The 55956-nt window shown below is 63.1% G+C and carries 55 protein-coding genes (2 of these 55 only partly in view); 25 read left to right on the top strand and 30 right to left on the bottom strand.

The genetic code is table 11. The annotated features are described in order from the left end of the window. A protein-coding gene (locus tag E2H86_RS05620; RefSeq protein ID WP_133325568.1) for a cation:proton antiporter crosses the window boundary here: on the top strand, positions 1-867 show its end. It extends 894 nt beyond the left edge of the window; 867 of the gene's 1761 nt are visible here — the last part of the coding sequence; the start codon falls outside the window, past its left edge; its stop codon occupies positions 865-867. 46 nt (positions 868-913) lie between these two features. Here the strand turns inward: E2H86_RS05620 and E2H86_RS05615 are convergent, their stop codons facing one another. The 4 genes from E2H86_RS05615 to zwf form a co-directional block, all read right to left on the bottom strand. After that, on the bottom strand, positions 914-1321 hold the full coding sequence (locus E2H86_RS05615; protein ID WP_133325566.1) for an SMI1/KNR4 family protein: 408 nt from the start codon (positions 1319-1321) through the stop codon (positions 914-916). A gap of 114 nt (positions 1322-1435) precedes the next feature. Then, positions 1436-2290 carry a Tim44 domain-containing protein gene (locus tag E2H86_RS05610; protein ID WP_133325564.1) on the bottom strand — a complete coding sequence of 285 codons (855 nt, stop codon included), beginning with the start codon at positions 2288-2290 and terminating at the stop codon, positions 1436-1438. 110 nt (positions 2291-2400) lie between these two features. Then, the gene (gene uvrD / locus E2H86_RS05605) at positions 2401-4587 is read right to left on the bottom strand and encodes a DNA helicase II (RefSeq protein WP_133325562.1); all 2187 of its coding nucleotides are present in this window, start codon (positions 4585-4587) and stop codon (positions 2401-2403) included. 97 nt (positions 4588-4684) lie between these two features. Further along, on the bottom strand, positions 4685-6127 hold the full coding sequence (gene zwf / locus E2H86_RS05600) for a glucose-6-phosphate dehydrogenase (protein WP_133325560.1): 1443 nt from the start codon (positions 6125-6127) through the stop codon (positions 4685-4687). Between the two features lie 103 nt (positions 6128-6230). Here zwf and hexR point away from each other — a divergent pair, with 103 nt between their 5' ends. Both hexR and E2H86_RS26180 read left to right on the top strand, forming a co-directional pair. Continuing rightward, positions 6231-7097, top strand: coding sequence for a transcriptional regulator HexR (hexR, locus tag E2H86_RS05595; protein ID WP_003253273.1), 867 nt, complete (start codon positions 6231-6233; stop codon positions 7095-7097). A gap of 118 nt (positions 7098-7215) precedes the next feature. Next, on the top strand, positions 7216-7434 hold the full coding sequence (locus E2H86_RS26180) for a PA3496 family putative envelope integrity protein (RefSeq protein ID WP_133325558.1): 219 nt from the start codon (positions 7216-7218) through the stop codon (positions 7432-7434). Here the strand turns inward: E2H86_RS26180 and E2H86_RS05585 are convergent. Continuing rightward, a complete protein-coding gene (locus E2H86_RS05585) occupies positions 7376-8338 on the bottom strand; it encodes a LysR family transcriptional regulator (RefSeq protein ID WP_133325556.1) in 963 nt (320 codons plus the stop codon). The genes E2H86_RS26180 and E2H86_RS05585 overlap by 59 nt on opposite strands. Positions 8339-8527: 189 nt before the next feature. On the opposite strand from E2H86_RS05585, the gene E2H86_RS05580 reads away from it, so the two are divergent. Together E2H86_RS05580 and oadA are read left to right on the top strand one after the other, a co-directional pair. Then, on the top strand, positions 8528-9943 hold the full coding sequence (locus E2H86_RS05580) for an acetyl-CoA carboxylase biotin carboxylase subunit (RefSeq protein WP_133325554.1): 1416 nt from the start codon (positions 8528-8530) through the stop codon (positions 9941-9943). 11 nt (positions 9944-9954) lie between these two features. Further along, positions 9955-11763: a sodium-extruding oxaloacetate decarboxylase subunit alpha gene (oadA, locus tag E2H86_RS05575; RefSeq protein WP_133325552.1), complete on the top strand. Its 1809-nt coding sequence runs from the start codon at positions 9955-9957 to the stop codon at positions 11761-11763. A 77-nt stretch (positions 11764-11840) separates the two neighbouring features. Here oadA and E2H86_RS05570 read toward each other — a convergent pair whose 3' ends face one another. The 3 genes from E2H86_RS05570 to E2H86_RS05560 are packed head-to-tail and all read right to left on the bottom strand — an operon-like array spanning position 11841 to position 13607. Beyond that, a complete protein-coding gene (locus E2H86_RS05570) occupies positions 11841-12512 on the bottom strand; it encodes a GNAT family N-acetyltransferase (RefSeq protein WP_133325550.1) in 672 nt (223 codons plus the stop codon). A gap of 7 nt (positions 12513-12519) precedes the next feature. Beyond that, positions 12520-12966: a GNAT family N-acetyltransferase gene (locus E2H86_RS05565; RefSeq protein WP_133325548.1), complete on the bottom strand. Its 447-nt coding sequence runs from the start codon at positions 12964-12966 to the stop codon at positions 12520-12522. A gap of 11 nt (positions 12967-12977) precedes the next feature. Continuing rightward, the gene (locus tag E2H86_RS05560) at positions 12978-13607 is read right to left on the bottom strand and encodes an FMN-binding negative transcriptional regulator (protein WP_133325546.1); all 630 of its coding nucleotides are present in this window, start codon (positions 13605-13607) and stop codon (positions 12978-12980) included. Between the two features lie 89 nt (positions 13608-13696). Between E2H86_RS05560 and pdxR the strand changes: the two genes are divergently transcribed. Beyond that, the gene (pdxR, locus tag E2H86_RS05555; protein ID WP_133325544.1) at positions 13697-15217 is read left to right on the top strand and encodes a MocR-like pyridoxine biosynthesis transcription factor PdxR; all 1521 of its coding nucleotides are present in this window, start codon (positions 13697-13699) and stop codon (positions 15215-15217) included. A 187-nt stretch (positions 15218-15404) separates the two neighbouring features. Here pdxR and E2H86_RS05550 read toward each other — a convergent pair whose 3' ends face one another. The 4 genes from E2H86_RS05550 to aspA form a co-directional block, all read right to left on the bottom strand. Then, a complete protein-coding gene (locus tag E2H86_RS05550; RefSeq protein WP_133325542.1) occupies positions 15405-16508 on the bottom strand; it encodes a polyamine ABC transporter substrate-binding protein in 1104 nt (367 codons plus the stop codon). Continuing rightward, a complete protein-coding gene (locus E2H86_RS05545) occupies positions 16508-17551 on the bottom strand; it encodes a histone deacetylase family protein (RefSeq protein WP_133325540.1) in 1044 nt (347 codons plus the stop codon). Before E2H86_RS05545 ends, E2H86_RS05550 begins: the two co-directional genes overlap by 1 nt. A 143-nt stretch (positions 17552-17694) precedes the next feature. Further along, on the bottom strand, positions 17695-18687 hold the full coding sequence (locus E2H86_RS05540; RefSeq protein ID WP_133325538.1) for an AraC family transcriptional regulator: 993 nt from the start codon (positions 18685-18687) through the stop codon (positions 17695-17697). A 178-nt stretch (positions 18688-18865) separates the two neighbouring features. Further along, positions 18866-20290 carry an aspartate ammonia-lyase gene (gene aspA / locus E2H86_RS05535; protein ID WP_133325536.1) on the bottom strand — a complete coding sequence of 475 codons (1425 nt, stop codon included), beginning with the start codon at positions 20288-20290 and terminating at the stop codon, positions 18866-18868. Positions 20291-20472: 182 nt separating this feature from the next. Between aspA and E2H86_RS05530 the strand changes: the two genes are divergently transcribed. The 5 genes from E2H86_RS05530 (at position 20473) to E2H86_RS05510 (ending at position 24089) form a co-directional block, all read left to right on the top strand. Beyond that, entirely contained in the window at positions 20473-21405 is a 933-nt protein-coding gene (locus tag E2H86_RS05530; protein WP_133325534.1) for a LysR substrate-binding domain-containing protein, read from the top strand. A 171-nt stretch (positions 21406-21576) separates the two neighbouring features. Beyond that, positions 21577-22068: a 5-(carboxyamino)imidazole ribonucleotide mutase gene (gene purE, locus E2H86_RS05525; protein WP_038411454.1), complete on the top strand. Its 492-nt coding sequence runs from the start codon at positions 21577-21579 to the stop codon at positions 22066-22068. 11 nt (positions 22069-22079) lie between these two features. Continuing rightward, complete coding sequence (locus E2H86_RS05520; RefSeq protein ID WP_133325532.1) at positions 22080-23162, top strand: 5-(carboxyamino)imidazole ribonucleotide synthase; 1083 nt, start codon at positions 22080-22082, stop codon at positions 23160-23162. Between the two features lie 98 nt (positions 23163-23260). After that, on the top strand, positions 23261-23506 hold the full coding sequence (locus E2H86_RS05515; RefSeq protein WP_003260079.1) for a GlsB/YeaQ/YmgE family stress response membrane protein: 246 nt from the start codon (positions 23261-23263) through the stop codon (positions 23504-23506). A 49-nt stretch (positions 23507-23555) separates the two neighbouring features. After that, positions 23556-24089: a DUF3299 domain-containing protein gene (locus E2H86_RS05510; RefSeq protein WP_165976034.1), complete on the top strand. Its 534-nt coding sequence runs from the start codon at positions 23556-23558 to the stop codon at positions 24087-24089. 49 nt (positions 24090-24138) lie between these two features. On the opposite strand, the gene E2H86_RS05505 is transcribed toward E2H86_RS05510, so the two are convergent. After that, positions 24139-25035 (bottom strand): D-hexose-6-phosphate mutarotase, encoded by an 897-nt coding sequence (locus tag E2H86_RS05505; RefSeq protein WP_133325528.1) that lies wholly within the window; start codon positions 25033-25035, stop codon positions 24139-24141. Positions 25036-25105: 70 nt separating this feature from the next. Further along, a complete protein-coding gene (locus tag E2H86_RS05500) occupies positions 25106-25504 on the bottom strand; it encodes an acyl-CoA thioesterase (RefSeq protein WP_133325526.1) in 399 nt (132 codons plus the stop codon). Between the two features lie 279 nt (positions 25505-25783). On the opposite strand from E2H86_RS05500, the gene E2H86_RS05495 reads away from it, so the two are divergent. The 8 genes from E2H86_RS05495 to E2H86_RS05460 all read left to right on the top strand — a co-directional run bounded on the left by E2H86_RS05495 (position 25784) and on the right by E2H86_RS05460 (position 35991). Next, complete coding sequence (locus tag E2H86_RS05495; RefSeq protein ID WP_133325898.1) at positions 25784-27073, top strand: MFS transporter; 1290 nt, start codon at positions 25784-25786, stop codon at positions 27071-27073. A 181-nt stretch (positions 27074-27254) separates the two neighbouring features. Beyond that, on the top strand, positions 27255-28253 hold the full coding sequence (locus E2H86_RS05490) for a phosphate ABC transporter substrate-binding protein PstS (RefSeq protein ID WP_133325524.1): 999 nt from the start codon (positions 27255-27257) through the stop codon (positions 28251-28253). Positions 28254-28390: 137 nt separating this feature from the next. Further along, entirely contained in the window at positions 28391-30679 is a 2289-nt protein-coding gene (locus E2H86_RS05485; protein WP_133325522.1) for an ABC transporter permease subunit, read from the top strand. A gap of 17 nt (positions 30680-30696) precedes the next feature. Further along, positions 30697-32367: a phosphate ABC transporter permease PstA gene (pstA, locus tag E2H86_RS05480; protein WP_133325520.1), complete on the top strand. Its 1671-nt coding sequence runs from the start codon at positions 30697-30699 to the stop codon at positions 32365-32367. A 102-nt stretch (positions 32368-32469) separates the two neighbouring features. Continuing rightward, a complete protein-coding gene (gene pstB / locus E2H86_RS05475; RefSeq protein ID WP_133325518.1) occupies positions 32470-33303 on the top strand; it encodes a phosphate ABC transporter ATP-binding protein PstB in 834 nt (277 codons plus the stop codon). Positions 33304-33433: 130 nt separating this feature from the next. Further along, a complete protein-coding gene (phoU, locus tag E2H86_RS05470; RefSeq protein ID WP_133325516.1) occupies positions 33434-34204 on the top strand; it encodes a phosphate signaling complex protein PhoU in 771 nt (256 codons plus the stop codon). A gap of 163 nt (positions 34205-34367) precedes the next feature. Next, positions 34368-35264, top strand: a complete 897-nt coding sequence (locus tag E2H86_RS05465; RefSeq protein ID WP_133325514.1) for a response regulator — start codon at positions 34368-34370, stop codon at positions 35262-35264. 91 nt (positions 35265-35355) lie between these two features. Then, entirely contained in the window at positions 35356-35991 is a 636-nt protein-coding gene (locus E2H86_RS05460) for a M23 family metallopeptidase (RefSeq protein ID WP_133325512.1), read from the top strand. A 6-nt stretch (positions 35992-35997) separates the two neighbouring features. Here E2H86_RS05460 and E2H86_RS05455 read toward each other — a convergent pair whose 3' ends face one another. From E2H86_RS05455 to phoB, 3 genes are all read right to left on the bottom strand, one after another. Then, a complete protein-coding gene (locus E2H86_RS05455) occupies positions 35998-37338 on the bottom strand; it encodes a hemolysin family protein (RefSeq protein ID WP_133325510.1) in 1341 nt (446 codons plus the stop codon). 140 nt (positions 37339-37478) lie between these two features. Continuing rightward, the gene (gene phoR, locus E2H86_RS05450; protein ID WP_133325508.1) at positions 37479-38786 is read right to left on the bottom strand and encodes a phosphate regulon sensor histidine kinase PhoR; all 1308 of its coding nucleotides are present in this window, start codon (positions 38784-38786) and stop codon (positions 37479-37481) included. A gap of 137 nt (positions 38787-38923) precedes the next feature. Further along, positions 38924-39613, bottom strand: coding sequence for a phosphate regulon transcriptional regulator PhoB (phoB, locus tag E2H86_RS05445; RefSeq protein WP_133325506.1), 690 nt, complete (start codon positions 39611-39613; stop codon positions 38924-38926). Between the two features lie 174 nt (positions 39614-39787). On the opposite strand from phoB, the gene E2H86_RS05440 reads away from it, so the two are divergent. Next, positions 39788-40159 carry a COG4315 family predicted lipoprotein gene (locus tag E2H86_RS05440; RefSeq protein ID WP_133325504.1) on the top strand — a complete coding sequence of 124 codons (372 nt, stop codon included), beginning with the start codon at positions 39788-39790 and terminating at the stop codon, positions 40157-40159. 104 nt (positions 40160-40263) lie between these two features. Here E2H86_RS05440 and ubiA read toward each other — a convergent pair whose 3' ends face one another. Then, positions 40264-41154 (bottom strand): 4-hydroxybenzoate octaprenyltransferase, encoded by an 891-nt coding sequence (gene ubiA, locus E2H86_RS05435; protein WP_133325502.1) that lies wholly within the window; start codon positions 41152-41154, stop codon positions 40264-40266. After that, positions 41154-41711 carry a chorismate--pyruvate lyase family protein gene (locus E2H86_RS05430; protein ID WP_133325500.1) on the bottom strand — a complete coding sequence of 186 codons (558 nt, stop codon included), beginning with the start codon at positions 41709-41711 and terminating at the stop codon, positions 41154-41156. Before E2H86_RS05430 ends, ubiA begins: the two co-directional genes overlap by 1 nt. Positions 41712-41873: 162 nt before the next feature. On the opposite strand from E2H86_RS05430, the gene E2H86_RS05425 reads away from it, so the two are divergent. From E2H86_RS05425 to E2H86_RS05415, 3 genes are all read left to right on the top strand, one after another. Further along, positions 41874-42041: a rubredoxin gene (locus tag E2H86_RS05425; protein WP_128321935.1), complete on the top strand. Its 168-nt coding sequence runs from the start codon at positions 41874-41876 to the stop codon at positions 42039-42041. Positions 42042-42257: 216 nt separating this feature from the next. After that, positions 42258-42557, top strand: coding sequence for an HU family DNA-binding protein (locus E2H86_RS05420; protein WP_133325498.1), 300 nt, complete (start codon positions 42258-42260; stop codon positions 42555-42557). A gap of 125 nt (positions 42558-42682) precedes the next feature. Further along, positions 42683-43057 carry a helicase gene (locus E2H86_RS05415; RefSeq protein ID WP_133325496.1) on the top strand — a complete coding sequence of 125 codons (375 nt, stop codon included), beginning with the start codon at positions 42683-42685 and terminating at the stop codon, positions 43055-43057. A gap of 32 nt (positions 43058-43089) precedes the next feature. Here E2H86_RS05415 and E2H86_RS05410 read toward each other — a convergent pair whose 3' ends face one another. The 6 genes from E2H86_RS05410 to exbB form a co-directional block, all read right to left on the bottom strand. Next, complete coding sequence (locus E2H86_RS05410) at positions 43090-44493, bottom strand: aminoacyl-tRNA deacylase and HDOD domain-containing protein (RefSeq protein WP_133325494.1); 1404 nt, start codon at positions 44491-44493, stop codon at positions 43090-43092. Between the two features lie 78 nt (positions 44494-44571). Next, positions 44572-46650, bottom strand: coding sequence for an ATP-dependent DNA helicase RecG (gene recG, locus E2H86_RS05405; RefSeq protein ID WP_133325493.1), 2079 nt, complete (start codon positions 46648-46650; stop codon positions 44572-44574). A gap of 3 nt (positions 46651-46653) precedes the next feature. After that, the gene (locus tag E2H86_RS05400; RefSeq protein WP_133325490.1) at positions 46654-47580 is read right to left on the bottom strand and encodes a hydrogen peroxide-inducible genes activator; all 927 of its coding nucleotides are present in this window, start codon (positions 47578-47580) and stop codon (positions 46654-46656) included. Between the two features lie 94 nt (positions 47581-47674). After that, positions 47675-48406, bottom strand: coding sequence for an energy transducer TonB (locus E2H86_RS05395; protein ID WP_133325488.1), 732 nt, complete (start codon positions 48404-48406; stop codon positions 47675-47677). Continuing rightward, positions 48403-48831 (bottom strand): TonB system transport protein ExbD, encoded by a 429-nt coding sequence (gene exbD, locus E2H86_RS05390; protein WP_085676491.1) that lies wholly within the window; start codon positions 48829-48831, stop codon positions 48403-48405. Before exbD ends, E2H86_RS05395 begins: the two co-directional genes overlap by 4 nt. 3 nt (positions 48832-48834) lie before the next feature. After that, the gene (gene exbB / locus E2H86_RS05385; RefSeq protein WP_133325486.1) at positions 48835-49821 is read right to left on the bottom strand and encodes a tonB-system energizer ExbB; all 987 of its coding nucleotides are present in this window, start codon (positions 49819-49821) and stop codon (positions 48835-48837) included. 194 nt (positions 49822-50015) lie between these two features. On the opposite strand from exbB, the gene E2H86_RS05380 reads away from it, so the two are divergent. Continuing rightward, positions 50016-50876 carry an SDR family oxidoreductase gene (locus E2H86_RS05380; RefSeq protein ID WP_133325484.1) on the top strand — a complete coding sequence of 287 codons (861 nt, stop codon included), beginning with the start codon at positions 50016-50018 and terminating at the stop codon, positions 50874-50876. Between the two features lie 33 nt (positions 50877-50909). Here E2H86_RS05380 and E2H86_RS05375 read toward each other — a convergent pair whose 3' ends face one another. From E2H86_RS05375 to E2H86_RS05355, 5 genes are all read right to left on the bottom strand, one after another. Further along, positions 50910-51641, bottom strand: a complete 732-nt coding sequence (locus tag E2H86_RS05375) for a hypothetical protein (protein WP_133325482.1) — start codon at positions 51639-51641, stop codon at positions 50910-50912. Positions 51642-51695: 54 nt separating this feature from the next. After that, positions 51696-52076, bottom strand: a complete 381-nt coding sequence (locus E2H86_RS05370; protein ID WP_133325480.1) for a RidA family protein — start codon at positions 52074-52076, stop codon at positions 51696-51698. 23 nt (positions 52077-52099) lie between these two features. Further along, positions 52100-54208 (bottom strand): bifunctional GTP diphosphokinase/guanosine-3',5'-bis pyrophosphate 3'-pyrophosphohydrolase, encoded by a 2109-nt coding sequence (gene spoT / locus E2H86_RS05365; protein ID WP_133325478.1) that lies wholly within the window; start codon positions 54206-54208, stop codon positions 52100-52102. Between the two features lie 59 nt (positions 54209-54267). Then, the gene (gene rpoZ, locus E2H86_RS05360; protein ID WP_016394025.1) at positions 54268-54531 is read right to left on the bottom strand and encodes a DNA-directed RNA polymerase subunit omega; all 264 of its coding nucleotides are present in this window, start codon (positions 54529-54531) and stop codon (positions 54268-54270) included. A 220-nt stretch (positions 54532-54751) separates the two neighbouring features. Next, positions 54752-55624, bottom strand: a complete 873-nt coding sequence (locus tag E2H86_RS05355; RefSeq protein ID WP_133325476.1) for a LysR family transcriptional regulator — start codon at positions 55622-55624, stop codon at positions 54752-54754. 207 nt (positions 55625-55831) lie between these two features. On the opposite strand from E2H86_RS05355, the gene E2H86_RS05350 reads away from it, so the two are divergent. Next, positions 55832-55956 carry the 5' portion of a glutamine synthetase family protein gene (locus E2H86_RS05350; RefSeq protein ID WP_133325473.1) on the top strand. The gene runs 1258 nt beyond the window's last position, so only the first 125 of its 1383 coding nucleotides appear in the window; the start codon lies at positions 55832-55834; its stop codon lies beyond the right edge, outside the window.

Below are 55956 nucleotides of genomic sequence, written 5' to 3'. Positions count from 1 at the left end.
CTGGTCATCACCCTGGCAGTGGTGCTGGGCAAGATGTTGTCCTGCGGCATGGGTGCCTTCATTGCCGGAAACGATGGCCGAACCTCACTGCGCGTGGGCATGGGGCTTTCACAGATTGGCGAGTTTTCCTTCATCATCGCTGCACTGGGCATGACCTTGCAGGTGACCAGCGACTTCCTCTACCCGGTCGCGGTGGCCGTGTCGGCCATCACCACGTTGCTGACGCCATACCTCATCCGTGCCGCCGATCCGCTGTCGATCAAGCTTGGCAAAGTGGTGCCGGGTCGCCTGGCGCGAGTGCTGTCGCTGTACGGCGAATGGTTGCGCAGCATCCAGCCGCAAGGCGAGGGCGCGATGCTGGCGGCGATGATCCGACGAATCTTGCTGCAGGTAGGGGTCAATCTGGCGCTGGTGATCGCCATCTTCTTCGCTGGTGGGTATTTCGCCGGGCGTATCGGCATCTGGCTCAGTGACTGGGTCAGTGATACCAGCCAGCAGAAAGCGCTGATCTGGGGGGCGGCGCTGTTGCTGTCGCTGCCGTTCCTGATCGCCGCGTACCGCAAGCTCAAGGCGCTGTCGATGCTGCTGGCGGAAATGGGCGTCAAGCCGGAGATGGCGGGGCGTCATACCCAGCGGGTACGGCGGGTGGTCGCAGAGGTGATTCCCTTGCTGTCGCTGCTGGTGATTTTCCTGCTGTTGTCGGCGCTGTCGGCCAGCATCCTGCCCACCAGCGAGCTGCTGCTGGTGATCGCCGTGGTCGCGGCTGTGGTGGTGGCGTTGCTGTGGCGCTGGTTCATCCGCGTGCACTCACGCATGCAGATCGCTTTGCTCGAGACGCTGGAAAACAACCGCGATCATTCGCATTGATCCACGGCGGTCCCCCTGTTGCCAGGGGGCCGCTGCAGGCAGACCATCAGCTCTCCAGCCACACATCCCGTGCCCAGTGCCACACCGATTCCCAGCTGTCCTCGCCGACGATTTCGTCGTCGGCGTCCCACAGCACCACGGTGCCATCTTCCTCGACGCAGTAGTAGTTGTCGCCGTCCTGACACAGCGGAATCAGCTCACGGGGCACACCGGCATCCCAGGCATTGGCGGCGACCTCGGGCAGATAGGTATGCGACTGCGGGTCGGTGACGGTTACCGGCTCCAGCGAACCGTACACGACGTCACTGACCGTCAGTAGAAACTCTTTGAATACGAACGGAATGTTGATGAACAGCTGTTCTTCGATCTCGACCAGCAAGTCTTCGTCGGGCAGCTCCAGCGGCACCGGCACCGGTTCGTTGGCTTCCCGGAGTTGTTCGATCACTTCTTCCACGGTTCACATCCTCTGACCTTGATGACAACGCTGCGCGTTATACCCTAGTAGCGCGCTCTGGCAAAAGCAAAAACCCCGGGACAAGCCCGGGGTTCGTTCGACAACGTGCGACGGTTAGCCGTTCTGTCGGATACCGGCGACCAGCCAAGGCTGGTTCTCGCCCTGGGCGCGAACCATGTGCCAGCTTTCGCTGAACACTTCACCCTGGTCGAAGCGCGAGGTCTTCGACACGCCACGGAACGTCAGGGTGGCGTCGGTACGGTCCGGACGATCTTCGACGCCGTCCAGCTGCACTTCGAGGTTGTCGATGTAGGTGGACTGGAAGCCGTCACCCAGGTCGGCACGCTCGCGCTTGAGGAACTCGAGCATCTGCGGGGTGACGAACTCGGCGATCTTATCCATCTCGTTGGCATCCCAGTGCTGCTGCAGCGACTGGAAGTGGCTGCGGGCAGCGGCAAGGAAGCTCTGCTCGTTGAACCAGGCCGGCGCGTTGATGACCGGGGCAGCGCTGGCGGCAGGTGCGGCCGCGCCACCGAAGATCGACGGCTGAGCAGGCTGGCCGTGCGCTTCACGCTGGAACGGTGCGTGGCCTGGAGCGGCCATTTGCGGCTGTTGCTGGCGGCGGCGCGCGGCGATGAAGCGGAACACCAGGAAGGCGATCAGGCCGACGATCAGGAAGTCCATGATCTGCAGGCCTTGGAAGCCGTCACCCATGAACATGGAGGCCAGTAGGCCACCGGCGGCGAGGCCGGCCAGTGGGCCCAGCCAGCGCGAAGCACCGCTGGCGGCGGCCGGGGCACGGCCTGGCGCGGTTGGCGCGGCAGCCGGCGTGGTTGGCGAAGCCTGGCGGGTCTGGTGGATAGGCGCGGAGCCCGAGCTCTTGCCGCCGCCGAAACGCTTGGCGTTGGCGTCCAGGCTCAGCGTCAGGCCGACGCAGAGCGCCAGTGCGATGCTAAGAAAACGTTGCATAAATGGGATTTCCCCTGTTGTGGATTGCACGCGCGTCATGTTGCCCAGGTTCTTGGGCACATGACCAGCGACATAGTGTTTCGAGCTTTTGCCTGAATGTTACAGAGGGTTCAGATGGCCTCGAGCTTGGCGTACCCGAGCATCAGCCACTTGCTGCCTTCGGCGAAGTTCACCTGGACCCGTGCCTGGGCGCCAGAACCCTCGAAATTGAGGATCACGCCCTCGCCGAATACCGCATGCTGCACCCGTTGACCCAGGTTGAACTGGGTCTGCGGAATATTGGCATTGGCGAACAGGTTGCTCGTGGTGGCCTTGGCACCGCCGAAAGGTCGACTGACACTGTTGGAAAGACGTACTTCCTGCACCAGACCAGCCGGAATCTCGCGTACGAAACGAGACACTTTGTTGTAGATTTCGCTGCCATACAGGCGACGGGTTTCGGCGTAGGTCATCACCAGCTGGCGCATGGCGCGGGTGATGCCCACGTAGGCCAGGCGGCGTTCCTCTTCCAGACGGCCGGGCTCCTCCAGGCTCATCTTGTGCGGGAACAGGCCTTCTTCCATGCCCACCAGGAACACATACGGGAACTCCAGGCCCTTGGCGCTGTGCAGCGTCATGAGCTGGATGCTGTCTTCGTGCTCGTCGGCCTGGGCATCGCCCGCTTCCAACGAGGCGTGGCCGAGGAATGCCGAAAGCGGCGAGAGCTCGGCGTCTTCCTCGGTGGTCTCGAAGTTGCGTGCCGCGCTGACCAGTTCCTCGAGGTTTTCTACCCGTGCCTGGCCCTTCTCACCTTTTTCTTCCTGGTGATAGATGATCAGCCCGGACTGCTCGATGGTGGTCTGGGTCATGGTGTGCAGCGGCATGTCGGCGACCTTGGCAGCCAACCCCTCGATCAGCTCGATGAACGCGCCTAGCGCGCTGGCAGCGCGGCCCTTGAGGGCCTTGGCAGCGAGCAGCTGGCACATCGCCTCCCACATCGACACCTGGCTGTGGCGCGCATGTTCACGAATGGTCTCGACGGTTTTCTCGCCGATACCGCGCGGCGGCACGTTGATCACTCGTTCCAGGGCCGCGTCGTTGCCACGGCCTTCGAGCAGGCGCAGGTAAGCCATGGCGTTCTTGATCTCGGCGCGTTCGAAGAAGCGCTGGCCGCCATAGATGCGGTAGGGGATGCGTTCGCGCAGCAGGGCTTCCTCGAGCACCCGCGACTGGGCGTTGGAGCGATAAAGGATGGCGATGTCGCTACGCGAACTACCTTGCTTGATCAGGCTCTCGATGGTCTCGACCACGTAGCGTGCTTCGTCGTGCTCGTTGTAGGCCGCGTACAGGGTCAACGGCTCGCCTTCACCCAGGTCGGTCCACAGTTCCTTGCCCAAGCGCCCGCTGTTGTTGGCGATCAGGGCGTTGGCGGCCTTGAGGATACCGCCGGTGGAGCGGTAGTTCTGCTCCAGGCGAATCATTTCGGCATCGGGGAAGTCAGCGGTGTACTGATGGATATTCTCGATCTTGGCGCCGCGCCAGCCGTAGATCGACTGGTCGTCGTCGCCCACAGCCATCAGGCTGCCGCCATCTCGGCCGGCCAGCAGGCGCAGCCAGGCGTACTGCACCGCGTTGGTATCCTGGAATTCGTCGACCAGCAGGTGGCGGAAACGCCGCTGGTAGTGTTCGAGCAGGCCGGGGTGGTCGCGCCAGAGATCGAGGGCGCGCAGCAGCAGTTCGGAGAAGTCGATGACCCCGGCGCGCTCGCACGCTTGCTCGTAGGCTTCGTAGATGCTGCGCATGGTGGCCAGGAACAGGTCGCCGCCGGCCTGGATATGCTGCGGACGCAGGCCTTCGTCCTTCTGCCCGTTGATGAACCACTGGGCCTGGCGTGCCGGCCAGCGCTGCTCGTCGAGGCCGAGTTCGCGGATCACCCGCTTGACCAGGCGCTGCTGGTCGTCGCTGTCGAGGATCTGGAAGTTCTGGTTGAGCCGCGCCTCCTGCCAGTGCGCCCGCAACAGGCGGTGCGCCAGGCCGTGGAAGGTGCCGACCCACATGCCTGCGGGGTTGATCCCCAGCAGTTGCTCGATACGGTGGCGCATTTCGGCCGCCGCCTTGTTGGTGAACGTCACCGACAGGATCGAGTGCGGCGAGGCCTGCTCCACCTGGATCAGCCAGGCGATGCGGTGCACCAGCACGCGGGTTTTACCGGAACCGGCGCCAGCAAGCACCAGCTGACGCCCGAGCGAGGCCGCGACGGCCTGGCGTTGGGCATCGTTTAGGGAGTTCAGCAGGAGGGAGAGGTCATCTGTGTGCATCGCGCCATTCTAGGGCGAGGCGGGTGAAGGGGCAAACATCCACTGTATAAATGTTCACCCCATCGCTGCCTTCCGTCGCCTGGACGCCTACCGCGGGTCAGCTGTGCCAGTGGCGACCGTCGCGGGTCAGCAGGCCATTGGCCTGTTCCGGGCCGTTGCTGCCGGCGGCATAGGGGCGCGGTGGCTGGAAGTGTTCTTCCCAGCCGCGGATGATCGGATCGATCCAGGCCCAGGCCGCTTCCACTTCGTCGCGGCGCATGAACAGCGTCGAATCGCCGGCCAGCACGTCGAGCAGCAGGCGCTCGTAGGCATCCCAGCGGCGCGTCTGGCTGAACACCTGGGCCAGGTTCAGGTCCAGGTCGACCGGCTCCAGGCGCATACCCTTGCCGGGGCTCTTGGTCATCATACGCAGGCTGATGCGCTCGTCCGGCTGCAGTTGGATGAGCAGCTGGTTGACCTGGCCGCCGCTGAACAGCTCGTGCGGCACGGGCTTGAACTGGATGACGATTTGCGACGAGCGTCGCGCCATACGCTTGCCGGTGCGCAGGAAGAACGGCACGCCGGCCCAGCGCCAGTTGTCGATGTGAGCGTGTACCGCGACGAAGGTCTCGGTGTCGCTGTCGTTGTCCACGTCCTTCTCGAAGTAGTAAGCCGGGACTTCCTGGCCGCCGATGTGGCCGGCACCGTACTGACCGCGGACAGTCTTGTCCTGCACGTCCTGGCCGCTGATCGGCTTGAGCGCGCGCAGCACCTTGACCTTTTCATCGCGCACCGCTTCGGCCTCGAACTGTGCGGGCGGCTCCATGGCCACCAGGCACAGCAACTGCAGCAGGTGGTTCTGCAGCATGTCACGGGTAGCACCGGCTCGATCGTAATAGCCACCGCGGTTTTCCACGCCGAGGGTTTCGCAGACGCTGATCTGCACGTGGTCGACTTGGCCGTTGCGCCACACCGGTTCGAGCAGGGCATTGGCGAAGCGCAGGGCCATCAGGTTCTGCACGGTCTCCTTGCCCAGGTAATGGTCGATGCGGAACACCTGGGGTTCGTCGAACGCCAGGCCGATCGCTTCGTTGATGGCGGTTGCCGACTCCAGCGAATGGCCGATCGGTTTCTCCAGCACGATGCGCGCTTCGTGATCGGCCAGCCCGGCGATGCGCAGGTGATTGGCGATGGGCACGAAGAGCTTGGGCGCGGTGGCCAGGTAGTAGATGCGGGTCAGCCCGCCGGGCTCGCCGAGGTAGCGCGCCAGACGACCGAAGTCCGCGCTTTGCGTGGCGTCCATGGGGAAGTAGTCGAGCCGTGCACAGAAGCGCCGCCAGACGTCTTCTTCGAAGTCGTTGCGGGCGATCTGTGCCCGGCAATGTCGTTCGGCGAGCTTGAGGTAGTCGTCACGCGAAAGGTTGCGCCGGGCCAGAGCGATGATGCGTACGGCAGTGTTCAGGCGCGCCTCGCGATACAGGTGATAGAGCGCCGGCAGAAGCTTGTGCAGGGCCAGGGTGCCCGTGCCGCCGAAGACCACAATGTCGCAAGGAATAGTCAAACCACCACTCTCCACGTTCGTTTAACTGGGCGGGTTGGCGTCCATGTAGTATAACTACAAGAAAGCTACATCCCGGCTAGCCGATCATAACCGAGTCCAGACCGTGAATCTGTTGCAACATATCGCTCAATCGCGCCACCTGCTGCGCAAATCGGAACTGAAAGTCGCCGACCACGTGCTGCTGGACCCGGCTGCGGTCATGCACAGTTCGATGGCCGATCTGGCGCACAGCGTGGGCATCAGTGAACCTACCATCGTGCGCTTCTGCCGTGCGATCGGTTGCTCGGGGTTCCAGGACCTCAAGCTCAAACTGGCGCAGAGCCTGGCGGCCGGTGCCAGTTTTGGACAGTTCGCGATCCACGAGGACGACTCGGTCGCCGACTACAGCCTGAAGATCTTCGACACCACGCTGCATACGCTGATGGAGGTGCGCGAGCATCTCGACCCCCAGGCGTTGCAGCAGGCGGTCAGTGCAATGGCCCAGGCCCAGCGCGTGGAGTTCTATGGGTTCGGTGCCTCTGGCGCGGTGGCCGCTGACGCCCAGCACAAGTTCTTCCGCCTGCTGCTCAGCGCGGCGGCGTATTCCGATCCGCACATGCAGGCGATGTCGGCTGTCACCCTGAAGCCTGGCGACGTGGCCGTGTGCATTTCTCAGTCGGGGCGCTCCAAGGACCTACTGATCACCGCCAACCTGGTGCGCGAAAGCGGTGCCAACCTGATCACCCTGTGCCCGAGCCAGACCCCACTGGCCGAGCTGTCGACCGTCAACCTGGCGATCGATGTGCACGAGGACACCGAGATCTATACCCCACTGACCTCGCGTATCGCCCACCTGGTGGTGATCGACGTGCTGGCAATGGGGGTGGCCATGGCCCGCGGGCCGAGCCTGGTCAACCACCTCAAGAGCGTCAAGCGCAGCTTGCGCAGCCTGCGTTTGTCGCCCAAGTCGATCAAGGCTACAGACGACTGATTTGCGTCTGGGCCGGAGTTAGCAGCGCAAATTCATCGATTTGTCACCCTTTCACAGCCAAATCGTAACCCCACGGCGCCAGCCTGAAATTCCCCGCATCCTCTCTGGGAGACAGGCAATGGCTCGTGACTTCGACGGTTCGTACCAACCCAGCGCCAAGGCTCGCAAGCAACAGGAAAAAGACCAGCGTCGCATGGAATATCGCCGCGCGATCGAATGCTATTGCGACCAGCGCCAGCTGCTTCGCGATCTCGCCGACTACCCAGAGCTGCAGGAGCTCACAGCGTGGCGGGCAGCGTCGGCAGTTTCCCAGAGAAACGCTCAACAAGCCCACTGATCATCGCACGTTCGCTGCGGATGAACGCAAGAAACGCCAAGGCCACCGGCGACTGCCGCTTGGCCTTGGATTGCACCACGCACCAACTGCGATACAGGGGCAGCTCCTCCACCGGCAGCTCCTTGAGCACCCCGGTGGCCAGCTCAAGGTTCAGCGCATGGCGCGTCAGCAGGGCGATGCCCAGCCCCGCGATCACGCATTCACGCTGGGCATCGGCCGAGGCCACTTCCAAGGTCTGGGTGAAGTGCACGCGCTTGTCCTTGAAGTATTCCTCGCAGGCCTTGCGGGTTCCCGAGCCCTGTTCGCGCACGAGTAGCGTATGAGGCTCCAGGTCCTGCAAGCGCAGGTGTTCGAGCTTGCTCAGCGGATGATCGGGCGGGGCCACCGCGACGATCGGGTTGTTGAGGAACGGCAAGAACTCCAGGCCCATGTCCTGGGGCACCATGGACATGATGATGAGGTCATCGCGGTTGTCGGAGAGGCGGCGGATGGCCTGGGCGCGGTTGACCACCGTCAAGGTGAGGTTGACCTCCGGGTGACGTTGCTTGAAGGCGGCGAACAGGTGTGGCACGAAGTACTTGGCACTGGACTCGACCGCCAGTTTCAACTGGCCCTGCAGTGAGCCCTGCATATCCGACAACTGCATGTCCAGGCTCTCCAGGCGCCCGAAGATGTCGCGGCTGGCTCTCTGCAGGGCCTCGGCGGCCTCGGTCAGATAGAGCTTCTTGCCCACGTACTCGAACAGCGGCTGACCAATCAGCTCTTCGAGCTGGCGAATCTGTAGACTTACGGCGGGTTGCGTGAGCGACATTTCCTCCGCTGCACGGCTGTACGAGCGCAGATCGCACACCTCGTTGAAGATCTGCAACTGACGTAAAGTCATACGCATCAAGGACTTACGCATTTTATCCCGCCCTCCGGCAACAGCTTGTAACCAGACTATAAGCTTTTGCTAATACAGCCCCTAACAAATATTGATTTTTGTTTATCATCCATCGGCGCTAGCTTGAATGGGCGACTGGCCGACAACGTCTGGTCACGCGCCGACCGGTAGAACCGGCTCGTCTGTTCCTACGGCTTTGGGAAGACTCCAGTGATAAAAAAAATCCTGATCGCCAACCGGGGTGAAATCGCAGTTCGGATCGTGCGTGCTTGCGCCGAGATGGGCATTCGCTCTGTCGCGATCCACTCCGACGCCGACCGTCACGCCTTGCACGTCAAGCGTGCCGACGAGGCCTACAGCATCGGTGCCGAGCCCCTGGCCGGCTACCTGAACCCGCGCAAGCTGGTGAACCTCGCTGTGGAAACCGGCTGTGATGCCTTGCACCCAGGCTACGGTTTCCTGTCGGAAAACGCCGAACTGGCGGAAATCTGCGCCGAGCGCGGGATCAAGTTCATCGGCCCGGCCGCCGACGTCATTCGCCGCATGGGCGACAAGACCGAAGCTCGCCGCACCATGATCCAGGCCGGCGTGCCGGTGACCCCAGGCACCGAAGGCAACGTGGCCGACATTCATGAAGCCCTGAGCGAAGGCGACCGCATCGGTTACCCGGTGATGCTCAAGGCCACCTCCGGTGGCGGCGGCCGTGGCATTCGCCGCTGCAATAGCCGTGAAGAGCTGGAACAGAACTTCCCTCGCGTGATCTCCGAAGCTACCAAGGCCTTCGGCTCGGCGGAAGTGTTCCTCGAGAAGTGCATCGTCAACCCCAAGCACATCGAGGCGCAGATCCTTGGCGACAGCTTTGGCAACGTCGTACACCTGTTCGAACGCGACTGCTCGATTCAGCGCCGTAACCAGAAACTCATCGAAATCGCCCCGAGCCCACAGCTCACCCCCGAACAGCGTGCCTACATCGGCGACCTGGCGGTGCGTGCGGCCAAGGCGGTGAATTACGAAAACGCCGGTACCGTGGAGTTCCTGCTCGCCGATGGCGAGGTGTACTTCATGGAGATGAACACCCGGGTGCAGGTGGAACACACCATCACCGAGGAAATCACCGGCATCGACATCGTCCGCGAGCAGATCCGCATCGCTTCGGGGCTGCCGCTTTCGGTCAAGCAGGAAGACATCCAGCACCGCGGCTATGCGTTGCAGTTCCGTATCAACGCCGAAGACCCGAAGAACAACTTCCTGCCCAGCTTCGGCAAGATCACCCGTTACTACGCCCCCGGCGGCCCGGGCGTGCGTACCGACACGGCGATCTACACCGGCTACACCATTCCGCCGTTCTACGACTCCATGTGCCTGAAACTGGTGGTCTGGGCGTTGACCTGGGAAGAAGCCATGGACCGCGGCCTGCGGGCTCTGGACGACATGCGCGTGCAAGGGGTGAAGACCACCGCCGCTTATTACCAGGAAATCCTGCGCAACCCGGAATTCCGTAGCGGCCAGTTCAATACCAGCTTCGTCGAAAGCCACCCTGAACTGACCAACTACTCGATCAAGCGCAAACCCGAAGAGCTGGCCCTGGCCATCGCCGCCGCCATCGCCGCCCACGCAGGCCTGTGAGGAACCCTATAATGTCCAAGAAAATTCACGTAACCGACACGATCCTGCGCGACGCCCACCAGTCCCTGCTGGCTACCCGCATGCGCACCGAAGACATGCTGCCGATCTGCGACAAGCTCGACAAGGTCGGCTACTGGTCGCTGGAAGTCTGGGGTGGCGCGACCTTCGATGCCTGTGTGCGCTTCCTCAAGGAAGACCCGTGGGAGCGCCTGCGCAAGCTGCGCGCGGCACTGCCCAACACCCGCCTGCAGATGCTCCTGCGCGGCCAGAACCTGCTGGGCTACCGCCACTACAGCGACGACGTGGTCAAGGCGTTCGTCGCCAAGGCTGCGGTCAACGGCATCGACGTGTTCCGCATCTTCGATGCCATGAACGATGTGCGTAACCTGCGCGTGGCCATCGAGGCGGTGAAGGCCGCCGGCAAGCACGCCCAGGGCACCATCGCCTACACCACCAGCCCGGTCCACACCATCGAAGCCTTCGTCAACCAGGCCAAGCAGATGGAAGCCATGGGTTGCGATTCGGTGGCGATCAAGGACATGGCCGGCCTGCTCACCCCGTATGCCACCGGTGAGCTGGTCAAGGCGCTGAAGGCCGAGCAATCGCTGCCGGTGTTCATCCACTCCCACGACACCGCCGGCCTGGCCGCGATGTGCCAGCTCAAGGCTGTGGAAAACGGCGCCGATCATATCGACACCGCGATCTCCAGCTTTGCCTGGGGCACCAGCCATCCGGGCACCGAGTCGATGGTCGCAGCGCTCAAGGGCAGCGAGTTCGACACCGGCCTGGACCTGGAACTGCTGCAGGAAATCGGTCTGTACTTCTACGCCGTGCGCAAGAAATACCACCAGTTCGAGAGCGAGTTCACCGCCGTGGATACCCGCGTGCAGGTCAACCAGGTGCCGGGCGGGATGATTTCCAACCTGGCCAACCAGCTCAAGGAGCAAGGTGCCCTCAACCGCATGAACGAAGTGCTGGCGGAGATCCCGCGGGTGCGTGAAGACCTCGGCTTCCCGCCGCTGGTGACCCCGACTTCGCAGATCGTCGGTACCCAGGCGTTCTTCAACGTGCTGGCCGGCGAGCGCTACAAGACCATCACCAACGAGGTGAAGCTGTACCTGCAAGGCGGTTACGGCAAGGCTCCAGGCGTGGTCAACGAGCAACTGCGCCGTCAGGCGATCGGCAGCGAAGATGTGATCGACGTGCGTCCAGCCGACCTGCTCAAGCCGGAGATGACCAAGCTGCGTGCTGACATCGGTGCCCTGGCCCGTTGCGAAGAAGACGTGTTGACCTTCGCGATGTTCCCGGACATCGGGCGCAAGTTCCTCGAAGAGCGTGAGGCCGGCACCCTGACCCCCGAAGCCCTGCTGCCGATCCCGGAAGCCGGCGCTGTTGCCGCCCCAGGCGGCGAAGGCGTACCGACCGAGTTCGTCATCGACGTGCACGGCGAAACCTACCGCGTCGATATCACCGGCGTGGGTGTGAAAGCCGAAGGCAAGCGTCACTTCTACCTGTCGATCGACGGCATGCCGGAAGAAGTGGTGTTCGAGCCGCTCAACGAGTTCGTCGGCGGTGGCGGCAGCAAGCGTAAGCAGGCCAGCGCCCCAGGCCACGTCAGCACCACCATGCCAGGCAACATCGTCGATGTGCTGGTCAAGGAAGGCGACATGGTCAAGGCCGGTCAGGCTGTACTGATCACCGAAGCCATGAAGATGGAGACCGAAGTCCAGGCGGCCATCGCCGGCAAGGTCGTGGCCATCCACGTGGCCAAGGGCGATCGCGTGACGCCGGGTGAGATCCTGATCGAGATCGAGGGCTGATCGAAGCCCTCATCTACAAGCGGTTTACCTCGGGGGAGCGGATGCTCCCCTTTTTTTGTGGTGGATTAACTGGCCACTCAACCCTGGCGGCATGTCTCCAGCGTCTCCACTTGCCCCCCAGGCCGCTGGTTCTCCTCACTCAACCACCGCTCGAACCCCGCCGCCACCTGTGGCCACTCCTCATCGGTAATCGAGTACCACGCCGTATCGCGGTTATGGTCCTTGACCACCATGTGCTTGCGAAACACCCCTTCGTAGACGAAGCCGAAGCGCTCGGCCGCGCGCTTGGAGCGGGCGTTGTCGTTGTTGCACTTCCATTCCAGGCGCCGGTTGCCCAGTGCGAAGCCCAGCTTGCCGAGGAGGTAGATGGCTTCAGTGCCCTTGGGGGTGCGCTGCATGATGGCGCCGAAGGCGATATGGCCGATTTCGATGCGACCATGCTCAGGCACGATCGACAACAGGCTGAGGATGCCCTGGGCCTGGCCGTTGCCGCGATCGATGACGGTGTAGAACAGCGGATCGCGGCTGGCGGCGTTACCTTCCAGCCAACGGTCGAACGTACTGCGCTCGGCAAACGGGCCGTAAGGCAGGTAGTCCCACAGGCGCGGGTCGCTACCTGGGCCCTGAAGTACCTGCCAGAGGTCATCGCCATGGCCTGTAGGGTCGAGTTTTTCCAGGCGTATGAAACGGCCTTCGAGGGTTTCCGCCAGTGGTGGCGTGGCGGGCTTCCAGTGCAATGCGTCAGTCATGATCTGCCTACAACCCTTTGCGGAATTGGATGAAGCCAGGGCGCTCGGCAACCTGCTGGTACAGGCTGATGGCGGTGGCGTTGGTTTCGTGGGTCAGCCAGTGCACCTTGATGCACCCGGCTGCCTTGGACGTGGCGTAGACATGCTCGATCAGCTGGCGACCGATGCCCAGGCCGCGTTGGCTGCTGTCCACGTACAAGTCCTGCAGGTAGCAGGCGTTCTCGATGCTCCAGTTGGAACGATGATAGATCCAGTTGACCATGCCGACCGCCTTGCCATCCACCCAGGCCAAGGCCGAATGGGTGGGCTCGTTCGGGTCCAGCAGGCGTTGCCAAGTGCTGGCGCTGACCTCATCGGCCAGTTCGGTTTCGTAGAAACGCAGGTAGTCCTGCCAAAGGCCGAACCAGGCGGCGTGGTCTTGGGCGGAGACGGGGCGCAGGGTAACGCTGGGCATGGGCTTTTCCTTCAGAGTTGGCGCATTTGCGCCGCAAGTTGGTTATCCAGGTGATCGGAGCTGGCCTCCAGCCCTTCGCGCACGCCAGCGATGTCCTCGGCCGAGCGGTTCTGGCTGAGTTTGCGCGCCCCTTGCAAGCGGGCTATCGGCAGGCGAATGCCGACGATGGCGCGAAGCATGCCGTCCAGGTAGTCGCGGGGCGCGTCGGAAACCTTCCACGGCGTCTGGCGAGCCCGTTCATGGCGATCGGTCAAGCGGCTGACGATCTCCAGCAGCGACTCCGGGCTGTGGATAACTTCCGCTGAGCCATAGGCGTGTACCGCCAGATAGTTCCAGGTGGGTACTACCTTGGGATTGTCGGCCTTGCTTGGGTAGTAACTGGGACTGACATAGGCGTCGGCGCCTGGGAACACCAGCAGCGCTTCGGCGCCTCGCTCGAGGTCCTGCCATTGGCGATTGGCCCTGGCCAGGTGGGCGTAGACGGTCCCGAACTCGCCCTCGTGGGTGTCCACCAACACGGGCAAGTGCGTGGCCAGCAGGCCGTGTTCGCCGTGGCTGACCAGCATGGCCAGGCGGGTGCCCTGCATGTGCTGGTGCAACCGGTCGAGGTCGTGCTCCTGATGGGGTTTGCTGTTGTACATGCGCAGTTCCTTGTCGAATAGCGTCATCGTAGGCAGGCTATTGGTCTAGGTTAAGAGCCATTGCTGACTGTTTTGATAGGTCCAATTCCATGAGCGAGCGCCCCCTCGTATTGCCATTCGACCCTGCGGGGATCGTCCTCGACCGCCGACGCGGTCTCAGCCAGCAGCTGTATCAGGCTTTGCGCACGCGAGTGCTGGATGGGCGCTTGAGCAGCGGCACGCGGCTGCCGGCCACCCGTGATCTGGCGAGCATGCTGGCGTTATCGCGCAACAGCGTGGTACGCGCCTACGACCAGTTGTATGCCGAGGGTTACATTGAAAGCCGGGTCGGGGATGGCACCTACGTGACAAAACTATCCACACAACTGTCCACAGGGTTATCCCTGGGGTTATCAACAGGTTTATCCACATTTGAGCAAGAGAATACTGGTGATTTGTCCAGCGGCGCGCGTACTAGCGAGCCGCTGCTGCGGCTGAAAAAACACCATTTGGCGCCTCCAAAAAGCGGGGCCCCACGCGCTTTTCGTGTCGGAATTCCCGCGTTCGATTTGTTCCCGTTCGACGTTTGGGCCAAGCTGCAGGCGGGTTTCTGGCGCGATCCCGATCCTGCGCAACTCGGTTACGGCGATCCGGCGGGTGAGGCAGTATTGCGTGAACTGATCGCCGCTTACTTGCGTCGTTCGCGAGGCTTGTCGTGCGTGGCTGAACAAATTGTGATCACCAGTGGCGCGCAGCAGGCAATCAGTCTTTGTGCACAGTTGCTGTTGCAGCCTGGTGACGCGGTGGCTGTGGAAAACCCAGGTTACCGAGCCGCCGGCCACGCCTTCGCGGTGGCCGGGGCCAAGGTGGTGGGCGTAGCGGTAGACCACGACGGCATGGATTGCAGCCGCCTGGCGCAGGTGGCCGACTGTCGGCTGGCCTATGTCACGCCGGCGCACCAATACCCTACCGGGGTGACCATGAGCCTGGCGCGGCGCCTGGAGTTGCTGGCCTGGGCCGAGCGCGGCGATGGCTGGATCATCGAGGACGACTACGATGGCGAGTACCGCTATAGCGGTGCGCCGCTGTCACCCCTGGCGGCGTTGGACCGGGGAGGGCGGGTGTTGTACGTCGGTACCTTCGGCAAGATCGCCTTTCCGGCGCTGCGCCTGGGCTACCTGGTGCTGCCGCCGCGGCTGGTGGAGGCGTTCAGCCAGGGCAGGGCACTGGCGGTGCGACATTCGGAGGTCGGCAGCCAGTGCGTGATGGCCGAGTTCATGGCCCAGGGGCACTTCCAGCGGCATATCCGTCGTATGCGCAAGGCGGCGTTGAGCCGGCGCAACGTGCTCAAAGCGGGTTGGCCGGAGGATGTCGCAGGGTTGGGACCCATGCCGGAGGTAGCGGCCGGACTGCATGTGAAGGTGGATGTGGATAACCTTGCGCGAGAGCAGGAACTGCTGGCCAGGGCAGCGGAGGTGGGCGTCGAGATTTCGCCATTGAGTGGGTACTGGTTGCCGGACAGCGAGGTGCCTGTGGATAAGCGTGCTGGATTGGTGCTGGGGTTTGCAGCGGTGCCTGAAGGGGAGATCGCCGAGGCGTTGATGCGCTTGCGCAAGGCTTGGCGGCGATGAGGGGCGCTTCCCGGCGGTTCGGCGCCCCGACAAACCCGCTCTCATAGAACAAAACATAACTCATTGATTTAGCGGAGATCTGTGGGAGCGGGCTTGTCCCGCGAACACCGGCGAAGCCGGTGCCATCCACCGCGTCGCCCCATTCGCGGGACAAGTCGGGGCGCCGAACCGCCGCGAAGGGCGCGACTCAGGTTCCGGACTTGATCCGCGTCCAGGCTCGCGTGCGTGCCCGCTCCGCGTCACGCGGTAACGGCTTGAGGGTATACAGCTTGGTCATCGCCTCTGCTGTCGGGTACAGGTTCGGGTTGCTGCGAATCGCCGGGCTGACCTTGTCAGTGGCGTCCTTGTTCGGGTTGGGGTAACCGACGAAGTCGCTGATCGGCGCGATCACCTCCGGTCGCAGCAGATAGTTGATGAATGCATGGGCATCCTCGGGGTTGGCGGCGTTCTTCGGGATCGCCAACATGTCGAACCAGATCGGTGCACCTTCCTTGGGCAGACGCATGTCCACCACCACGCCATTCTTGGCATCCCGTGCGCGGTTGGCGGCCTGCGAGAAGCTGCCGCTGTAGCCCACTGCCACGCAGATGTCGCCGTTGGCGATGTCGGCCATGTACTTCGAGGAATGGAAGTAGGTGATGTAGGGGCGGATCTTGAGCATCAACTGCTCGGCCTTCTTGTAGTCAGCCGGCTTGTCGCTGTTCGGCGGCAGGCCCAGGTACTGCAAGGCCAGCGGCAGGATCTCCGATGGCGAGTCGAGCAGCGCCACACCGCATTGCTTGAGCTTGGCGATGTTCTCTTCCTTGAAGATCAGATCCCAGCTGTCCACCGGCGCTTGGTCACCCAGTGCCGCCTTGACCTTGTCTGGGTTGAAGCCTATCAGCACGGTGCCATACATGTAGGGCACGGCGAACTTGTTGCCGGGGTCGTTGGCCTCGATCAGCTTCATCAGGGCCGGATCCAGGTGCTGCCAGTTAGGCAGCTTGCTGCGGTCCAGTGGCTGGAACACCCCGGCCTCGATCTGCTTGGCGAGGAAGACGTTGGACGGCACCACCACGTCATAGCCGGAATTGCCGGTCAGCAACTTGGCTTCGAGCGCCTCATTGGTGTCGAAAATGTCGTAGATCAGCTTCACCCCGCTGTCGGCCTGGAAGCCGGTCAGGGTCTGCGGGGTGATGTAGTCGAACCAGTTATAGACCCGCAAGGTACGCTGTTCGGCCTGGGCAGGCAGGGCGCCTGCGACCAGGGCAGTGGCGATGAGCGGGGCGAGCAGGCGCTTGAGTCGGACCATTACCGGGCTCCTGGTTGGGCGAGTTGGAAACCTTCCAGCACATTGACTGCATTGATGCCGATTTCCTCGACAGCGTAGCCGCCTTCCATCACGAACAGGGTCGGCTTGCCGAGCTGGCCGATGCGCTTGCCCATCTCCAGGTAGTCAGGGCTGTCCAGCTTGAACTGCGAAATCGGGTCGTCCTTGAAGGTGTCCACGCCCAGCGAGATCACCAGCACCTCGGCATCGTAGTCGGCGATGCGTTGGCAGGCGTCCTCCAGGGCGGCGCTCCAGGCGTGCCAGTCGCTACCGGCGGGCAGTGGATAGTTGACGTTGCAGCCTTCGCCCGCGCCTTCGCCGGTTTCATCGGCGTAGCCGAGGAAGAACGGGAATTCTGCCTGGGGATCGCCGTGGATGGAGGCGAAGAACACGTCGTTGCGGCGGTAGAAGATATCCTGGGTGCCGTTGCCGTGGTGGTAGTCGACATCGAGGATGGCGACCTTTGCCCGACCCTGGTCGAGGAAGGCCTGGGCGGCGATGGCGGCGTTGTTCAGGTAGCAGTAACCGCCCATGACCTCGGCGGCGGCGTGATGCCCTGGTGGTCGGCATAGCGCGAAGGCCGAGTGGGCGCCTTGCTGGATCGCGGCCTGGGCGGTGAGGGCGACTTGCGCGGCGCTGTAGGCGGCCTGCCAGGTGCCGGCGGTGATCGGAGCACCGGCATCGAAGCTGTAGTAGCCCAGCTCGCCGTGCAGGCCGGTCGGTTTGACCTGGCGCAGGGTGCGCGCCGGCCAGGTGAAGGGCAGCAGGTCGCCTTCCTGGCCCATGGCAGCCCAACGCGCCCAGGCGCCTTCGAAGAAGTCCAGGTAGTCAGCGCTGTGGATGCGCTGCAGCGGCGCGCGACCGAAGTCGGTCGGGCCTTGAACCGGGCCAAGGTCGCGCTTCTTGACCCGCTCGAGCACATGGTCGGCGCGCGACGGCATCTCGAAACAGGGCATCAGCTTGCCGTCGATCAGCTCACAGCGACCGTGGTGCAGGCGATGATCATCGGAATAGATCGTCAGCATTTTGTTGTTCTCCGGTGGGACTGGCGTAGGGCCATTTTCACGGGTGGGGTGGGGACGGAGAACGACGCGAACGGCCAAAAGGGGATCGATGTGGCCAAGATCGGTGGCCGGACAGTACCGGCCTCTTCGCGGGCCAGTACTGATCAGCCTCGAAAATGACTCGGTGCGACACCACTCCAACGCTGAAACGCATGCCGAAAACTGGCCGTCTCGCTGAATCCCAGCGTCTCGGCGATCCGGTAGATCGGCATCTGTTCATCGGCCAGCAATTGCTTGGCCCGCTCGAAGCGCAGTTCATCGAGCAGCTGTTGATAACTGCTGCCCAGCGCCTGTAGATGCCTTCGCAAGGTGCGCGACGAGCAGTTCATCTGCCGTGCCAGCCCTTCGAGACCCGGGGCTGAATCCAGCTGTTGCAGCAACAATTGACGAATTCGCTCCAGCCACGCCTGCCGCCCTGTGAACTCCAGATTCAGGCGCCGGCAGCGTTCGCTCATGGCCTGGTGGGTGATGGGGTCGGCCAGCGGCAGTGGCATGTCCAGCCAGCGTCGCTCGAAGGCGAAGGCATTGTCTTCGGCGGCGAAGCGCAGCGGGCACTGGAAGGTTTCTGGGTACAGCGCGTGGTAGGCGGGCCGCGAGTGCTCGAAGCGTGCGCCGAGCAACGGCAGGGTGCGGCCCAGCAGGTCGTCGCAGATGACCTTGAGCGAGACCAGGCAGAACTCGGCGTTGAAGGCGGCCAGCGCCGGGGCTTCGTGCGAGTCGCTGGCGCTCAGCCAGACCCGCTGGCCTTCTTCGACCAGGCGCAAGCGGAAGACTGTTCCCAGCAGTGCCGGGTAGCGCAATGCCAGGCGCAGGGCGTCACCCAAAGTGGCACTGGAGAGCAGCGCGTAACCGAGCATGCCATAGCAGGACACGTGCATGCGCCGGCCCAGTTCCAGGCCAATGTCCTCACGCCGGGCCACGGCGTTGGCGCAGACCTGCAGTTCCTGCTGGGTAGTGATCCGCGCATCGGCATGGTCGAGGTCCGCTGGGCCTATGCCGCTGCCGGCGAGCAGCGTCGAAGCCTCGCAGCCTTCCTCGCGGAATACGTTGAGAATCAATGAAACCGCGTTGAGGGTGGTCAGGTGGCTGTGCAGCATGCTCGATCGTCCCGTTGGGCTGGGAACATTATGGAGCAAGTTGTGTGCCGATAGCTGCGGGGCGCAGCTCGTGCTGGTTTGTCAGGCAAAAAAAAGGCCCGGCGCTTCGGCGCGGGCCTTGGAAAGGTTGAGAGGTGTCTAGTCCCTCGACCTGGTGAGACGGTTGCAGCGGTCTGGGTTACGCCTTCAACGGAACCAGACGTGGAGCGATCATGTTTTCCGGACGCAGGATGTCGTTGAGCATCGCTTCGTCCAGCAGGCCTTCTTCGCGCACCAGTTCCAGCACGCCACGGCCTGTTTCCAGAGCGACGCGGGCGATACGGGTGGCGTTTTCGTAGCCGATGTACGGGTTCAGGGCAGTGACCAGGCCGATCGAGTGTTCGACCAGTTCACGGCAGCGCTGTTCGTTGGCGGTGATGCCGACGATGCAGTGCTCGCGCAGCATGTCCATGGCGCGCTGGAGCAGGCGGATCGAGTCGAAGATCTTGTAGGCGATGAGCGGCTCCATCACGTTCAGCTGCAGCTGGCCGCCTTCGGCAGCGACGGTCAGGGCCAGGTCGTTGCCCATGATGGCGAAAGCCACCTGGTTGACGGCCTCCGGAATCACCGGGTTGACCTTGCCTGGCATGATCGAGCTGCCCGGCTGGCGTGCTGGCAGGTTGATCTCGTTGATGCCGGTGCGTGGGCCGCTGGACAGCAGGCGCAGGTCGTTGCAGATCTTCGACAGCTTGACCGCGGTGCGCTTGAGCATGCCGGAGAACAGCACGAAGGCACCCATGTCGGACGTGGCTTCGATCAGGTCGGCGGCCGGTACCAGCGGCTGGCCGCTGATGGTGGCCAGGCGTTGTACGGCCAGGGCCTGATAGCCCGGGTCGGCGTTGATCCCGGTGCCGATGGCGGTGCCGCCCAGGTTGATTTCGGTCAGCAGTTCCGGAGCCAGCGAGCGCAGGCGCTGCAGGTCTTCGGTCATGGTGGTGGCGAAGGCGCGGAATTCTTGCCCCAGGGTCATCGGCACGGCGTCTTGCAGCTGGGTACGGCCCATCTTCAGGACGTGGTCGAATTCCTTGCCCTTGGCGGCGAAGGCTTGGATCAGGCTGTCGAGGCTGGCCAGCAGGGCGTCATGGCCGAGCAGCAGGCCCAGGCGAATAGCGGTCGGATAAGCATCGTTGGTCGACTGCGCCATGTTCACGTCGTTGTTCGGGTGCAGGTACTGGTACTCACCCTTCTGGTGGCCCATGACCTCCAGCGCGACGTTGGCAATGACTTCGTTGGCGTTCATGTTGGTAGAAGTACCAGCACCGCCCTGGATCATGTCCACCACGAACTGATCGTGGAAGTCACCCTTGATCAGACGAGCGCAGGCTTCGCTGATGGCGGCGTGCTTGGCATCGCTCAGGTGACCCAGCTCACGGTTGGCGTCGGCAGCGGCCTGCTTGACCATGGCCAGGGCCACGACCAGCTTGGGGTAGTGCGACAGCGGGACACCGGAGAGATGGAAGTTGTTGGCAGCGCGCAGGGTCTGGATGCCGTAGTAGGCATCGGCAGGAACTTCAAGGGTACCAAGGAGATCTTTTTCGACGCGGAACGATGCAGCGGAGGACATGATGGATATCATCTCGATTTTGACCCGGCACATGCCGGAATGGCGCCAATCCTAGGCCTTTTCAGGATTTTGCGGCCAATGCTGTTGCACGCTAACCTATGCATAAACGGCATAATGATCGATGTGACGTCAATTGATATTCGAGCGTGTCCCATTTTGGTGCATGCCGGGAGACCCGCTTCATGAACCTCGAAAGCAAGTGGCTCGAAGATTTCAGCGCCCTCGCCGCCACGCGCAGTTTTTCCCAGGCCGCTGAGCGCCGTTTCGTCACCCAACCCGCCTTCAGCCGGCGTATTCGCAGCCTTGAGGCGGCTCTCGGCCTGCAGTTGGTGAACCGCGCGCGCACGCCGATCGAACTGACTGAGGCAGGTCAACTGTTTCTCGTGACGGCGCGTACAGTTGTCGACCAGTTGAGCGAAGTTCTCCGCCATTTGCATCACCTTGAGGGCGGGCAGGGCGAGGTGATCCAAGTGGCCGCCGCGCACTCCCTGGCTTCGGGGTTTTTCCCGCGTTGGGTGGCCCAGTTGCGCAACGATGGCCTGAACATCGCCACCCGCCTGGTTGCGACTAACGTAGGGGATGCCGTGCACGCATTGCGCGAGGGGGGCTGTGACTTGATGCTGGCGTTCTACGACCCCGACGCGGCCCTGCAGATGGACGCCGAGATCTTTCCGTCGTTGCACATGGGCACCACCGAGATGCTCCCGGTATGCGCCGTGGACAGCGATGGCAAGCCGATGTTCGACCTTGAGAGCGAGGCCAGCGTGCCGTTGCTGGCCTACAGTGCCGGGGCCTTCCTCGGTCGATCGGTGAGCCTGCTGCTGCGTCAGCGCAACCTGCGCTACACCACGGTGTACGAAACCGCCATGGCCGACAGTCTCAAGAGCATGGCACTGGAGGGCATGGGCATCGCTTGGGTGCCGCGCTTGTCCATGCGCGGCGAGCTGGAGCGCGGCGAGTTGGTGATCTGTGGCGGCAGCCAATGGCACGTGCCGCTGGAAATCCGCCTGTACCGCTGCGCCCTGGTACGCAAGGCCAACGTACGGCTGTTGTGGCGCAAGCTCGAGGGCGCGACGACGGTTGACCCAAAAGTCAGTCAAAGCCCCGAAAAATAAGGGGCGACAGTTGGTCGCCGGGGTGCCTTAAACGCACCGCCTTACGGTATACTGCGCGGCCTTTCGACCGGATGCGTCCGGTCCTGATCAGCAAACAAGCCACGCCGGTCGTCCCGCGTGGCTTGTTGTTTTTTGACGCGCCCGCGGGCGCACAAGCGAAGAGGCTCGACGATGAGTGCACTGGTTGGCGTGATCATGGGCTCCAAGTCCGATTGGTCCACCCTTAGCCACACCGCCGATATGCTGGAAAAACTCGGCATTCCCTACGAGGTGAAGGTGGTTTCCGCCCACCGTACCCCGGATCTGCTGTTCCAGTATGCCGAGGAGGCCGAGGGTCGTGGCATCGAGGTGATCATCGCCGGTGCCGGTGGCGCAGCCCACCTGCCGGGCATGTGCGCCGCCAAGACCCATCTGCCGGTGCTGGGCGTGCCGGTGCAGTCGTCGATGCTGTCGGGCGTCGATTCGCTGCTGTCGATCGTGCAGATGCCCGCCGGCGTGCCGGTTGCGACCTTGGCCATCGGCCGTGCCGGCGCGGTCAACGCCGCACTGCTGTCGGCCAGCATCCTGGGCGCCAAGCACCCGCAGTTCCACGCCGCGCTCAAGCAGTTCCGCACGGAGCAGACCGACACCGTGCTGGACAATCCTGATCCACGCCAGGCCTGAGGCTGACGACCATGAAGATCGGTGTAATCGGTGGCGGCCAACTGGGCCGCATGCTGGCTCTGGCGGGCACCCCGCTGGGCATGAACTTCGCCTTCCTCGATCCGGCGCCGGATGCCTGCGCCGCGCCTCTGGGCGAGCACCTGCGGGCCGACTACGGCGACCAGGACCACCTGCGCCAGTTGGCCGACGAAGTCGACCTGGTGACCTTCGAGTTCGAAAGCGTCCCGGCCGAGACCGTTGCCTTCCTCTCGCAGTTCGTGCCGGTGTATCCCAGCGCGGAGGCCCTGCGCATCGCCCGCGATCGCCTCTTCGAAAAGAGCATGTTCCGCGACCTGGGGATTCCGACCCCGGCCTTCGCCGACATCCTGTCCCAGGCGGACTTGGACGCGGCAGTGGCCAGCATCGGTCTGCCGGCGGTGCTCAAGACCCGTACCCTGGGCTACGACGGCAAGGGCCAGAAGGTCCTGCGCACCCCCGAGGACGTGGTCGACACCTTCGCCGAGCTGGGCAGCGTGCCCTGCCTGCTGGAAGGTTTCGTACCGTTCACCGGTGAAGTATCGCTGGTGGCGGTGCGCGCTCGTGATGGCGAGACACGCTTCTACCCACTGGTGCACAACACCCACGAAAGCGGCATCCTGCGCCTGTCGGTAGCCAGCGACGCGCATCCGCTGCAGGCCCTGGCCGAAGACTACGTCGGCCGTGTGCTCAAGCAGCTGGACTATGTTGGCGTGATGGCGTTCGAGTTCTTCGAAGTCGATGGCGGCCTGAAGGCCAACGAGATCGCACCGCGCGTGCATAACTCCGGGCACTGGACCATCGAGGGCGCCGAGTGCAGCCAGTTCGAGAACCACCTGCGTGCGGTGGCAGGTCTGCCGCTGGGCTCGACCGCCAAGGTCGGCGAGAGTGCCATGCTCAACTTCATCGGCGAAGTCCCGGCCGTGGACAAGGTCGTGGCCATCGACGATTGCCACCTGCACCACTACGGCAAGGCGTTCAAGACTGGCCGCAAGGTCGGCCATGCCACCCTGCGGTGCAAGGATATGCCTACGCTCCGCAGCAAGATCGCCGAAGTTGAAGCCCTGATCGCCAACTGATCGAACTTCTACCCGCCGTTTGCCCTCTGAAATGGCAACAAGCCAAAGCGCTGACTAGGCTTTGGCTTGTTCCATCTTCCACTGCAGAGGGACTGCACATGGGTATCATCGGAACCATCTTCATCGGCCTCATCGTCGGCCTGCTGGCCCGCTTCATCAAACCGGGCGACGACAGCATGGGCTGGATCATGACCATTCTGCTGGGCATCGCCGGCTCCCTGCTCGCCACCTACGGCGGCCAGGCTCTGGGTATCTACCAGGCTGGTCAGGCTGCTGGGTTCCTGGGGGCTCTGGTGGGTGCGGTGATCCTGCTGGTGATCTACGGATTCATCAAGAAACGCTGATTACTGGTTAGAATGCCCGGCAATTCATTCCGAGTTGCCGAGCATTGCCATGCGTGCGTTTTTCATTTTTCCCCTGCTCCTTGCCAGTGCCCTGGCCCATGCCGAGCTGCCCGAAACCGACTGGTTGGAGTTGATGCCCAAGTCGGACCAGAAAGCCTTGGAGCAAATGCCCGAAATCGACCACAACTCCCCCGAGGCACAGGGCACCTTCACGACCAAGGGTGGCTTGAAACAGAGCAAGGGTCTGCCGGCGGTGATGTATTCGACCAAGACCGTTGCGGCCATGAACGGCAAGGACATTCGCCTCGGCGGTTATCCGGTGCCGCTGGAAAGCGACGCCAAGGGCAATAGCACCCTGTTCTTCCTGGTGCCATATCCGGGCGCCTGCATCCACGTGCCGCCGCCACCACCGAACCAGTTGGTGCTGGTGCGCTATCCGAAGGGCCTGAAGATCGACGACATCTACACACCGCTGTGGGTCAGTGGCACCTTGAAGGTGGAGAAGGTCAGCAATGACCTGGCCGACGCAGCGTATGCGCTGGATGCCGGGCAGGTGAGGGTGGTGGAAGAGGCTGATCTCTGAAGATTCTGTTGTCATCACTGGCCTCTTCGCGGGTAAACCAGCACAAGATTCAGATCCTTTCGCTCGCAACCCTGACCGCCAGGGCACTGCTCGCTCCCGGCGCGATCGTCACCACATCGTCCCAGACATTGGCCGTCTCGATGCACAGCATCCGCTGCCAGCCATCGTCGGCCATGTCCGCCAGCTCCCGGGCCCGCTCGGTCCACGGGTTCCAGATCACCGCCGAGCGCGAACCCGAAGCAGTCAGGTTGATACGCCGGCCCCATTGCGGGTCGACGATGCTCAACGTCGCAGGCGTGGCCAGATAGATGCGGTCGGTCTCTCCAGCGAACTCCAGCGGGCCCTGCTGTCGGCGCAACTCCCATTCGGCCAGGGTCTCGATATAGCCAAGCCCCTCGACACCTTCGACATGTGCCTGGCGAACATCGCTCACCGCAAAATAGCTGTGCAGCGCCTGGCTGATGGTGACCGGGGCATCACCCAGGTTGCGGCTGGTCAGGGTCAGTTCGAGGTCGTCGCCTACTACCATCAGCAGCTTCAATTCGACACTGTTAGGCCATCCCGGCAGTGCGCCTTGAGCGTCGGGCAGCTCGAACTCGATGCGCAGCGTGGCACCCGCTTCCTCGATGCTCAGCAACTGCCAGTCGCGGGTGCGCGCCAGACCATGGGCTGGCGCCTGTTCGCCCTGGTACATGGCTTGGACGCTTGCCGGATTGCGCTGCAGATTGCCGAACCACGGCCAGCACACCGGCACACCCGCACGCACCGACTTGCCCTGGCGGAAGATGGCCTGATCGCTCAGCCACAGCAACGGCGGTTCGCCGATGCGCTGGTAGCTGAGGATCTGGGCACCCTGTTGGGCGATCAGGAGGTCGACGCATTCGCTGCTGATACGCCAGCAGTTGAGTTCGCCGTGTTGCTCGGTTATGACCTGAAAGGTAGCCATTGCAATGGTCTCATTGATTGCTGTGGGCCTTGGACCCGCTCTCCGTCAATGAGTTTACCGCCGGGCAGGCTCAGCGGCGAGGCACCGAACGGGTACGGCCACTGCCATCGATGGCGACGAACACGAAGACCGCCTCGGTGACCTTGCGCCATTCGCTGGATAGCGGATCGTCGCTCCATACCTCGACCATCATCTTGATCGAGCTACGGCCGACATCCAGGGTCTGGGTATAGAACGACAACTGCGCGCCCACGGCGACCGGCACCAGGAAGGTCATGCGGTCGATAGCGACCGTGGCCACCCGGCCACCGGCGACACGGCTGGCCATGGCGGTGCCGGCGAGGTCCATCTGGGCCACCAGCCAGCCGCCAAAGATATCGCCGAACCCGTTGGTTTCACGGGGCAGCGCGGTGATCTGCAAGGCCAGGTCACCCTGCGGGATAGGATCTTCTTGTTCGAGCTCAATCATGCGATGGGGCCTCTGACCCGTGACGTGGGGAAACTCTGCGAAACCGCCTGACGATAGAGACCGGCGTTTTCGCACAACATCCCATATCTAGAGCAACCTTTTCCTACGATTGGGCAGTATATAGAGGCCAACCGCCAGCGACGACCGTACATTAATGAATATCTGTAGGGATTTTGTACCGCTATCGTCAGATATCGGCTATTTGCTATCTTCGCCGCTCTCCGCAATTCAGAAGCCGCACGCCAAGCGGCCTGCATGACCTACAAAGAGAACAACAGCATGACTTCCGTGCCCAGCAGTATCGACCAGCCGTCGCGGCCACTGACCCGCAGTGACTACAAGACCCTTTCTTTGTCTGCCTTGGGCGGTGCACTGGAATTCTACGACTTCATCATCTTCGTGTTCTTCGCCACGGTGGTCGGCAAATTGTTCTTCCCCGCCGACATGCCCGAATGGCTGCGCCTGATGCAGACCTTCGGCATCTTCGCCGCCGGCTACCTGGCGCGGCCGCTGGGCGGCATCATCATGGCGCATTTCGGCGACCTGCTCGGGCGCAAGAAGATGTTCACCCTGAGCATCTTCATGATGGCGCTGCCGACGCTGATCATGGGCCTGCTGCCGACCTACGCGCAGATTGGCTTGTGGGCGCCGCTGTTGCTGTTGCTGATGCGCGTCATCCAGGGGGCGGCGATCGGTGGCGAGGTGCCGGGGGCCTGGGTGTTCGTTTCCGAGCACGTACCGGCGCGCAACACTGGCTATGCCTGTGGCACGCTGACCTCGGGGCTGACCGCCGGCATCCTGCTCGGTTCGTTGGTGGCCACGCTGATCAACAGCGTCTATAGCGCCGACGAGGTCGCTGACTACGCCTGGCGAATCCCGTTCCTGCTGGGCGGGGTGTTCGGTCTGTTCTCGGTGTACCTGCGGCGCTGGCTGCACGAGACCCCGGTGTTCGCCGAGATGCAGCAGCGCAAGGCCCTGGCCGAAGAGCTGCCGCTGCGTGCGGTGCTGCGTGACCACCGCGGTGCGATCATCCTGTCGATGCTGCTGACCTGGATGCTGTCGGCGGGTATCGTGGTGGTCATCCTCATGACCCCGGCGCTGCTGCAGAGCGTTTATCACATCAGCCCGACCGACTCGCTCAAGGCCAACAGCCTGGCGATCGTACTGCTCAGCGTGGGTTGCATCGTCTCGGGCCGTCTGGCCGACCGGTTCGGCGCCGGCCGGGTGTTCATCATCGGTAGCCTGGCGTTGCTGGCCACATCCTGGGCGTTCTACCACAGCCTGGCGAGCCACCCCCAACTGTTGTTCCCGCTGTACGCGGTGACCGGCCTGTGCGTGGGTGTGATCGGCGCGGTGCCTTATGTGATGGTCAAGGCGTTTCCGCCGGTGGTGCGCTTCAGCGGACTGTCGTTCTCCTACAACGTGGCCTACGCGATCTTCGGCGGCCTGACGCCGATGGTGGTGACCGCGCTGCTCAAGTTCAGCCCGATGGCGCCTGCGTACTACGTCGCTGGGTTGTGCGTGCTTGGTCTGTTCGTGGGGCTGTACCTGCTGGCCAACAAGCGCTGATCGGTCGGTTTCAGCGCAGAGGACGCCGCGCTGAACGCGATCGCCGCCCTGCAAGGCCATCTTCGTCTCCCGATGATGGCCTTTCATCCAATTGTCACATTGCCGACATATCGTATTCATGCGGCCTGCAGATACTGGGCCCCGTTCCATCCAACCCCAATATTCCTGCTAGGAGCAAGGCATGAAACTGAAGCGTTTGATGGCGGCCCTCACCTTTGCCGCCGTGGGCGTTGCGACCGCCAACGCGGTAGCCGCCGTCGACCCTGCGATCCCGACCTACACCAAGACCACCGGTGTATCGGGCAACCTCTCCAGCGTCGGTTCCGACACGCTCGCGAACCTGATGACCTTGTGGGCCGAGGCCTACAAGAAGGAATATCCGAACGTAAACATCCAGATCCAGGCGGCCGGCTCTTCCACCGCGCCACCCGCGCTGACCGAAGGCACCGCTAACCTCGGCCCGATGAGCCGCAAGATGAAGGACGTCGAGCTGCAGGCCTTCGAGCAGAAGTACGGCTACAAGCCGACCGCCATTCCGGTCGCTGTCGACGCCCTGGCCGTGTTCGTGCACAAGGACAACCCGATCAAGGGTCTGACCATGGCCCAGGTCGATGCCATCTTCTCCTCGACCCGTCTGTGCGGCGCCAAGGCCGAAGTCAAGACCTGGGGCGACCTGGGCGTGACCGGTGACCTGGCCAACAAGCCGGTGCAGTTGTTCGGTCGTAACTCGGTATCGGGCACCTACGGCTACTTCAAGGAAGAAGCCTTGTGCAAAGGCGACTTCAAGGCCAACGTCAACGAGCAGCCTGGCTCGGCATCGGTGGTGCAGTCGATCAGCTCCTCGCTGAACGGCATCGGCTACTCAGGCATCGGCTACAAGACCGCCAGCGTCAAGACCGTGGCCCTGGCCAAGAAAGAGGGCGGCGAGTTCGTCGAAGACAATGAAACCAACGCCCTGAACGGGACCTACCCGCTGTCGCGCTTCCTGTACGTCTATGTCAACAAGGCGCCGAACAAGCCTCTGGCCCCGCTGGAAGCCGAGTTCGTCAAGCTGGTGCTGTCCCAGGCTGGTCAGCAGGTGGTGGTGAAGGATGGCTACATCCCGCTGCCGGCCAAGGTGGTCGACAAGACCCTGGCTGACCTGGGCCTGTCCCACGCTGGTAACGTTGCAAAGAAGTAAGTAATTGAAGGAGAAGGCCGGCACTGCCAGCCTTCTCCCGGTATTTTCCGGCCCGAGGCCAGGCTTCCTGCGCGTCGGGCTTTGTCGCGTCACTGCATTGTCATGTTTCTGTCATACGGGACCGCTAGGGTGTGCGCATGAATGATCTGGCCAATTCAACAATGACCCAAAGTTCACCGCCCGAGCGGATCGATTTCAACACCCCTGAGCTGCAACGCAAGCGCCGCATGCGTGCCCTCAAGGATCGCCTGACCCGCTGGTATGTCCTGGTGGGCGGGCTGGCCGTGCTGGCTGCGATCACCCTGATCTTCTTCTACCTGGCCTATGTGGTATTGCCGCTGTTCCAGGGCGCTGAGCTGACCCGCAAGGCGGCCCTCGAGCCGACCTGGCTGAAGCAGGATGCAGGCAAGCCGCTGCTGATCTCGCTCGAAGAGCAGAATCTGGTCGGCATGCGGATCTCGGACAAGGGCCAGGCGTTGTTCTTCGATACCAAGAGCGGTGCCGAACTCAAGCGCGTCGATCTGCCGCTGCCAGCAGGGGCGCAGGTCAATTCGATCGGCACCGACCAGCCGGGCAGTTCGCTGGTGGTCCTGGGCCTGAGCAATGGCCAGGCGCTGGTATTCCACCACAGCTACAAGATCACCTACCCGGACAACAAGAAGACCATCACGCCGGACATCGACTACCCGTATGGCCAGCAACCATTCGCCCTCGACGCACAGGGCCGGGCGCTCGACCATGTCAGCGTCAACCTCAATGGCGAGACGCTGGTGCTCGCTGGTTCCACCGGTGCCCAGTTGCAGGTCCTGGAACTGACGAGCAGCGAGAACATGCTGACCGGCGAGGTCAGCACCGAGCAGAATCGCATCGAACTGCCGCAGATGACCGAGACGGTGAAGAACATCTTCATCGATCCACGCCAGCATTGGTTGTATGTGATCAACGGGCGCGCCACTGCCGACGTGTTCAGCTTGCGCGACAAGAGCCTCAATGGCCGTTACAAGCTTGCCGACAGCGCCGATACCGAGATCACTGCCACTGGCCAGCTGGTAGGCGGAATCTCGTTGATCATGGGTGACTCCAAGGGTGGATTGGCCCAGTGGTTCATGGCCCGCGACCCGGATGGCGAATCGCGCTTCAAGCAGATCCGCACCTTCCAGTTGGGCAAGGCGCCGATCGTGCAGATCGACGCTGAAGAGCGTCGCAAGGGCTTCGTCGCACTCGACAGCGCTGGCGAGCTGGGCGTGTTCCACAGCACCGCGCATCGTACCCTACTGGTCGAGCCGGTCGCCGAAGGCGCCGGCGTGCTGGCGTTGTCGCCACGCGCCAACCGCATCGTCATCGAGCAGGGCGGCAAGCTGCTGCCGCTGAGCCTGCGCAATCCGCACCCGGAGATCTCCTTCAGCGCGCTGTGGGGCAAGGTCTGGTACGAGAACTATGACGAGCCCAAGTACGTCTGGCAGTCGACCGCTTCGAACACCGACTTCGAACCCAAGCTGAGCCTGTCGCCGCTGACCTTCGGTACCCTCAAGGCAGCGTTCTACGCGATGATCCTGGCGGCCCCGCTGGCCATCGCTGCAGCTATCTACACCGCTTATTTCATGGCTCCGGGCATGCGCCGCAAGGTCAAGCCGGTGATCGAACTGATGGAGGCGATGCCGACGGTGATCCTCGGCTTCTTCGCCGGCCTGTTCCTGGCGCCGTACCTCGAAGGCCATCTGCCGGGTGTATTCAGCCTGTTCGTGCTGCTGCCGCTGGGCATCCTCCTGGCCGGCTTTGTCTGGAGCCGTCTGCCGGAGTCGATCCGCCTGCGCGTACCGGACGGCTGGGAGGCCGCGATCCTCATTCCGGTGATCCTGTTCACGGGTTGGTTGGCACTGACCCTCAGCCCGCACATGGAAAACTGGTTCTTCGGCGGCGACATGCGCCTGTGGATCACCAACGACCTGGGCATCACCTACGACCAGCGCAACGCCTTGGTGGTCGGTATCGCCATGGGCTTCGCGGTCATCCCGAACATCTACTCCATCGCCGAAGACGCCGTGTTCAGCGTGCCACGCAGTCTGACCTTGGGATCCCTGGCCCTGGGTGCCACACCCTGGCAGACGCTGACCCGCGTGGTCATCCTCACTGCCAGCCCAGGTATCTTCTCGGCATTGATGATCGGTATGGGTCGCGCCGTGGGCGAGACCATGATCGTGCTGATGGCCACCGGCAACACCCCGGTGATGGAAATGAACCTGTTCGAGGGCATGCGCACCCTGGCCGCCAACGTGGCGGTGGAAATGCCCGAGTCTGAAGTCGGCGGCAGCCACTACCGTGTGCTGTTCCTCGCCGCCCTCGTGCTGCTGATGTTCACCTTCGTCATGAACACCTTGGCCGAGCTGATTCGCCAGCGTCTGCGCAAGAAATACTCGTCGCTTTGATAGAAAGGTAGCGATCCGTGAAAAAGGTTTCCCTCAGAGGCTGGTTCAAGAGCGGCGCCCCAGGCGTCTGGGTCAGCGGTGGCGCGGTGGCCATGGCGGTCATCATGACCGTGGGCCTGCTTGCCGTGATCGCCGTACGTGGCCTGGCGCACTTCTGGCCTGCAGATCTGGTCCAGGCCACCTACAAGGTGCCGGGCCAGAGCGACCACGTGATCATCGGTGAAGTGGTGCAGAAGGAAGAAGTCCCGCGTGCCCGCCTCAAGGGCGCGGGGCTGCCTGTGCCTGACGAAGGCCCGGAGTTCATGACCCGCGAGCTGATCAAGGTCGGCAACCGCGACCTCAACGGCAGCGACTTTACCTGGGTGGTCGGCGACTGGCTGGTCGATGAGCAGCGCCCGGTCGAGCTGATGGCCCTGGAGCGCCGCGAGTGGGGCAATTTCTATGGCTACCTGGTCAGCGTCAAGGAAAACGGCAAGGTGGTCGCCGAAGGCACCGCGGCCTGGACTGAACTGCAAGCCCGTCTCAAGCGTGCCAGCCAGCTCAACGATCAACTGCAGCGGCTGGAGAAAAAGGACATCGGCGCCATCAACCATGGCCTCGAGCGCTTGCGCCTGCATGCCCGCAAGCTGGAGCTGGACGGCAAGCTGGACGCTGCCGCCCAGGCCGACATGGACGCCGATCGCGCTGAGCTGAACAGCCGCTACCAGGCTGTGGAAGACCGCCTTCTCGGCCTGCATAAGGATTTCGCCCGCGACAGCCTGGTAGCCCGTGACGCCAATGGCCGCGAAGTGGAGATCAATCTGAGCAAAGTGGTGCACGCCATTCAGCCCAACGGCATGACGGTGTTCGCCAAGTTGGGTACCTACTTCGCCAAGGTCTGGGAATTCCTCAGCGACGACCCCCGTGAAGCCAACACCGAGGGTGGGATCTTCCCGGCCATTTTCGGCACCGTGATGATGACCCTGATCATGGCCGTGATCGTCACGCCGTTCGGTGTGCTGGCGGCGGTCTACCTGCGCGAGTACGCAAGGCAAGGTACGGTGACCCGCCTGATCCGTATTGCGGTGAACAACCTGGCGGGCGTTCCGGCGATCGTCTATGGCGTGTTCGGCCTGGGCTTTTTCGTCTACGTACTGGGCGGCTCGATCGACCGGCTGTTCTTCCCTGAGGCGCTCCCGGCGCCGACCCTGGGCACCCCGGGCCTGCTGTGGGCATCGCTGACCCTGGCGCTGCTGGCCGTGCCGGTGGTGATCGTGGCCACCGAGGAAGGCCTGGCGCGTATCCCGCGCACGCTCCGGGAAGGCTCCCTGGCACTGGGCGCAACCAAGGCCGAGACCTTGTGGAAAGTCGTCCTGCCGATGGCCAGTCCGGCGATGATGACCGGCATGATCCTCGCCGTGGCCCGCGCCGCGGGTGAAGTGGCGCCGCTGATGCTGGTGGGCGTGGTGAAGCTGGCGCCGTCGTTGCCGCTCGATGGCAACTACCCGTACCTGCACCTGGACCAGAAGATCATGCACCTGGGCTTCCACATCTACGATGTCGGCTTCCAGAGCCCCAACGTCGAGGCCGCGCGTCCATTGGTCTACGCCACCGCGCTGTTGCTGGTACTGGTGATCGCTACCCTCAACCTCTCGGCGGTGTGGATCCGTAACCACCTGCGCGAGAAGTACAAGGCCCTCGACAGCTGATTGAAGCTTCAAGCCACAAGCGGCAAGCTTCAAGCAGATTGCCGCTTTGCCCTAACTTGCAGCTTGCAGCTTCAAGCTCGCAGCTACAAACGGAGTAAGACCATGCAGCAAGATTCCCACACCCGCGGCATCGACATGTCTGCCCTGGGTCGCGACAAGCAGGGCCTGCGTCTGGCCGAGGAAGCCGTGGCCATCGAAGTACCTGGCCTGTCCTTGTACTACGGCGACAAGCAAGCGTTGTTCGACGTGCAGATGAACATCCCCAAGCAACGTGTGACCGCGTTCATCGGCCCGTCGGGATGTGGCAAGTCGACCCTGCTGCGTACCTTCAACCGCATGAACGACCTGGTCGATGGTTGCCGCGTGGAAGGCGCCATCAACCTGTATGGCAACAACATCTACCGCAAGGGCGAGGACGTGGCCGAGCTGCGCCGTCGGGTCGGCATGGTGTTCCAGAAGCCCAACCCGTTCCCCAAGACCATCTACGAGAACGTGGTGTACGGCTTGCGCATCCAGGGCATCAACAAGAAGCGAGTGCTGGATGAGGCGGTGGAGTGGGCGCTCAAGGGCGCGGCCCTGTGGGATGAGGTCAAGGATCGCCTGCACGAGTCGGCCCTGGGTCTGTCCGGCGGCCAGCAGCAGCGCCTGGTGATCGCCCGTACCATTGCCGTCGAGCCCGAAGTGTTGTTGCTCGATGAACCCTGCTCGGCCCTGGACCCGATTTCGACGCTGAAGGTCGAGGAGCTGATCTACGAACTGAAATCCAAGTTCACCATCGTCATCGTCACCCACAACATGCAACAGGCGGCCCGCGTATCGGACTACACCGCGTTCATGTACATGGGCAAACTGGTCGAATTCGGTGACACCGACACTCTGTTCACCAACCCGGCGAAGAAGCAGACCGAAGACTACATCACCGGTCGTTACGGCTAAGAGCGCCTTTGGCGCAGCTGCAAGCTTTGAGCTGCAAGCTGCAAGATAAAGCGGTTAGCGCGGAGCCAGGGAACGACACGAACCACATGAAGCTTGCAGCTTGAAGCTAGCAACTTCGCGGAGCGACAGCATGATCAACAAAGAAAGTCTTACGCACCACATTTCCCAGCAGTTCAACGCCGAGCTCGAGGAAGTGCGCAGTCACCTCCTGGCCATGGGCGGCCTGGTCGAGAAGCAGGTCAACGATGCGGTCACCGCACTGATCGAAGCCGACTCGGGTCTGGCTCAGCAGGTGCGCGAGGTCGACGAGCAGATCAACCAGATGGAACGCAACATCGACGAGGAATGCCTGCGCATTCTGGCGCGTCGCCAGCCGGCCGCTTCCGACCTGCGGCTGATCATCAGCATTTCCAAGTCGGTCATCGACCTCGAGCGCATCGGCGACGAGTCGACCAAGATCGCTCGCCGCGCCATCCAACTGTGCGAGGAAGGCGAGTCGCCACGCGGTTACGTCGAGGTGCGCCACATCGGTGATCAGGTACGCAACATGGTGCGTGACGCGCTGGATGCCTTCGCCCGCTTCGACGCCGACCTGGCGCTTTCGGTGGCCCAGTACGACAAGACCATCGACCGCGAATACAAGACCGCCCTGCGCGAGCTGGTGACCTACATGATGGAGGACCCACGCTCGATATCGCGGGTGCTCAGCGTGATCTGGGTGCTGCGTTCGCTGGAGCGCATCGGCGACCACGCGCGCAACATCTCGGAGCTGGTGATCTATCTGGTGCGGGGCACCGACGTTCGCCACATGGGCCTCAAGCGCATGAAGGCCGAGGTCGAAGGCACTACTGGCCAGGCAGGCGAAAGCGCTAATGTTCCGGGCCAAGCTGACGATAAATAAGGTTGCTCCCGAGCATCAACGCCCGGCTTTGGCCGGGCGTTTTCGTTTGCGGTCGAGCACTGAGCAGGCACCCGCGAACGATCAAAGAGGTCCCGGCCTGACCAGGGGTTTGGCAAATGGCCATCAGTCGGCGGTATGCTAGTCGGGATCAAGAGGAGTATCGATGAGTAAAGTGAATGTACTGGTTGTGGATGATGCCCCGTTCATCCGCGACTTGGTCCGCAAGTGCCTGCGCAATGCCTTCCCAGGCATCGTGATCGAAGATGCGGTCAATGGCCGCAAGGCCATGACGCTGCTGAACAAGGAGCGCTTCGACCTGGTCCTGTGCGACTGGGAGATGCCGGAGATGTCCGGCCTCGAGCTGCTCAGCTGGTGCCGCCAGCAGGAAGAAATGAAGACCATGCAGTTCATCATGGTGACCAGCCGCGGCGACAAGGAAAACGTGATTCAGGCCATTCAGGCCGGCGTCTCCGACTTCGTCGGCAAGCCCTTCACCAACGAGCAGCTGCTGACCAAGGTGAAGAAGGCCCTGACCAAGATCGGCAAGCTGGAGGGCCTGATTGCCGGTGCCCCGGCACGGGTCAACTCGGCTTTCGCCAATGATTCGCTGAGCGCCCTGACGGGCGGCAAACCGGAAGCGGCCAAGGTCGCCGCACCCGTCGCCGCCGCCAAGCCGTTGATCAACGCACCGACACCCAAGACCGCTGCGGCCCAGGCCCAGGCCGGCCGTGGCCAGGGTCAATTGCGCCTGGCCAGTGGCACGCAGCCGTGCGTGATCAAGGCCCTGAGCCTCAAGGAAGCCTTGCTGGTAGTGCGCCGTAGCGCAGCGTTGCCGCAAGTGCTTGAAAGCGCGGTGCTGGACCTGGAGCAAGGCGAGAATGCTGAAGTGGCGCGCTTGAACGGCTATTTGCATGCGATCGCCGCCCTCGAGCCAAAGCCGGAAAGCGACTGGTTGCAGCTGACGTTCAAGTTCGTCGACCAGGACGCGCAGAAGCTCGACTACTTGTCGCGCCTGATCGCCCGGGGCACTTCGCAGAAGCATTTCACCCCCGGCGCCTGAAGGCCGACCCGCGACGCGATGGATGGTACGGGCTACGCCAGACACCCGCTGCTAGGCTTCGACAGATAATAACTGTCAAAAAGCCACTATCATGCCCGTACGCCCGTTGCTGTTCTGTGCCTTGCTCATGGCCTCGGCGTCGAGCCTGGGCATGACCGTGTACACCACGACCGACACCTTCGGCGTGATGTCCTATTCCTACCGGCCCAGCCCCGGCGCCAGGGCTGCGGTGTTGGCGGATCCGGAACTCGCGCCGTTCAACCAGGCCTACCGTTACCCGTTCCCCTGGCGCGGTGGGCCGTTTCGCCTGACCCAGGGTCCTAACGGTCGCTTCAGTCACACCGGGCCCAAGGGCCGCTATGCGATGGACATCGCCATGCCCGAAGGCACGCCGATCGTCGCGGCGCGCGAGGGTGTGGTGGTGGATGTGGAAAACCGGCAGTGGGGCAGGCGGGGCGGCCCGGCAGGCAATTTCGTGCGCATACGCCACCCGGACGGCACCTTTGGCGGTTACATGCACCTGCAGCGAGGCTCGGTACTGGTACGCAAAGGCCAGCGCGTGGCGCGTGGCCAGCCGCTGGCGAGATCGGGCAATACCGGCAACAGCAGCGGGCCGCATCTGCATTTCGTGGTTCAGCGCAGCGCGGGGGAGGACTATGTGTCCATCCCCTATCAGTTCGAACGGCCGCTGGGAGGCTTGCCGGACTTCACTGCCGGCAATCCGTGATGTCGCTCAATCGAGCTTGAGCACCTTGGCCAGGACGATCTTCGGCCCTTTCATCTTCTTGATGATGATGCGCAAGCCTTCGACCTCCAGCACTTCCTCTTCCTCGGGGACTCGCTTGAGGGTCTCATAGACCAGCCCGGCCAGTGTCTCCGCCTCGATGTGATCGAGGTCGATGCCCAGCAGGCGCTCGACCTTGAACAGCGGCGTATCGCCTCGTACCAGCAGTTTGCCGGGCTGATAGGCGAGGATGCCGCGTTCGGTCTTGCGGTGTTCGTCCTGGATATCGCCGACCAGGACTTCCAGCACGTCTTCCATGGTCAGGTAGCCAATGACCTTGCCGTCAGCTTCCTCGACCAGCACGAAGTGCGCACCACCCTTGCGGAACTGCTCCAGCAGCTGCGCCAGTGGCATGTGTCGGGACACGCGTTCCATGGGGCGGGCCAAGTCTTCGAGGTCGATGGTTTCGGGCAGGTGTTCGAGTTCGGCCAGCTCCAGCAGCAGGTCCTTGATGTGCAGCAGACCGGTGAACTCCTCGCGTTCGGCGTCATAGACCGGGTAGCGGCTGAATTTGTGGCGGCGCACCAGGGCAAGGATTTCCTTGAGCGGGGCATGGGCGTCGAGGGTGACCATGTCTTCGCGGGAGTTGGCCCAGTCGACCACCTCCAGCTCGCCCATCTCCACCGCCGAAGCCAGCACGCGCATACCCTGATCGCTCGGGTCTTGGCCACGGCTGGAGTGCAGGATCAGCTTGAGCTCTTCGCGGCTGTAGTGGTGCTCATGGTGCGGGCCGGGCTCACCCTGACCGGCGATGCGCAGGATGGCATTGGCGCTGGCGTTGAGCAGGTAGATGGCCGGGTACATCAGCCAGTAGAACAGGTACAGCGGCACCGCCGTCCACAGCGACAGCAACTCGGGTTTGCGGATCGCCCACGACTTGGGCGCCAGCTCGCCGACCACGATGTGCAGGTAGGAGATGACGAAGAAGGCGACGAAGAACGACACCGCCTTGATCAGCTCGGGCGTGTCCACGCCCAGGTAGGCCAGCAGCGGCTCGAGCAGGTGGGCGAAGGCTGGCTCGCCCACCCAGCCCAGGCCCAGGGAAGCCAGGGTGATGCCGAGCTGGCAGGCGGAGAGGTAGGCGTCGAGCTGGTTGTGCACCTTGCGCAGGATGCTGCCACGCCAGCCATGCAGTTCGGCGATGGACTCGACGCGGGTGGCGCGCAGCTTGACCATGGCGAACTCGGCGGCAACGAAGAAGCCGTTGAGCAGCACCAGGAACAAGGCAAACAGGATCATGCCGAAATCGGCGAACAGAGAGGTGAGGCTAATACCAGGGGAAGGGTCCATGATGGAGTTTTTACGGCGTCCGTCTTCGATAAAGGGAGAAAAAAAGTGCCAGCTTTTGCTGGCACAGGGGACTCAATGTAGCGGCTGGGATCGCAAATGCAAAGAGCAGCGCGCATGATCCCTCAGCGCAAGGCCTCGGTTCAGACCTGGCCGCTCACAACCTGAGCCGCTGCGAAGTGGCAGGTGAAGGTGCTGCCCTGGCCTGGCACGCTGCTGATCTCCAGGCTTCCCCGGTGGCGCAGTAGCACATGCTTGACGATCGCCAAGCCCAGCCCGGTGCCGCCAGTATTCGACGCACGGCTGGAGTCGACCCGGTAGAAGCGCTCGGTGAGACGCGGCAGGTGCTTGGCATCGATGCCGATTCCCGAATCCTGCACGCTCAGGTGCGCACCCTGTGCGTCCTGCCACCAGCGGATACGGATACTGCCTTCATCAGGGGTGTACTTGACGGCGTTGAACACCAGGTTGGAAAACGCGCTGCGCAGCTCTGTTTCGCTCCCTTTGAGGCGCACGCCCGGCGCGACTTCCAGGGTGATGCGCTGGTTGCGTGCACCGGACAGCGCCTGGGCATCGCCCCTGATCGACTGCAACAGGGCATCGACCGCTACGGGCTGGTTGTCCGAGGGGTAGTCGGTAGCCTCCAGCTTGGCCAGCAACAGCAAGTCGTTGAGCAGTGTCTGCATGCGCGAGCCTTGCTGGCTCATCTGCTGCAAGGCACGGACCCAGCGCGGGTTCACTTCCTCGACGTTGTCCAGCAGGGTTTCCAGGTAGCCGGTGATCACCGTCAGTGGCGTACGCAGCTCATGGGACACGTTGGCGACGAAGTCCTTGCGCATCTGTTCGAGCTGGTGGATGCGGGTGACATCGCGCACCAGCATCAGGTGCTCGCTGTTGCCGTAGCGGGTGATGTGCAGCTGTACGCGCAGGCGGTCGTTGATCGGCGAGGGGATTTCCAACGGCTCGGCATAGTTCCCGGCCTCGAAGTATTCCTTGAAGCGTGGGTGGCGTACCAGGTTGGTGACCGGCTGGCCGCCGTCCTGTGGGGTCTTGAAGCCGAGCAGGGTTTCCGCCGCGCGGTTCCACCACTCCAGGTTGCCGTCGCTGTCGAGCATGATCACCGCGTCACGCAGCGCCGCGGTGGACTCCTGTACGCGGTCGATCACCGCCTGCAGGCGACCGCGCACGCGCTGGTCCCGGCGTTGCAAGTGGTAGATGCTGTCGAACACCTCGCCCCACAGGCCGTAACCATCCGGAGGCGCTTCGTCGGGTTGATGGTTGCGCAGCCAGTGGTGCAGGCGCAGCAACTGCTTTAGGGTCCAGCCCAGGTAAAGCGCCAGGCCGATGGCCAGGCTCCAGCCGTAATAGCCACTGACCAGGCCGCCGATCAGGCAGACGGTGATCAGCAGCAGCAGGTGGCGAATCAATGTCGCGTGCCAGTTCTGGTTCAATTGACGGGATCCTTCGGATCCAGCTGCAAGTTGCAAGCTTCAAGCTGCAAGAAGAAGTGGATCGGTGATGCTGATAGTCCTTTACTAGCCTTCACGCTGCCCGCTTTTACTTGCAGCTTGAAGCTTGTCGCTTGCAGCTAGCTCTTGGTCGAGAAGCGGTAGCCGGTGCCCCGGACGGTTTGTACCAGATTTTCGTAGACTTCTCCCAACGCCTTGCGCAGGCGACGGATGTGCACATCGACCGTGCGCTCCTCGACGTACACGTTACCTCCCCAGACCTGGTCGAGCAGTTGGCCGCGGGTGTAGGCGCGCTCCTGGTGAGTCATGAAGAACTGCAAGAGGCGATATTCGGTAGGGCCCATCTCGGCGGGCTTGCCGTCGATGGTCACGCGGTGGCTGATCGGGTCGAGCAGCAGGCCGCCGACCTCGATCGGCGCTTCGCTGTCGTTCGGGCCGGTGCGGCGCAGCACGGCCTTCAAGCGCGCCACCAACTCGCGTGGCGAGAATGGCTTGGTGATGTAGTCGTCGGCACCGACCTCCAGGCCCTGGATCTTGTTGTCCTCTTCGCCCTTGGCGGTGAGCATGATGATCGGGATATCGCCGGTCAGTTCGTCGCGCTTGAGGCGACGGGCCAATTCGATGCCCGAGGTGCCCGGGAGCATCCAGTCGAGCAGGATCAGGTCGGGCTTGCGGTCTACGATGATCGCATGGGCCTGCTGTGAATTCTCGGCCTCCAGGCAGTCATAGCCGGCCATTTCCAACGCAACGGCGATCATCTCGCGAATAGGCGCTTCGTCGTCGACGATCAGAATGTTTCTGCCAACCATGCTCAAAACCTCTCCTGGGATATCGTGTCTTGGCCCGCATTAGATAACGGAATTATTGCAGCTGTGTGACAGGGTCTTGGCCAATTTGGCGACATTCCGTGACTGAACTAGGCTTCCAAAAGCCACCATCGTGGTGAGCAGAACCCTAATACCCCCGACTTCACGGTGATTCCAATGACACGACACACGCTGAGCTGGATGGCCCTTCTCGCTGCATTCGCGCTACCGGGGGTGGCTTCGGCCCACCATGCCATGGAAAAGGACGGCATGTGGGTCGATCACATGGGCATGACGCTTTATACCTTCGACAAGGACTCAGGGGGCAAGTCGATGTGTAACGGCGATTGTGCCAAGAACTGGCCGCCGCTGATGGTCAAGGCCGACGACGAAGCGCCGAAGGACAAGTGGACGACGGTGATGCGCGACGATGGCTCCAAGCAATGGGCGTATGACGGTAAACCGCTATACACCTTCGTCAAGGACAAGAAACCCGGCGATACCACCGGTGACGGCGTGAAGGATGTCTGGCACGTCGCCAAGCCCTGAAGCACACCCTATGACTCCTGTAGGAGCGGGTTCACCCGCGAAAGCGTCGGTATGTTCACCACCGCTTCGCGGGTAAACCCGATCCTACATGGACGAAGCAAAATTCAGCGCAGGGCGTAATCCAGCACCACCCCGATGAACACCAGCAGACCTGCCCAGTGGTTATGCAGGAACGCCTTGAAGCACGACTCGCGGTCCAGCTTGCGTGTCGACCAGAACTCCCAGGCAAAGCACAGCGCTGCCCCCAGCACCCCGAGGTGGAACAAGCCACCCAGCTCGAAGCGGCTCCCGGCCAGCAGCAGGCAACCCAACGACAGCATCTGCAGGGTCAGGATGATCACCCGGTCGGCCTCGCCGAACAGAATCGCGGTGGACTTCACGCCGATCTTGAGGTCGTCATCACGGTCGACCATGGCGTAGTAGGTGTCATAACCCACTGTCCACAGCAGGTTGGCGATGTACAACAACCAGGCGCTGGCGGGCAGCTCGCCGCCGGCGGCGGTGAAGGCCATGGGGATGCCCCACGAGTACGCCGCGCCCAATACCACCTGTGGGTAATAGGTGTAACGCTTCATGAACGGGTAGCAGGCCGCCAAAGCCACCGCGCCGAAGGAAAGCCACACGGTACGGCTGTTGGTGCAGAGCACCAGCAGGAAGCTCACGCCAACCAGAAGCGCGAACAGCGCCAAGGCCTCGCGTGGTCGCACCCGGCCGCTGGCCAGGGGGCGGTCGGCGGTGCGTTTGACGTGGCCATCGACCTTGCGGTCGGCAAAATCGTTGATGCAGCAGCCGGCGGCCCGCATCAGCACCACGCCAAGTCCGAAGATCAGCACATTGGCCAGGGTCGGCGAGCCCTGCCCGGCGATCCAGACCGCCGTCAGGGTCGGCCAGAGCAGCAGGTAGATGCCGATCGGTCGATCCATGCGGCTGAGTTGGATGAAGTCCCAGGCGCGTGGATGCAAGCGGTTGAACGACTTGAGCAATTGCATGTACATCAGCGGGACTCCTCCTTGGCCGCTTGCCACATCGTGGGCAGGAACACTTCGGCCACCAGCAGTTCCAGACCTGCACGTTCGAAGCGCGAGCGCCGTGCCCAAAGGTCAGCATAGGCGGTTTCGGCAGGGAGCCAGGCCTGTGGATAACTGCATACTTCGATGGGATGGCGAACGAAAGCCTGGTCGCAAAACAGCAACTCGCCGAGCGAGCGGTTGCCCAGCGTTTCCAGATCGAGACCGCCGCGTTCCAAGGCCTGGCGACTGGCCACGCTGCGGGCGAAAACCCAGGGCTGACCATGGCCACGCAAGAATACCTCGCGCACCCAGCCTTCGGCTCCCGGACTGATGCCCAGGGCCTGGCATTCGTCCTCGCGCAAGGGCTGCCAGCCTTCGAACAGGGGCGTGACGCTGAAGTGATCATGGGAGAGGCGGGTGAGGCGCCGTGTCAGCGAGCCCTCGTCGAACAGCCAGTCCAGGGTGGGCGGGTCCAGTTCGGCCGCCAGCTGTGAATACGCCAGCCACGCGACAGCGGCTGCTTGCGGGGTTTCGTACGACACGTCGGTATGCTTGTGACAGCCAGAGAGGCGCCGAGCTTAGCATGATTGCCCCGTTCGCTTGCATACTGGAGGTGGGGCCGTTACAAAGCCCACACAGATTGCGCGGTGCCCTGGTTGCAGGGCTATAAGCGACGACACAAAGCCGGTTCCGAGGATAACCCCATGAAAAAATGGCAGTGCATCGTATGCGGCCTGATCTACGACGAAGCAGAAGGCTGGCCTGACGACGGCATCGCCCCTGGCACCCGCTGGGAAGATGTCCCTGAAGACTGGCTATGCCCCGATTGCGGCGTAGGCAAGATCGACTTCGAAATGATCGCCATCGGCTGATAGAGGGAATGCGCCCCTGATGGCCTAAACAGCGGGCTTTCTGTCGGAAATGTCCTGATATTGCCTGCACAATGGCCGCCCAGATACTGGCGCGACCCCCGATGGCGTGCCATTCTCACTCGCGTCTGCCGCAGTTTAGAGCCTGCGGCGCCTTGAACGCTGCCCCTGGGGTAGCACGGCAATAACAACAAGAATTTCCGTCAAAGAGGCTTCACTATGCGTAAACCAGAACTCGCCGCCGTCATCGCCGAAAAGGCCGATCTGACCAAGGACAAGGCCAACCAGGTCCTGAACGCGATTCTCGACAGCATCACCGGTGCGCTGGACAAGGACACCGTGACCCTGGTCGGCTTCGGCACCTTCGAAAAACGTCATCGTGGTGCCCGCACTGGCAAGAATCCGCAAACGGGCCAGCCGGTGAAGATCAAGGCCAGCAACACCGTCGCCTTCAAACCGGGCAAGAACCTGCGCGACAGCGTCAACGCCCCCGTCAAGCCGACCAAGAAAGGCAAGTGATCGCCTAGCCGGCCATCCTCAAGCGGACGGGCGCCTCCTGGCGCCTGTTGCAGCTTATTGCAGCTAGTTCGTTCGAAAAAAGGCTAAACTGCGCGCTTCAGTCATTTTTCAACCGAGGCGTGTTGATGAAGTTTCGTTTTCTGCTCTGGGCCATGGGGCTGTTGATGGCCAGGGCCAGTCGTAACAACCCTGCATTCCAGCAGCAGCTCAAGGACAAGGATCTGGTGTTCCAGATGCAGACGCTGGACGGCAAGGTCGCACGGCATTTCATCGTCAGTGGCGAGCGCATCAGCAGCAAGGGTGGCTCTCACCCGCAGCCAGCTTTCGCCATTGCCTTCAAGGACGCTGCCTACGGTTTCGCCACGATGCAGGCCAGCAACAAGCAGCTGGCATTCATGCAGGGCATTCAGGACAAGCACATCCAGATCAAGGGCAATCCGGCGCTGGTGATGTGGTTCCAAGGCCTGATGAAGTACCTGAAACCGAAAAAGAACCGTTGAGATCGCTGGGGCCGCGTGGCGGCCCCATGGCTTCACTGAGGCGTGTTGAACTGCGATGCCAGTTCGCGCAGCAGCGCTTCGGCTTCCAGGACCTTGCTCACCACTTCCTCGGCTTTGTCCCGGGTGATTCCCAGGCGATCGAGCAGCTCGTCCGGAATCGTCGCCTGCGGGCCGGAACCGATGCCCCGGGCGCGCAGCAATCGGGTGGCCAGGCACACCAGGTTGGGGAACGCCGCATATTCGCCGTCGTAGCTCGGATCATGCTGAAAGCGCAGCGCCTTGCCGAGCTCCTCGGGCATGTCCCAGAGGTTCATCAGCCAGGCGCCGATCTGTTCGCGGCTGATGCCTAGCAGATGTTGCTCGACGAATGTGTGGCACAGGTGCGGATTGACCTCCAGATGGCGGCAGATCAGCGAAAAGTGCGGCGGGAACACGTGAGCCAACAGCAGATAGCCGAAGTTGTGCAGCAACCCGGCAAGGTAGGTCAGGCCGGCTTCCGGGCGCTCAGCACGTGGCATGGCACGGGTCAGGCCTTCGATCACCGCGGCGGTGTAGATCGACTGTTGCCAGTACGGCGTCGTCTGTTGCGGGTGATCCTTGGGCAGCGCCAAGGTCTTGTCCAGGGCCAGGCCGAGCGCCAGGTTGATCACCAGGTCGAAACCCAGCACACGTACGATGGCGTCCTCCACCGAACGGATCTTGCCGGGCGAGGCGTAGTAGGGCGAGGCTGCCCAGCTGACTACCTGGGCAGCCAGCGCCGGGTCTGTCTCGACCACACCGGTGATGTCGTCGATGCTGGCATTGGGGTCGACGCGCAGCTTGATGATCTTTTGCGCAGTATCGGCCAGCGGCGGGATCTCGATGGTTTCTTCCAGGCGCTTCTGTATGCGTCGGGCGGTGAATGCCTGCACGGCCTGGGTGATCTCGCGTGGGTCGTCGTTGGGGCGGTCGAGGTTGGGGCGGATATCGCGGATCGATTGGCCGAAGCTGCCGGCGCTGGCCTTGCTGAGCATCCGCTGGAAGGCGCCACGTTCGATCTCGAGCAACAGGCCGGTTTCGCCCGAGTCGATCAATAGCGTCTCTTCGTCGAGCAGCCGGGCTTCGTACAGGCATGGGGAACTGGTCAGTGCTGGAATGGCCGGCAGGGCTTTGAGGTGGTGTTTGTCCAGCATCTGCTTCAGACGCGCCAGCGGCACCGCCGTGAGTTTGCGCCCGGTCAGTTCCTCCAGTCGCTGCAGGTCGAGCAGCTTGCTGCGCGGGAACAGCACCAACAGGGCGCCGACCTCGTCGTCGAGCAGGACGGCCTGGACCCGCGACGCCGCCGGCAAGCCCGGCTGCTCAGGTACCTCGCGATAGGCGACCTTGAGCTTGTCGAGCAACAAGCGGATGACAGACGGGGCGTGTGGGGTTGCGGTTTCCAGGGCAACTTCAGTCATGGTCTGTATCCATTGATCTTTTCAAACGCGAAGTATAACCAGCCCGTCCGGCAAGCTGGATCCAATATGCGACCATCCTCACACTTGGCCATATTGCTGTCCGTGGCGCAGCCAGCGGTCGAGCAACGGGCTGACGTGGTCGGGCCAGTGGGCCAGCAACGCCTGGGCGGCATCGCGCACGGCGGGCAGCAAGTCGGCATCGCGCATCAGGTCGGCGACCTTGAATTGCAGCAGACCGGTCTGGCGGGTACCGAGCATCTCGCCCGGACCGCGCAGTTCGAGGTCTTTCTCGGCAATGACGAAACCGTCGTTGGTTTCCCGCATGATTCCCAGGCGCTCGCGGCCGATCTGTGACAGCGGAGGATGATAGAGCAGCACGCAGTGGCTGACCGCGCTGCCCCGTCCTACCCGACCGCGCAGCTGGTGCAACTGAGCCAGGCCCAGGCGCTCGGGGTTCTCGATGATCATCAAGCTGGCGTTGGGCACGTCCACGCCGACTTCGATCACCGTGGTGGCGACCAGCAGTTGCAGGTCACCTTGCTTGAATTCGGCCATGACCGCAGCCTTTTCTGCCGGCTTCATACGCCCGTGTATCAGGCCCACCCGCAGTTCGCCCAAGGCGCTGCCCAGCTCCTCATAGGTGCTTTCGGCGGCCTGGCAGGTGAGTTCTTCGGATTCCTCGATCAGGGTGCACACCCAATAGGCTTGGCGTCCTTCGGCGCAGGCGGCGCGCACCCGCTCGACCACTTCGAAGCGGCGGCTGTCGGCGACCAGCACGGTGTTGACCGGTGTGCGCCCGGGCGGCAGTTCGTCGAGCACCGAGGTGTCGAGGTCGGCGTAGGCGCTCATGGCCAGGGTCCGTGGAATCGGTGTGGCGGTCATGATCAGCTGGTGCGGGCACAGCTGGCCGGCTACGCCTTTCTTGCGCAATGCCAGGCGTTGCTGGACGCCGAATCGGTGCTGTTCGTCGATGATCGCCAGCGCCAGGTGCTTGAACTGCACCTCTTCCTGGAACAAGGCGTGGGTACCCACCACCATCGGTGCGCCGCCGGCGATCTGTTCCAGGGCGCTGGCGCGGGCCTTGCCCTTGAGCTTGCCGGCCAGCCAGGCGACTTCCAGGCCCAGCGGCTCCAGCCAGCGCTTGAAGGTGATGTAGTGCTGTTCGGCGAGGATCTCGGTGGGTGCCATCAGCGCCACCTGATAGCCGGCTTCCAGTGCCTGCAATGCGGCAAGGGCGGCGACCACGGTCTTGCCGGCGCCGACATCGCCCTGCACCAGGCGCATCATCGGCTCGGCCTGGCTCAGGTCGTAGGCGATCTCGCTGGCTACCCGCTGCTGCGCGCCGGTGGGCTTGAAGCCCAGATTGGCCAGGTACTGCGCCTGCAGGCGGTTGCCCTTGGGCAGCACGGGGGCACGCAGGCTGCGCAGGCTTTCACGCAAACGTTGCTGCGACAGCTGGTGGGTCAGCAACTCTTCGAAGGCCAGGCGATGCTGGGCCCAATGATGGCCTTCGGCGAGTTCGTCGAGGTCGGCGTCGGCCGGTGGGTTGTGTAGGTAACGAATGGCATCGTCCAGCGGCGCCAGCTGATAGTCGCGGGCCAATTGGTCGGGCAGCCAATCCGGCAGGCTGCGCGGGCCGAGCATGCTCAGGCTCTGCTGGCACAACATGCGCAGACGCTGCTGAGTGAGCCCTTCGGTGGTCGGGTAGATCGGCGTCAGGGTCTGCTCGACCGGTGGCGCGGGTTCGTCGCCATTCAGAGCACGGTATTCAGGGTGGTAGATTTCCAGGCCCGAGGCACCCGGGCGTGCCTCGCCATAGCAGCGCAGGTGGGTGCCGCGCTTGAGGCCTTCCTTCTGCGCATTGCTGAAGTGGTAGAAGCGCAGGCTCAGCGTGCCGGTGCCATCACCCAGGCGCACCACCAGGCTACGGCGCTTGCCCATGGTCACGTCGGCGCCGCTGACCACGCCTTCGATCACAGCATCCTGCCCGGGACGCAGCGCGCCGATCGGCACCACGCGGGTGCGGTCCTGGTAGCGTAGCGGCAGGTGGAACAACATGTCCTGCAGGTTTTCCAGGCCGACCTTGGCGAGTTTCTCGGCCATGGCGTCGCCAACACCCTTGAGGGCCGTTACCGAGACCTTCGACAGCTCACTCATGGGTCAGGCCGATTGTTCCACGGGCGTTTTGGCCACCGAGCAGAGGCGGATCGAGTCGGCGAGGATCTCGATGGCCTTCGGCCGCGGGAAGCTGGCGCGCCAGGCGATGGCCACGGTGCGGAAGGGTGCGGGCGCGGTGAGCGGACGCACTTCGATCACGCCGGGAGCATAGTGATGGCTGTGCACCGCCGACAGTGGCAGGATCGATACGCCCAGGCCGGAGGCGACCATGTGGCGGATGGTTTCCAGCGAGCTGGACTCCACCGTGGTGTGCTTGGCGCCTTCGCCGCCCTTGTTCAGCGTCGGGCAGGCCTCGAGCACCTGGTCGCGGAAGCAGTGACCCTCGCCCAGCAACAGCAGGCTCTTGTCGTTGAGCATGGCGGTGTCGATGGTCTTCTTCGCGGTCCATGGGTGGTCGGCGGGCATCAGCGCGCAGAAGGGCTCATCGTACAGCGGCAGGGTGAGTACGTCGGCCTCGTTGAACGGCAGGGCGATGATCACCGCATCCAGTTCGCCGTTGCGCAGTTTTTCGCGCAGCACGTGGGTGAAGTTCTCTTCGATGTACAGCGGCATCTGTGGCGCCACCCGGTGCAGCTGCGGGATCAGGTGCGGGAACAGATAGGGGCCGACGGTGTAGATGGCACCGACCTTGAGCGGTGCGGTGAGCTGGTTCTTGCCAGCCTGGGCCAGTTCGCGAATGCCCTGCGCCTGCTCCAGGACCTTCTGGGCCTGGGCGACGATGCTTTCACCGACAGGGGTCAGGCGCACGGCGCTCTTGCTGCGCTCGAAGATCAGCACGCCAAGCTCGTCCTCGAGCTTCTTCACACCGACCGACAAGGTGGGCTGGCTGACATGGCAACGCTCGGCGGCGTGGCCGAAATGCTGCTCCTGGGCGAGTGTGACGATGTAGCGTAATTCTGTGAGGGTCATAACGTGCGTCCATGAAGTTGCGGCCCCAGCATAGCGGCTGCAATCGATAGACGCACGTTATCAGACTTGCCGTTGTGTTACAGAAGCAAAAGCCTCAGCGGCGGTCCAGTGAGTAGACGAACGGCGCGACCACCTCGATCGTGCCATTGGTCAACAGCTCGGGCGGCGGCTTGGGCACCTTGCCCGCTCGGCGAATCATCTCCATGGTGGCGCGATCCAGCGAGGCGCTGCCGGACCCGCCAGCCATCGAGTAAGACAAGACCTTACCCTCGGCATCGACCACGAAACGCAACCGGTTGATGCCTTGCAGGCCACGGCGGCGGGCGTCTTCCGGGTAGCGCTTGTACTTCCCGAGGTGGCGCAGCAGGTCGCTCTGCCAGGTCGGAAGGGCCTTGCTATTGGCTGCGATGCTGGGTGCCGGCGCTGCCGATTTCTGCGGTGGTTCGTTACTCGGCGGTGTGTCCACAACCTGTTCGGTCGGCGGCGCTTCCTTGGGCGGCTCAGGCTTTTTCTCAGGCTTGGGCGGCTGGGGCTTGGCCTTCGGCTTGGGCGGCTTGGGGATGGCGATCTTGGGTTTCGGTGCCTCCGCCACTTTGGGCAGCGGAGGCTCCTCGACCGGGGCCGGTGGCTTGGGGGCTGCTTTCGGGGGGGGCGGTGGCGCCGGCTCCGGCAGTGGTGCCAGCTCGACCATCATGGCTGCCGGAGGCAGCTCGATGGCCTGGGGCACCGACCAGTTGAGCGTCAGCAGCACAGCGACGGCATGGACACCCAGCACGAGCGCCAGGCTGCCGCTGTAACGCGCCAGATTGTGCCGCGTCTTCGTCATTTCTTGGCTGCCGTCTCGAGACCTACCAGACCGACTTTGAGATAGCCGGCCGCGCGCATGTTGTTCATCACTTCCATCAGGTCACCGTAATCCACGCCCTTGTCGGCCTGGAAGAAGATGGTGGTTTCCTTGTCGCCCTTGGTCTTGGCGTCGAGCATCGGGCCAAGCTGTTCGGGAGTCGCTACCTGATCGTCGCCGACGTACAGCTTCTGGTCGGCCTTGACGCTGACGAACACCGGTTTCTCGGGCCTCGGCGCCGGCTTGGCGGTCGAGGCCGGCAGGTCGACCTTGATGTCGACCGTGGCCAGTGGCGCGGCGACCATGAAGATGATCAGCAGCACGAGCATCACGTCGATGAACGGCGTGACGTTGATTTCGTGGTTCTCGGCGAGGTCGTCGCCACCTTCGTTGAGATGCAGGCCCATGGTTTACCCCACTTTCACCATGTGCGGGGCGGCGCGCTCGCTGCCCTGGTGGTCGAGGTCACGGCTGACCAGCAGCAGTACCTGCGCCGAAGCGTCGGAGACCTGAGCCTTGTAGCCGGCGATGGAGCGGGCGAAGACGTTGTAGATGACCACGGCCGGGATTGCCGCGACCAGGCCCAGGGCAGTGGCCAGCAGGGCCTCGGCGATGCCCGGCGCAACCACTGCGAGGTTGGTGGTCTGGGTCTTGGCGATGCCGATGAAGCTGTTCATGATGCCCCACACGGTCCCGAACAGGCCGACGAACGGCGCGGTGGAACCGATGGTGGCCAGGACGCCGGTACCGCTGCTCATGGTGCGGCCGCTGGCAGCCACCAGGCGCTCCAGACGGAAGCTGACACGCTCCTTGATGCCTTCTTTCTCACGGGCATTGGCCGACAGGCGCATTTCTTCCAAGGCGTCATGGACCAGGGTGTGGGCCAGGGTGCCTTCCTTGTTGGACGCGTCGCTGGCGTCCTTGAGGGTGGCGGACTTCTTGAGGAGCGCGATTTCACTGCGCAGGCGGCGCTTGGCGCCCATCAGCTCGAAGCCCTTGGCGATCCAGATGGTCCAGGTGATGATCGAGGCAATCGCCAGGCCGATCATCACTGCCTTCACCACCACGTCGGCGTTCTTGTACATGCCCCAAGGGGACAGATCGTGGGCCATGCCCAGGGAGGTATCCTCGACCAGAGCCTGGGTGTTGTCGGCGGCGGCTGGCGCTGGACCCTCGGCAGTGGCCTGAGCATCGTTGCCCGCTGCCGGTGCACCGGCGCCTGATGCGGTCGCATCGGCAGGTGCTGCTGGGGCGGTGGCAGCGGACGGGGTGGCGGCATTGGCGTTTGGTTCATCCGCCATGGCGACCGGGGCCAGTACCAGGCTGAGCGTCAGCGCGGCAATGGCGCGCCAGGCGCGCGACGTGGTTGGCGAAGCGGAAGGTTGAGTACGTGTCATGCTGGCCGGACCTGATGAAGAAGTAAGAAAGTGGCGTTCTTCAAGGCCTCGATTCAGGCCGAGAACAGATAGGGGTGCCATTATTGCAAGTAATTCTTGTTAACAAAAGTAATGATGTTGCTTTTTTCAATCTGGTCCTAGCCGCCCATCGTCTAATCCGGCTAGCCTGAACCTTTGGTCTAGGGAGTTTTGTGATGTCAGACCTTTCGGCAATGATCGTAGGTTGTGGTGATGTGGGTGGCCGTCTGGCTCAGCAATTACTGGCGCGGGGCTGGCAGGTGAGTGGCCTGCGACGCTCCGTCTCGCATCTGCCCGAAGGCGTCGACCCGGTGGCGGCCGACTTGGGCCAGGCGCAGATTCCCGCGGCCTGGCCGCAGCGTGCGCCGGACTATCTGGTGTATTGCGTGGCGGCCAGCCAGCACGACGAGGCTGGTTATCAGGCGGCCTACGTCGAGGGCCTGCGGCATGTGCTGAGTTGGTTGGCCGAGCGTGGTCAGCGCCCGCGTCGCTTGCTGTTCGTGTCCAGCAGTAGCGTGTTCGCGCAAAAGAACGGCGAGTGGATCGACGAAACGGCGGCTACCGAGCCGGAGGGTTACTCCGGCCGGGTGATGCTCGAAGCTGAAAAGCTGGCGCTGGCCAGCGGTATCCCTGCCAGCGTGGTGCGTCTGACCGGTATCTACGGGCCGGGGCGCGAGTGGCTGTTGAGCCAGGTGCGCCAAGGCTACCGAGTGGCCGAAGAGCCGCCTTTATATGGCAACCGAATCCACGCCGAGGATGCGGCGAGCCTGTTGGCCTTCCTGCTGCAGGCCGATGACGATGGGGTGGCGCTGGAGGACTGCTACATCGGAGTGGATGACGACCCGGCGCCGCTGGCCGATGTGGTCGCCTGGCTGCGAGGCTACATGGGCGTCAGCCAGTGGTCCGATGAGCAACGCGTGCGGCGCACCGGCAGCAAGCGCTGCAGCAATGCCCGGGCGCGCAAGTTGGGTTGGGCGCCGGTGTATCCGAGTTACAAAGAAGGGTATGCGGCGATTCTGGCGGGCGCTCAGAGCTGACATGCGCTCGCCGCAGAACCACCGCTCAGCCGATCAATCCCGCTCCAGCACCCACTGCTTGGCACCCGCGACCAGCTGCGGAATGTCGTTGGCCTGCGCGGTATTGACGGCCCGGTAGATCTCCAGCGTGTCGCCATCGCGCTTGAAGATGAAGGGTGCGCCGCGTTGGTTGCGCTCCAGCCAAAGGCTGTCGTTGCTGCCGCCCATGCTGGCGCAGTCGCCTGCCAGGCACAGGGCATAACGGTCCGGACCCGGCAGGCCGGTCACGCCGCCATTGTCGGCGAAACGCACCACGCCCCCTTTGCCTTGGCCTTCGACGATCTTCCAATCACCGCCCAGGTACGCCTGGTACAGCGCTTTCTCGAAGCTGCTGCCCAGCGGGGCATTGGCCGCGGGCTGTTGCTTGACGCGGACGAAGGTCCGTTTGGCTCCGGCAGGATCGGTCGCGATCAGTTCATCGCCATCGAGTGCCAACTGCTCGGTCTGACCGCCATCGAAGCTGGCTTGCCATTGCTTCTGGTTCGCGGTCAGTTGGCCGTCGGCGGCTTCGAAGCCGTTGCTGTAGCTGGCGCGTTGGTCGGCCACGTTGAGTTGCCATTCGAACACCGGGCCGTTTTCGTCCAACGCCTGGCGCAGGCTTTCACCTTTGACGGCTGCAGTGATGGCGTCCTGGTTGATCCAGGTGCCGTTGTAGTCTTCGGGTTTGTGGCTGGCGCAACCGCTCAGGAACAGGGCTGCCAGCGCGAGGGGCAGTGCTTGACGCATGACGGGATAACCTTGCTGAGGAGGTGACGGGCAGAGCGCCCGTCACCAGGGGCATCATTCGATGACCAGGATGGCGTCCATTTCGACCTGGGCGCCCTTGGGCAGTGCGGCAACGCCAATGGCGGCGCGAGCAGGGTAGGGCTGTTCGAAGTAACGGCCCATGATTTCGTTGACCTTGGCGAAGTGGCTCAGGTCAGTGAGGAAGATGTTCAGCTTGACGATGTCCTTGAACGAGCCGCCGGCGGCCTCGGCGACGGCCTTGAGGTTCTCGAACACCTGCACGGTCTGGGCTTCGAAGCCTTCGACCAGTTCCATGGTTTTCGGATCCAGTGGAATCTGTCCGGACATGTACACGGTGTTGCCGGCCTTGATCGCCTGGGAGTAGGTACCGATGGCGGCAGGGGCCTTGTCGCTGTTGATGACGGTCTTGCTCATGATGACTCCTTGCGGTTGGCGGACTACGCACGCATCCGGGTGATACGGACCACGCCGGTCAGCGTGCGCAGTTTCTTGATCACACGAGCCAGGTGCACGCGGTCATGCACGCTGACCACCAGCTGGACCACGCTGATACGGCCGTCGCGTTCGTCCATGCTGATCTTCTCGATGTTGCCGTCGGCGGCGTTCACGCTGCTGGCGAGCAGGGCGATCAGGCCGCGCTGGTGTTCGAGTTCGACGCGCAGTTCGACGTTGAACTCGCCGGTGATGTCCTTGGCCCAGGACAGCTGCACGCACTTCTCCGGGTTATGGCGGATTTCACTGATGTTGCGGCAGTTTTCCAGGTGCACGACCATGCCTTTGCCTGCCGACAGATGGCCGACGATCGGGTCGCCCGGGATCGGCGTGCAGCACTTGGCGTAGCTCAGTACCAGACCTTCGGTGCCGCGGATGGCCAGTGGGCCTTCCGGGGCCGGCAGTTGCTCGCCCTCGGCCGACAGCAGGCGCCGCGCCACCACGTAGGCCATGCGGTTACCCAGGCCGATGTCCTCGAGCAGGTCTTCGATCAGCTCGACGCGGTATTCGGCGAGTACGGCCTGGATGCGCTCCTGCGGGATTTTCTCCAGGCTGCTGTCGAAGCCGGTGAGTACCTTGTTCAGCAGGCGTTCGCCGAGGCTGATCGATTCGGAACGGCGCTGCTGCTTGAGGGCATGGCGAATGTGCGTGCGCGCCTTGCCAGTGACCACGAAGTTGAGCCACGCCGGGTTTGGCCTTGCCCCCGGGGCGCTGACGATTTCCACCGTGGAACCGCTTTGCAGCGGTTCGGACAGGGGCGCCAGGCGGCGGTTGATGCGGCAGGCGATGCAGCTGTTCCCGACATCGGTGTGGACCGCATAGGCGAAGTCGACGGCGGTGGAGCCTTTGGGCAGCTCCATGATCCGGCCTTTGGGCGTGAATACGTAGACCTCGTCCGGGAACAGGTCGATCTTCACGCTCTCGATGAATTCCAGCGAGTTGCCGGCGCGCTGCTGCAGCTCGAGGATGCCTTTGACCCACTGGCGAGCACGGGCATGGTTGCCCTTGGGTTGTTCGTCATCGTTGGACTTGTACAGCCAGTGCGCGGCGATGCCGTTGTTGGCCATCTCTTCCATTTCGCGGGTGCGGATCTGGATCTCGATGGGCACGCCATGCATGCCGAACAGCGTGGTGTGCAACGACTGGTAGCCGTTGGCCTTGGGAATCGCGATGTAGTCCTTGAAGCGACCGGGTAGCGGCTTGTACAGGTTGTGCACGGCGCCGAGCACGCGGTAGCAGGTGTCGACCTTGTCGACGATGATGCGGAAGGCGTACACGTCCATGATCTCGTTGAAGGCACGACGCTTGCCGCGCATCTTCTTGTAGATGCCATAGAGGTGTTTCTGCCGGCCGCTGACCTCGCCCTCGATACCGTCGGCGGCCAGGCAGTTGGCCAGCGACTGCTCGATCTTGGCGACGATTTCCTTGCGGTTGCCGCGTGCGCTCTTCACCGCACGATGGATCAGCGCCGAGCGCATCGGGTGCATGGCCTTGAAGCCGAGGTCCTCGAACTCCACACGCACGGTGTGCATGCCCAGGCGGTTGGCGATGGGGGCGTAAATCTCGAGGGTTTCCTTGGCGATGCGCCGGCGTTTCTCGCCGGACAGCACTTCCAGGGTGCGCATGTTGTGCAGACGGTCGGCGAGCTTGACCAGGATCACGCGGATATCGCGCGCCATGGCCATGGCCATCTTCTGGAAGTTCTCGGCCTGGGCCTCGGCCTTGGTTTCGAAGTTCATCTGGGTCAGCTTGCTGACCCCATCGACCAGTTCGGCCACGGTCTCGCCGAATTGCTGGCAGAGGGCTTCTTTGGCGATGCCGGTGTCTTCGATCACGTCGTGCAGCATGGCGGCCATCAGGCTCTGATGGTCCATGTGCATGTCGGCGAGGATGCTGGCCACGGCCAGCGGATGGGTCACGTAGGGCTCGCCACTGCGGCGGCGTTGCCCATCGTGCGCCTGTTCGGCGTAGAAATAGGCCCGGCGAACCAGGTTGACCTGTTCGGGGCCCAGGTAGGTCGACAGCCGTTCGGCTAAGGCTTCTATGCCCGGCATGATTTCACCTCTTGCCGAGGAAGAGGGCCTTGTGCCGCGCGACGTCGACCAGGCATCAATCAGACTGCCTCGTTGGACTCGTCCTCGAACGCGGCGAAGACCGGATCCTCGGTGACGATCTCTTCGGCGGCGATGAACTCAGGGGTAACGATGCCTTCGGCGATCTCGCGCAGGGCGACGACGGTCGGCTTGTCGTTTTCCCACGCTACGCGTGGCTCCTTGCCGCCGGTAGCCAGCTGGCGGGCGCGCTTGGTCGAGAGCATGACCAGCTCAAAGCGGTTATCCACGTGTTCCAGGCAGTCTTCAACAGTTACGCGGGCCATGGTCTTCCTCAGTAGCAAATGCGGTAGGCGTGCAACCCAATATGGGCAGGCGGACTCGATAGTTTAAAAAATCACCAGCCAATAGGGAAGCGCTGTTTTGTCGAGTGATCAGACACGATGCCCTGCTGTGGGAGCGGGTTCACCCGCGAAAGGGCCGTAGCAGACACCCTGAACGCCTGGTTCCGACGATAACGCCAGCAGCCCCTGAAACACAACACCCTCAGAGCATCGCGCCACGCAACCGTGGGGTCAGCTCCTCGAATAGCGTCTGCACCGAACGCAACGCCCGGCAATCGGGGCGGGTCAGTAGCCACAGCTGGGTGTCGCAGCCGGGCAACGGGCCGCTGAGCGCATCCACCCCGGGCAGGGCGTCGACCATGTAGTCGGGCAAGGCCGCCACCCCCAGGCCGGTACTGACCAGTTGGGCGATGGTCGACATGCCGCTGCACTGGTAGCGCGGGCTGAGCCCTGGGTACTGTTGGTTACGCCAGACTACCGTGGGGTGGTCCTGCATCGAGTCGTCCGGCGCGATCCACGGCACATTGGCGGCGCTTTCGGCCAGGCGCTCGCGCCACTGGGGTTGGCCGCAGATCACATAGGACGTTGAGCCCAGGCAACGGCCCACCAAATGCTCGGGAGGGGTGTTGGTCAGGCGCAGCGCGATGTCGGCATCGCGGCGGCTGAGGTTGGCGAAGGTGTTGGAGGTACCCATTTCCAGCGACAGCGCCGGATAGTTGGGCATGAAGTCCGCCAGCGCCGGCAGCAGCAGGCTATGCATTACCGCTTCGGTACAGGTCAGGCGCACCGTGCCGCTGACCACCTGCTCGCCGCTGCTCATGGCGATGCGCGCGGCTTCCAGCGCCTGTTCGGCGCGCTCGGCCTGCTCGGCCAGGGCTTGGGCGGTGTCGGTCGGCAGGTAGCCTTTGCGGCTCTTGACGAACAGCGCGGTGCCGAGCGCCGATTCGAGGCGGCGGATCGAGCGGAACACCGTCGAGACGTCGACCTTGAGCAGTTCGGCGGCCTTGGCCAGTGACCGACCGCGCTCCAGGGCCAGGACCAGGGAGAGGTCGGCATGGGTGATCTGATATTGCATTGGTGCACGCTCTGCTTGCCGAATTGCCAATGTCTGTTGCGTTAGGGCCATTTTATAGTGGAACGGCCCCCGGGAATCAATGCGCTCGGTCGGGCGATCAATCCCCACGATGGGAAAGTGAAAACAACAACAGCTGCAACCATCGTCGCCCGTGAGGCGCCAGCCGTATCCCCCCACATCGCCGCAGCACATCAAAGGATGTACATCATGACGTCGGTCACCCCGTGCGCCAGTTCTTCCAGCGAGATGAATGACTTCCTCCAGGCCCATCCGGATACCCAGTATGTCGATCTGCTGATCTCCGACATGAACGGCGTGGTACGTGGCAAGCG

The sequence above is a fragment of the Pseudomonas putida genome (assembly GCF_004357765.1).
Lineage (GTDB): Bacteria > Pseudomonadota > Gammaproteobacteria > Pseudomonadales > Pseudomonadaceae > Aquipseudomonas > Aquipseudomonas putida_U.
Note: the sequence above shows the minus strand (reverse complement) of the source record. Positions and strands in the feature narration are given on the sequence as shown.

Excerpts from the sequence above, each read along its gene's own strand:
- E2H86_RS05610 (WP_133325564.1), bottom strand. The coding sequence starts at position 2,290 with ATGCAACGTTTTCTTAGCATCGCACTGGCGCTCTGCGTCGGCCTGACG.
- uvrD (WP_133325562.1), bottom strand. The coding sequence starts at position 4,587 with ATGCACACAGATGACCTCTCCCTCCTGCTGAACTCCCTAAACGATGCC.
- E2H86_RS26180 (WP_133325558.1), top strand. The coding sequence starts at position 7,216 with ATGGCTCGTGACTTCGACGGTTCGTACCAACCCAGCGCCAAGGCTCGC.
- E2H86_RS05585 (WP_133325556.1), bottom strand. The coding sequence starts at position 8,338 with ATGCGTAAGTCCTTGATGCGTATGACTTTACGTCAGTTGCAGATCTTC.
- oadA (WP_133325552.1), top strand. The coding sequence starts at position 9,955 with ATGTCCAAGAAAATTCACGTAACCGACACGATCCTGCGCGACGCCCAC.
- E2H86_RS05570 (WP_133325550.1), bottom strand. The coding sequence starts at position 12,512 with ATGACTGACGCATTGCACTGGAAGCCCGCCACGCCACCACTGGCGGAA.
- E2H86_RS05565 (WP_133325548.1), bottom strand. The coding sequence starts at position 12,966 with ATGCCCAGCGTTACCCTGCGCCCCGTCTCCGCCCAAGACCACGCCGCC.
- E2H86_RS05560 (WP_133325546.1), bottom strand. The coding sequence starts at position 13,607 with ATGTACAACAGCAAACCCCATCAGGAGCACGACCTCGACCGGTTGCAC.
- pdxR (WP_133325544.1), top strand. The coding sequence starts at position 13,697 with ATGAGCGAGCGCCCCCTCGTATTGCCATTCGACCCTGCGGGGATCGTC.
- E2H86_RS05550 (WP_133325542.1), bottom strand. The coding sequence starts at position 16,508 with ATGGTCCGACTCAAGCGCCTGCTCGCCCCGCTCATCGCCACTGCCCTG.
- E2H86_RS05545 (WP_133325540.1), bottom strand. The coding sequence starts at position 17,551 with ATGCTGACGATCTATTCCGATGATCATCGCCTGCACCACGGTCGCTGT.
- E2H86_RS05540 (WP_133325538.1), bottom strand. The coding sequence starts at position 18,687 with ATGCTGCACAGCCACCTGACCACCCTCAACGCGGTTTCATTGATTCTC.
- aspA (WP_133325536.1), bottom strand. The coding sequence starts at position 20,290 with ATGTCCTCCGCTGCATCGTTCCGCGTCGAAAAAGATCTCCTTGGTACC.
- E2H86_RS05530 (WP_133325534.1), top strand. The coding sequence starts at position 20,473 with ATGAACCTCGAAAGCAAGTGGCTCGAAGATTTCAGCGCCCTCGCCGCC.
- purE (WP_038411454.1), top strand. The coding sequence starts at position 21,577 with ATGAGTGCACTGGTTGGCGTGATCATGGGCTCCAAGTCCGATTGGTCC.
- E2H86_RS05520 (WP_133325532.1), top strand. The coding sequence starts at position 22,080 with ATGAAGATCGGTGTAATCGGTGGCGGCCAACTGGGCCGCATGCTGGCT.
- E2H86_RS05515 (WP_003260079.1), top strand. The coding sequence starts at position 23,261 with ATGGGTATCATCGGAACCATCTTCATCGGCCTCATCGTCGGCCTGCTG.
- E2H86_RS05510 (WP_165976034.1), top strand. The coding sequence starts at position 23,556 with ATGCGTGCGTTTTTCATTTTTCCCCTGCTCCTTGCCAGTGCCCTGGCC.
- E2H86_RS05505 (WP_133325528.1), bottom strand. The coding sequence starts at position 25,035 with ATGGCTACCTTTCAGGTCATAACCGAGCAACACGGCGAACTCAACTGC.
- E2H86_RS05500 (WP_133325526.1), bottom strand. The coding sequence starts at position 25,504 with ATGATTGAGCTCGAACAAGAAGATCCTATCCCGCAGGGTGACCTGGCC.
- E2H86_RS05495 (WP_133325898.1), top strand. The coding sequence starts at position 25,784 with ATGACTTCCGTGCCCAGCAGTATCGACCAGCCGTCGCGGCCACTGACC.
- E2H86_RS05490 (WP_133325524.1), top strand. The coding sequence starts at position 27,255 with ATGAAACTGAAGCGTTTGATGGCGGCCCTCACCTTTGCCGCCGTGGGC.
- E2H86_RS05485 (WP_133325522.1), top strand. The coding sequence starts at position 28,391 with ATGAATGATCTGGCCAATTCAACAATGACCCAAAGTTCACCGCCCGAG.
- pstB (WP_133325518.1), top strand. The coding sequence starts at position 32,470 with ATGCAGCAAGATTCCCACACCCGCGGCATCGACATGTCTGCCCTGGGT.
- phoU (WP_133325516.1), top strand. The coding sequence starts at position 33,434 with ATGATCAACAAAGAAAGTCTTACGCACCACATTTCCCAGCAGTTCAAC.
- E2H86_RS05465 (WP_133325514.1), top strand. The coding sequence starts at position 34,368 with ATGAGTAAAGTGAATGTACTGGTTGTGGATGATGCCCCGTTCATCCGC.
- E2H86_RS05460 (WP_133325512.1), top strand. The coding sequence starts at position 35,356 with ATGCCCGTACGCCCGTTGCTGTTCTGTGCCTTGCTCATGGCCTCGGCG.
- E2H86_RS05455 (WP_133325510.1), bottom strand. The coding sequence starts at position 37,338 with ATGGACCCTTCCCCTGGTATTAGCCTCACCTCTCTGTTCGCCGATTTC.
- phoB (WP_133325506.1), bottom strand. The coding sequence starts at position 39,613 with ATGGTTGGCAGAAACATTCTGATCGTCGACGACGAAGCGCCTATTCGC.
- E2H86_RS05440 (WP_133325504.1), top strand. The coding sequence starts at position 39,788 with ATGACACGACACACGCTGAGCTGGATGGCCCTTCTCGCTGCATTCGCG.
- ubiA (WP_133325502.1), bottom strand. The coding sequence starts at position 41,154 with ATGTACATGCAATTGCTCAAGTCGTTCAACCGCTTGCATCCACGCGCC.
- E2H86_RS05425 (WP_128321935.1), top strand. The coding sequence starts at position 41,874 with ATGAAAAAATGGCAGTGCATCGTATGCGGCCTGATCTACGACGAAGCA.
- E2H86_RS05420 (WP_133325498.1), top strand. The coding sequence starts at position 42,258 with ATGCGTAAACCAGAACTCGCCGCCGTCATCGCCGAAAAGGCCGATCTG.
- E2H86_RS05415 (WP_133325496.1), top strand. The coding sequence starts at position 42,683 with ATGAAGTTTCGTTTTCTGCTCTGGGCCATGGGGCTGTTGATGGCCAGG.
- E2H86_RS05410 (WP_133325494.1), bottom strand. The coding sequence starts at position 44,493 with ATGACTGAAGTTGCCCTGGAAACCGCAACCCCACACGCCCCGTCTGTC.
- recG (WP_133325493.1), bottom strand. The coding sequence starts at position 46,650 with ATGAGTGAGCTGTCGAAGGTCTCGGTAACGGCCCTCAAGGGTGTTGGC.
- E2H86_RS05400 (WP_133325490.1), bottom strand. The coding sequence starts at position 47,580 with ATGACCCTCACAGAATTACGCTACATCGTCACACTCGCCCAGGAGCAG.
- E2H86_RS05395 (WP_133325488.1), bottom strand. The coding sequence starts at position 48,406 with ATGACGAAGACGCGGCACAATCTGGCGCGTTACAGCGGCAGCCTGGCG.
- exbD (WP_085676491.1), bottom strand. The coding sequence starts at position 48,831 with ATGGGCCTGCATCTCAACGAAGGTGGCGACGACCTCGCCGAGAACCAC.
- exbB (WP_133325486.1), bottom strand. The coding sequence starts at position 49,821 with ATGACACGTACTCAACCTTCCGCTTCGCCAACCACGTCGCGCGCCTGG.
- E2H86_RS05380 (WP_133325484.1), top strand. The coding sequence starts at position 50,016 with ATGTCAGACCTTTCGGCAATGATCGTAGGTTGTGGTGATGTGGGTGGC.
- E2H86_RS05375 (WP_133325482.1), bottom strand. The coding sequence starts at position 51,641 with ATGCGTCAAGCACTGCCCCTCGCGCTGGCAGCCCTGTTCCTGAGCGGT.
- E2H86_RS05370 (WP_133325480.1), bottom strand. The coding sequence starts at position 52,076 with ATGAGCAAGACCGTCATCAACAGCGACAAGGCCCCTGCCGCCATCGGT.
- spoT (WP_133325478.1), bottom strand. The coding sequence starts at position 54,208 with ATGCCGGGCATAGAAGCCTTAGCCGAACGGCTGTCGACCTACCTGGGC.
- rpoZ (WP_016394025.1), bottom strand. The coding sequence starts at position 54,531 with ATGGCCCGCGTAACTGTTGAAGACTGCCTGGAACACGTGGATAACCGC.
- E2H86_RS05355 (WP_133325476.1), bottom strand. The coding sequence starts at position 55,624 with ATGCAATATCAGATCACCCATGCCGACCTCTCCCTGGTCCTGGCCCTG.